Origin of the sequence: Streptomyces sp. NPDC097595 (assembly GCF_044761525.1) — a bacterium.
Classification (GTDB): Bacteria; Actinomycetota; Actinomycetes; order Streptomycetales; family Streptomycetaceae; genus Streptomyces; species Streptomyces drozdowiczii_A.
Map to the genome: position 1 here is coordinate 52,584 of NZ_JBIWCN010000010.1, position 56,992 is coordinate 109,575.

Annotated in this window: 52 protein-coding genes (2 of these 52 only partly in view); 27 read left to right on the forward strand and 25 right to left on the reverse strand. The window is 72.7% G+C overall.

Annotated features, from left to right (window positions below; translation table 11 throughout):
* The 5 genes from ACIQZN_RS17330 to ACIQZN_RS17350 form a co-directional block, all read right to left on the reverse strand.
* On the reverse strand, positions 1-401 hold the 5' portion of the coding sequence (locus ACIQZN_RS17330; protein ID WP_403993921.1) for a VOC family protein. Its footprint begins 295 nt before the window's first position; only the first 401 of its 696 coding nucleotides appear in the window; it begins with the start codon at positions 399-401; the stop codon falls past the left edge of the window.
* A gap of 86 nt (positions 402-487) precedes the next feature.
* The gene (locus ACIQZN_RS17335) at positions 488-1,474 is read right to left on the reverse strand and encodes an endonuclease/exonuclease/phosphatase family protein (RefSeq protein ID WP_403993923.1); all 987 of its coding nucleotides are present in this window, start codon (positions 1,472-1,474) and stop codon (positions 488-490) included.
* Entirely contained in the window at positions 1,471-2,172 is a 702-nt protein-coding gene (locus ACIQZN_RS17340; protein ID WP_403993926.1) for a TetR/AcrR family transcriptional regulator, read from the reverse strand. Before ACIQZN_RS17340 ends, ACIQZN_RS17335 begins: the two co-directional genes overlap by 4 nt.
* Positions 2,169-2,843, reverse strand: a complete 675-nt coding sequence (locus ACIQZN_RS17345) for a DUF4166 domain-containing protein (protein ID WP_403993929.1) — start codon at positions 2,841-2,843, stop codon at positions 2,169-2,171. The genes ACIQZN_RS17340 and ACIQZN_RS17345 overlap by 4 nt, the downstream gene beginning before the upstream one ends.
* Positions 2,840-3,550, reverse strand: a complete 711-nt coding sequence (locus tag ACIQZN_RS17350) for a hypothetical protein (RefSeq protein ID WP_403993932.1) — start codon at positions 3,548-3,550, stop codon at positions 2,840-2,842. The genes ACIQZN_RS17345 and ACIQZN_RS17350 overlap by 4 nt, the downstream gene beginning before the upstream one ends.
* Positions 3,551-3,741: 191 nt before the next feature.
* Between ACIQZN_RS17350 and ACIQZN_RS17355 the strand changes: the two genes are divergently transcribed.
* Both ACIQZN_RS17355 and ACIQZN_RS17360 read left to right on the forward strand, forming a co-directional pair.
* A complete protein-coding gene (locus tag ACIQZN_RS17355) occupies positions 3,742-5,160 on the forward strand; it encodes a collagen-binding domain-containing protein (RefSeq protein WP_403993935.1) in 1,419 nt (472 codons plus the stop codon).
* 109 nt (positions 5,161-5,269) lie between these two features.
* Positions 5,270-6,043 (forward strand): alpha/beta hydrolase fold domain-containing protein, encoded by a 774-nt coding sequence (locus ACIQZN_RS17360; protein WP_403993938.1) that lies wholly within the window; start codon positions 5,270-5,272, stop codon positions 6,041-6,043.
* A 12-nt stretch (positions 6,044-6,055) separates the two neighbouring features.
* On the opposite strand, the gene ACIQZN_RS17365 is transcribed toward ACIQZN_RS17360, so the two are convergent.
* Positions 6,056-6,547 carry a hypothetical protein gene (locus ACIQZN_RS17365; protein WP_403993941.1) on the reverse strand — a complete coding sequence of 164 codons (492 nt, stop codon included), beginning with the start codon at positions 6,545-6,547 and terminating at the stop codon, positions 6,056-6,058.
* A 179-nt stretch (positions 6,548-6,726) separates the two neighbouring features.
* On the opposite strand from ACIQZN_RS17365, the gene pip reads away from it, so the two are divergent.
* Both pip and ACIQZN_RS17375 read left to right on the forward strand, forming a co-directional pair.
* A complete protein-coding gene (gene pip, locus ACIQZN_RS17370) occupies positions 6,727-7,695 on the forward strand; it encodes a prolyl aminopeptidase (protein ID WP_403993944.1) in 969 nt (322 codons plus the stop codon).
* A 62-nt stretch (positions 7,696-7,757) separates the two neighbouring features.
* A complete protein-coding gene (locus ACIQZN_RS17375) occupies positions 7,758-8,753 on the forward strand; it encodes an aldo/keto reductase (RefSeq protein WP_403993947.1) in 996 nt (331 codons plus the stop codon).
* Between the two features lie 202 nt (positions 8,754-8,955).
* Here ACIQZN_RS17375 and ACIQZN_RS17380 read toward each other — a convergent pair whose 3' ends face one another.
* Together ACIQZN_RS17380 and ACIQZN_RS17385 are read right to left on the reverse strand one after the other, a co-directional pair.
* The gene (locus ACIQZN_RS17380) at positions 8,956-10,290 is read right to left on the reverse strand and encodes an MFS transporter (RefSeq protein ID WP_403993950.1); all 1,335 of its coding nucleotides are present in this window, start codon (positions 10,288-10,290) and stop codon (positions 8,956-8,958) included.
* A 77-nt stretch (positions 10,291-10,367) separates the two neighbouring features.
* A complete protein-coding gene (locus tag ACIQZN_RS17385) occupies positions 10,368-10,808 on the reverse strand; it encodes a MarR family winged helix-turn-helix transcriptional regulator (protein WP_018101514.1) in 441 nt (146 codons plus the stop codon).
* 167 nt (positions 10,809-10,975) lie between these two features.
* Between ACIQZN_RS17385 and ACIQZN_RS17390 the strand changes: the two genes are divergently transcribed.
* Positions 10,976-11,200 (forward strand): hypothetical protein, encoded by a 225-nt coding sequence (locus ACIQZN_RS17390; protein ID WP_403993954.1) that lies wholly within the window; start codon positions 10,976-10,978, stop codon positions 11,198-11,200.
* A 27-nt stretch (positions 11,201-11,227) separates the two neighbouring features.
* On the opposite strand, the gene ACIQZN_RS17395 is transcribed toward ACIQZN_RS17390, so the two are convergent.
* Positions 11,228-12,682, reverse strand: coding sequence for an NCS2 family permease (locus ACIQZN_RS17395; RefSeq protein ID WP_403993957.1), 1,455 nt, complete (start codon positions 12,680-12,682; stop codon positions 11,228-11,230).
* A gap of 189 nt (positions 12,683-12,871) precedes the next feature.
* Here ACIQZN_RS17395 and ACIQZN_RS17400 point away from each other — a divergent pair, with 189 nt between their 5' ends.
* Both ACIQZN_RS17400 and ACIQZN_RS17405 read left to right on the forward strand, forming a co-directional pair.
* Complete coding sequence (locus tag ACIQZN_RS17400) at positions 12,872-13,141, forward strand: DUF2530 domain-containing protein (RefSeq protein WP_403993960.1); 270 nt, start codon at positions 12,872-12,874, stop codon at positions 13,139-13,141.
* Between the two features lie 24 nt (positions 13,142-13,165).
* Positions 13,166-15,577 carry an HAD-IC family P-type ATPase gene (locus ACIQZN_RS17405; RefSeq protein ID WP_403993963.1) on the forward strand — a complete coding sequence of 804 codons (2,412 nt, stop codon included), beginning with the start codon at positions 13,166-13,168 and terminating at the stop codon, positions 15,575-15,577.
* Between the two features lie 17 nt (positions 15,578-15,594).
* On the opposite strand, the gene ACIQZN_RS17410 is transcribed toward ACIQZN_RS17405, so the two are convergent.
* Positions 15,595-18,810 (reverse strand): sacsin N-terminal ATP-binding-like domain-containing protein, encoded by a 3,216-nt coding sequence (locus tag ACIQZN_RS17410; RefSeq protein WP_403993966.1) that lies wholly within the window; start codon positions 18,808-18,810, stop codon positions 15,595-15,597.
* Between the two features lie 366 nt (positions 18,811-19,176).
* Positions 19,177-20,088 (reverse strand): DUF3027 domain-containing protein, encoded by a 912-nt coding sequence (locus tag ACIQZN_RS17415; RefSeq protein ID WP_403993969.1) that lies wholly within the window; start codon positions 20,086-20,088, stop codon positions 19,177-19,179.
* Positions 20,089-20,488: 400 nt separating this feature from the next.
* Between ACIQZN_RS17415 and ACIQZN_RS17420 the strand changes: the two genes are divergently transcribed.
* The 5 genes from ACIQZN_RS17420 (at position 20,489) to ACIQZN_RS17440 (ending at position 24,338) form a co-directional block, all read left to right on the forward strand.
* Positions 20,489-21,910, forward strand: coding sequence for an MFS transporter (locus tag ACIQZN_RS17420; RefSeq protein WP_403993971.1), 1,422 nt, complete (start codon positions 20,489-20,491; stop codon positions 21,908-21,910).
* Positions 21,911-21,937: 27 nt separating this feature from the next.
* A complete protein-coding gene (locus tag ACIQZN_RS17425; RefSeq protein ID WP_403993974.1) occupies positions 21,938-22,426 on the forward strand; it encodes a DUF2771 domain-containing protein in 489 nt (162 codons plus the stop codon).
* A 1-nt stretch (position 22,427) separates the two neighbouring features.
* Entirely contained in the window at positions 22,428-23,132 is a 705-nt protein-coding gene (locus tag ACIQZN_RS17430) for a futalosine hydrolase (RefSeq protein WP_403993976.1), read from the forward strand.
* Positions 23,107-23,970, forward strand: coding sequence for a 1,4-dihydroxy-6-naphthoate synthase (locus ACIQZN_RS17435; protein WP_403993979.1), 864 nt, complete (start codon positions 23,107-23,109; stop codon positions 23,968-23,970). The genes ACIQZN_RS17430 and ACIQZN_RS17435 overlap by 26 nt, the downstream gene beginning before the upstream one ends.
* Positions 23,971-24,074: 104 nt before the next feature.
* Entirely contained in the window at positions 24,075-24,338 is a 264-nt protein-coding gene (locus tag ACIQZN_RS17440) for a hypothetical protein (RefSeq protein WP_403993982.1), read from the forward strand.
* A gap of 40 nt (positions 24,339-24,378) precedes the next feature.
* Here the strand turns inward: ACIQZN_RS17440 and ACIQZN_RS17445 are convergent, their stop codons facing one another.
* Entirely contained in the window at positions 24,379-24,762 is a 384-nt protein-coding gene (locus ACIQZN_RS17445; RefSeq protein WP_311310985.1) for a cold-shock protein, read from the reverse strand.
* Positions 24,763-24,986: 224 nt separating this feature from the next.
* Here ACIQZN_RS17445 and ACIQZN_RS17450 point away from each other — a divergent pair, with 224 nt between their 5' ends.
* The 5 genes from ACIQZN_RS17450 (at position 24,987) to ACIQZN_RS17470 (ending at position 30,343) form a co-directional block, all read left to right on the forward strand.
* Entirely contained in the window at positions 24,987-25,214 is a 228-nt protein-coding gene (locus ACIQZN_RS17450; RefSeq protein ID WP_361023249.1) for a hypothetical protein, read from the forward strand.
* A 139-nt stretch (positions 25,215-25,353) separates the two neighbouring features.
* Complete coding sequence (locus ACIQZN_RS17455; RefSeq protein WP_403993985.1) at positions 25,354-25,752, forward strand: DUF6507 family protein; 399 nt, start codon at positions 25,354-25,356, stop codon at positions 25,750-25,752.
* Positions 25,753-25,757: 5 nt separating this feature from the next.
* The gene (locus ACIQZN_RS17460) at positions 25,758-27,950 is read left to right on the forward strand and encodes a hypothetical protein (RefSeq protein WP_403993988.1); all 2,193 of its coding nucleotides are present in this window, start codon (positions 25,758-25,760) and stop codon (positions 27,948-27,950) included.
* Positions 27,947-28,960, forward strand: coding sequence for a hypothetical protein (locus tag ACIQZN_RS17465; protein WP_403993991.1), 1,014 nt, complete (start codon positions 27,947-27,949; stop codon positions 28,958-28,960). The genes ACIQZN_RS17460 and ACIQZN_RS17465 overlap by 4 nt, the downstream gene beginning before the upstream one ends.
* Before the next feature lie 36 nt (positions 28,961-28,996).
* Positions 28,997-30,343, forward strand: a complete 1,347-nt coding sequence (locus ACIQZN_RS17470; RefSeq protein ID WP_403993994.1) for a DUF6177 family protein — start codon at positions 28,997-28,999, stop codon at positions 30,341-30,343.
* On the opposite strand, the gene ACIQZN_RS17475 is transcribed toward ACIQZN_RS17470, so the two are convergent.
* Both ACIQZN_RS17475 and ACIQZN_RS17480 read right to left on the reverse strand, forming a co-directional pair.
* A complete protein-coding gene (locus ACIQZN_RS17475; protein WP_403993997.1) occupies positions 30,340-30,966 on the reverse strand; it encodes an HAD family hydrolase in 627 nt (208 codons plus the stop codon). The genes ACIQZN_RS17470 and ACIQZN_RS17475 overlap by 4 nt on opposite strands.
* 129 nt (positions 30,967-31,095) lie before the next feature.
* Positions 31,096-32,163, reverse strand: coding sequence for a hypothetical protein (locus ACIQZN_RS17480; RefSeq protein WP_403994000.1), 1,068 nt, complete (start codon positions 32,161-32,163; stop codon positions 31,096-31,098).
* Positions 32,164-32,248: 85 nt separating this feature from the next.
* Here ACIQZN_RS17480 and ACIQZN_RS17485 point away from each other — a divergent pair, with 85 nt between their 5' ends.
* Positions 32,249-34,693 (forward strand): helicase C-terminal domain-containing protein, encoded by a 2,445-nt coding sequence (locus ACIQZN_RS17485; RefSeq protein WP_403994003.1) that lies wholly within the window; start codon positions 32,249-32,251, stop codon positions 34,691-34,693.
* 78 nt (positions 34,694-34,771) lie between these two features.
* Here ACIQZN_RS17485 and ACIQZN_RS17490 read toward each other — a convergent pair whose 3' ends face one another.
* Positions 34,772-35,650 (reverse strand): hypothetical protein, encoded by an 879-nt coding sequence (locus tag ACIQZN_RS17490; protein ID WP_403994006.1) that lies wholly within the window; start codon positions 35,648-35,650, stop codon positions 34,772-34,774.
* A 4-nt stretch (positions 35,651-35,654) separates the two neighbouring features.
* The gene (locus ACIQZN_RS17495) at positions 35,655-36,074 is read right to left on the reverse strand and encodes a hypothetical protein (protein WP_403994009.1); all 420 of its coding nucleotides are present in this window, start codon (positions 36,072-36,074) and stop codon (positions 35,655-35,657) included.
* 349 nt (positions 36,075-36,423) lie between these two features.
* Between ACIQZN_RS17495 and ACIQZN_RS17500 the strand changes: the two genes are divergently transcribed.
* On the forward strand, positions 36,424-38,067 hold the full coding sequence (locus ACIQZN_RS17500; RefSeq protein ID WP_403994012.1) for a DNA repair helicase XPB: 1,644 nt from the start codon (positions 36,424-36,426) through the stop codon (positions 38,065-38,067).
* 37 nt (positions 38,068-38,104) lie between these two features.
* Here the strand turns inward: ACIQZN_RS17500 and ACIQZN_RS17505 are convergent, their stop codons facing one another.
* Positions 38,105-38,275, reverse strand: coding sequence for a hypothetical protein (locus tag ACIQZN_RS17505; protein WP_403994015.1), 171 nt, complete (start codon positions 38,273-38,275; stop codon positions 38,105-38,107).
* A 350-nt stretch (positions 38,276-38,625) separates the two neighbouring features.
* Here ACIQZN_RS17505 and ACIQZN_RS17510 point away from each other — a divergent pair, with 350 nt between their 5' ends.
* Positions 38,626-40,689, forward strand: a complete 2,064-nt coding sequence (locus ACIQZN_RS17510; RefSeq protein WP_403994018.1) for a HelD family protein — start codon at positions 38,626-38,628, stop codon at positions 40,687-40,689.
* Between the two features lie 51 nt (positions 40,690-40,740).
* Here the strand turns inward: ACIQZN_RS17510 and ACIQZN_RS17515 are convergent, their stop codons facing one another.
* The 3 genes from ACIQZN_RS17515 to ACIQZN_RS17525 all read right to left on the reverse strand — a co-directional run bounded on the left by ACIQZN_RS17515 (position 40,741) and on the right by ACIQZN_RS17525 (position 45,527).
* Complete coding sequence (locus ACIQZN_RS17515; protein ID WP_403994021.1) at positions 40,741-43,377, reverse strand: glycoside hydrolase family 9 protein; 2,637 nt, start codon at positions 43,375-43,377, stop codon at positions 40,741-40,743.
* Between the two features lie 342 nt (positions 43,378-43,719).
* Positions 43,720-44,385, reverse strand: a complete 666-nt coding sequence (locus ACIQZN_RS17520; protein ID WP_403994025.1) for a response regulator — start codon at positions 44,383-44,385, stop codon at positions 43,720-43,722.
* A complete protein-coding gene (locus ACIQZN_RS17525; protein ID WP_403994027.1) occupies positions 44,382-45,527 on the reverse strand; it encodes a sensor histidine kinase in 1,146 nt (381 codons plus the stop codon). The genes ACIQZN_RS17520 and ACIQZN_RS17525 overlap by 4 nt, the downstream gene beginning before the upstream one ends.
* Positions 45,528-45,708: 181 nt before the next feature.
* On the opposite strand from ACIQZN_RS17525, the gene ACIQZN_RS17530 reads away from it, so the two are divergent.
* Positions 45,709-47,919 (forward strand): MMPL family transporter, encoded by a 2,211-nt coding sequence (locus tag ACIQZN_RS17530; protein ID WP_403994030.1) that lies wholly within the window; start codon positions 45,709-45,711, stop codon positions 47,917-47,919.
* 120 nt (positions 47,920-48,039) lie between these two features.
* On the opposite strand, the gene ACIQZN_RS17535 is transcribed toward ACIQZN_RS17530, so the two are convergent.
* On the reverse strand, positions 48,040-48,729 hold the full coding sequence (locus tag ACIQZN_RS17535; protein WP_403994033.1) for a copper homeostasis protein CutC: 690 nt from the start codon (positions 48,727-48,729) through the stop codon (positions 48,040-48,042).
* 267 nt (positions 48,730-48,996) lie between these two features.
* On the opposite strand from ACIQZN_RS17535, the gene ACIQZN_RS17540 reads away from it, so the two are divergent.
* Complete coding sequence (locus ACIQZN_RS17540) at positions 48,997-51,255, forward strand: heavy metal translocating P-type ATPase (RefSeq protein WP_403994036.1); 2,259 nt, start codon at positions 48,997-48,999, stop codon at positions 51,253-51,255.
* 115 nt (positions 51,256-51,370) lie between these two features.
* On the opposite strand, the gene ACIQZN_RS17545 is transcribed toward ACIQZN_RS17540, so the two are convergent.
* A complete protein-coding gene (locus ACIQZN_RS17545) occupies positions 51,371-51,907 on the reverse strand; it encodes a GNAT family N-acetyltransferase (RefSeq protein ID WP_403994040.1) in 537 nt (178 codons plus the stop codon).
* Between the two features lie 41 nt (positions 51,908-51,948).
* Here ACIQZN_RS17545 and ACIQZN_RS17550 point away from each other — a divergent pair, with 41 nt between their 5' ends.
* Positions 51,949-52,500, forward strand: coding sequence for a hypothetical protein (locus ACIQZN_RS17550; protein ID WP_403994043.1), 552 nt, complete (start codon positions 51,949-51,951; stop codon positions 52,498-52,500).
* Positions 52,497-53,045 carry a hypothetical protein gene (locus ACIQZN_RS17555; protein ID WP_403994045.1) on the forward strand — a complete coding sequence of 183 codons (549 nt, stop codon included), beginning with the start codon at positions 52,497-52,499 and terminating at the stop codon, positions 53,043-53,045. Before ACIQZN_RS17550 ends, ACIQZN_RS17555 begins: the two co-directional genes overlap by 4 nt.
* 29 nt (positions 53,046-53,074) lie before the next feature.
* On the opposite strand, the gene ACIQZN_RS17560 is transcribed toward ACIQZN_RS17555, so the two are convergent.
* On the reverse strand, positions 53,075-53,731 hold the full coding sequence (locus ACIQZN_RS17560; RefSeq protein ID WP_403994048.1) for a maleylpyruvate isomerase family mycothiol-dependent enzyme: 657 nt from the start codon (positions 53,729-53,731) through the stop codon (positions 53,075-53,077).
* Between the two features lie 278 nt (positions 53,732-54,009).
* On the opposite strand from ACIQZN_RS17560, the gene ACIQZN_RS17565 reads away from it, so the two are divergent.
* From ACIQZN_RS17565 to ACIQZN_RS17575, 3 genes are read left to right on the forward strand one after another with little or no spacing between them, the layout of a single operon-like run.
* The gene (locus tag ACIQZN_RS17565) at positions 54,010-54,366 is read left to right on the forward strand and encodes a hypothetical protein (protein ID WP_403994051.1); all 357 of its coding nucleotides are present in this window, start codon (positions 54,010-54,012) and stop codon (positions 54,364-54,366) included.
* Entirely contained in the window at positions 54,363-55,154 is a 792-nt protein-coding gene (locus tag ACIQZN_RS17570) for a hypothetical protein (protein WP_403994054.1), read from the forward strand. Before ACIQZN_RS17565 ends, ACIQZN_RS17570 begins: the two co-directional genes overlap by 4 nt.
* A gap of 32 nt (positions 55,155-55,186) precedes the next feature.
* A complete protein-coding gene (locus ACIQZN_RS17575; protein WP_403994056.1) occupies positions 55,187-56,095 on the forward strand; it encodes a transporter substrate-binding domain-containing protein in 909 nt (302 codons plus the stop codon).
* Between the two features lie 16 nt (positions 56,096-56,111).
* Here ACIQZN_RS17575 and ACIQZN_RS17580 read toward each other — a convergent pair whose 3' ends face one another.
* On the reverse strand, positions 56,112-56,978 hold the full coding sequence (locus ACIQZN_RS17580) for a biotin-dependent carboxyltransferase family protein (RefSeq protein ID WP_403994059.1): 867 nt from the start codon (positions 56,976-56,978) through the stop codon (positions 56,112-56,114).
* A protein-coding gene (locus tag ACIQZN_RS17585; RefSeq protein ID WP_403994487.1) for an allophanate hydrolase subunit 1 crosses the window boundary here: on the reverse strand, positions 56,975-56,992 show its end. 651 nt of this gene lie beyond the right edge of the window; the window shows 18 of its 669 coding nt (coding positions 652-669); the start codon falls outside the window, past its right edge; it ends in the stop codon at positions 56,975-56,977. Before ACIQZN_RS17585 ends, ACIQZN_RS17580 begins: the two co-directional genes overlap by 4 nt.

The following is a 56,992-nucleotide window of genomic DNA, read 5'->3' on the forward strand; positions in this document are numbered from 1 at the left end:
GTGCCGTCGCAGGCGACCGCGCCGATCACCCCGGTGTCCGCGAGGAACGTGTTGCCGGCCTCGATCACGCAGAACTCGTTGCCGTCCGGGTCGGCGAGGACGATGTGGCCCTCCTCCGGGGTCTGGCCGATGTCGATGTGCCGGGCGCCGAGTTCCAGCGCGCGGGCGACCGTGTCCCGCTGGGCCTCCGGGGTCGCGCTCGTCAGGTCGAAGTGCGCCTGGTTCTGCCGGGTCTTGGGCACCTGGCTCTCGGTGAAGCGGAGCGCGTAACCCTTGCCGTCCGGGGGAACGACGACCGTGCCGTCGCCGGAAGGCTCCCAGTTCAGGAGCCCGGCCCAGAAGCGGGCCAGGTTCGGCGGGTCGGTGGCGTGGAAGCCGATCGCTGAGAGGTGGGGCGTCATGTGCCGTACGTCTCCGTTCCGTTGGCGTGCGCCCGCGCATACTAAGGACGGCGTACGGGAAGGGCATCCCGATTTCCGCGCCCCCCTCAGTCCAGCGTCACCCGCGCCGTCACCGGCAGGTGGTCGCTGCCCGTCGCCGGAAGCGTGCGCACCCGGCCGACCGTCGCCTCCCTCGCCATCACCTGGTCGATCCTCGCCAGCGGGAAGGACGCCGGGAAGCTGAACGCGAACCCGCGCTCGGAGACGTTCAGCCGGGACGTCAGGGGGGCGATCCCCCGGTCGTCCACCGTGGCGTTGAAGTCGCCCAGCACGATCACCGGGCCCGTGGTCTCCGCGTCGAGCACCCGGCCCAGCAGCCGGGCGCTCTCGTCGCGGCGGGCGGTGCCCAGGCCGCCCGCGCCGAGCCGGAAGGACGGCAGGTGCGCCACGTACACCGCGACCTCGCCGTGCGGGGTGCCGGCGACCGTACGCAGACCCCGGCTCCACGGCCCCGCGATGTCCGCCGGCTTGATGTCCACCGCCCGGGTGCCGGTGAGGGGGTGCCGCGACCAGATCCCGACCGTGCCCCGGACCTCGTGGAACGGATAGCGGGCCGCGAGCTCGTTCTCGTACGCGGGCAACGCCTCCGGGACCAGCTCCTCCAGCGCGATGAGGTCGGCTCCCTGGGCCGCCAGCGTGCGGGCCGTGCCCGCCGGGTCCTCGTTCACGTCGCTGACGTTGTGCTGCACCACGACCAGGTCGCGCGGGCCCGGGTCCGCCGCCGGAAGCAGCAGCCCGCCGCACGCGTACGCCCACGCCGCCACCGGCAGAACGACGGCCACCGCCGCGAGGGCCGACCGCCGCAGCACGGCGAGGGTCAGCAGGGGCACGACGGCGAGCCCGAGCCACGGCAGGAACGATTCCAGCAGACTGCCGAGGCGGCCGGGGGTGTTGGGGACGAGGCCGGGGGCGAGGAGGAGGAGTGTCGTCAGGGCGGCGAGGGCGGCGAGGGCCCTGCCGTGCCGCCAGGGGCCGGGGCGAGGGGCCCCCTCTTGTATGCGCCGCCCCGCAGCACGCCTCCCCAGCACGCTCACGCCCGCCCCCGGCTCCCCGACCTGCGCAGCCGGGACCGTACCGCGCGCTGCGCCACCGGGCCCAGGCCCTCCAGCGCGGCGGCCAGGGCGGCGAGTTGGTCCAGGGATGCCAGGGCGCGTTCCGCGCCGGACGGGTCGACGCCCTCGTACAGTTCCAGGCCGACGAACGCCGCCGAGGCCGCCTTCGCCAGGCCCGTCACATCCACGAACTCGGCGAGCGGGGTGCCCGCGAGGACGCGCGCGAGGACCCTCTCGATCTCGTCGGTCCAGAGGGTGAGGCCGGCCGCCGTGGCCGCCGCGAGGCGCGGTTGCGTCTGGCCTCCGGCGAGCAGCTGGCCCAGGACGGCGACCTGGCCGCCCGCGCGCTCGGAGGCGTTCAGCTCGCGGGCCACGGCGAGGAGTTCGCCCAGCGAGCGGACGCCGTCCAGACGCTCCCGGTAGGTGGCGAGGCGCTGTTCCGCGCCGTAGCGGCAGGCGGCGGCGAGCAGGTCGTCGACGGTGCCGAAGTGGTAGAAGACGAGGGCCTGGTTGACCCCGGCGGTCGCGGCGATGCTCCGCGCGGAGGTCTTCGCGATGCCCTGCTCGGTGAGCGTGGCGAGGGCGCCGGCGAGGAGCTTGGTACGGGTGTCCCTCGCGGTGTCCTTCGTGGTGCCCCTGGCCCCGGAACCGCTGCTCCTCGCCGCAGACGCCTCGCTCATGCCCGTACCTCCTCGCGTACCGGACGCAGATCCTGCCGTATCCCGCGCGCCGGTGCGTACTCCGCCGTGAACGAGCCCTCGTAGCCGAAGAGGGGGCCGAAGCGGCGGTTGGTGACGCGGACCTGGATGCGGAAGCGGTCCGCCGCCTCGTCGTACGACTCGCGGACGACCGCGTCGCCCCCGATCAGCTGCGGCACCCGGACGTCCACCGGGCCCTCGCGGAAGCGGTGTTCGCCGGAGCGGATGACGAGGGCGCCCTCGTCGTCCACCGCGAGGTGCAGATCGGTCGCGAGGTGCTGGTGCGTACCCAGGTAGTCCACCACGCAACCGCGTTCCGGGCTGTGGACCATCGTGGCGTCGAAGCGCCGGGGCCCGTCCGGGAAGGCGAACGTCCTGACGAAGGTGACCGTTTCGCGGCCGAAGGAGTCCGTGAAGGGCACGTTCTCGATGGTGAAGGGGATGTCGCGGCCGGTGCGCGGGAGCAGGATGTTGCGCGTGCCGCCCAGCGCGAGGAACGGCCGCACCCACGGCCCGCCGTGCCAGACGCGGTCCATGACCCCGCGCCCCGTACAGGACTCGCCGCTGTCCAGGCCGACGGAGAAGCGGCGCCGGATGCGGGGGTGGAGGCGGTCGAAGTCGGCCCCCAGGGCCTGCTGGAAGATCGAGGTCACGGGCGCTCCAAGCGGTCGAGCAGGGCGGGCGGGGCGGCGACGGAGGCGGTGGCGGGGCCGCGCCCAGGCGGGCGGCGCAGGCAGCGGCGGGCCGCCGGGGTGCCGGGCAGCGGCGGCAGCAGGACGGCGGCGACGAGCACCGGCACGGTGGCGGGCGGCGCGACCCAGGCGGCCACGGCCACGACGAGCAGCCGGGCCGCCACCTCCCCCAGGGCCCGCCACAGCGCCCGCTCCGGGGTGATCCCGCGCTCGCACCACAGCCGCAGCCGGTCGAACGACCAGGCGGTCGCCCAGCCCATCAGCGGCCGGAAGAGGAGGCGGTCCGCGAGCCCGCCCCAGCGGGGTGCGTAGTCGTACCCGGTGAGGAAGCGGAGGCCGCCGTCCGCGCAGGGCACGTAACGCCAGTAGCCCCGGCCCTCGGTGAGGAACGACAGCGGATGCGCGCAGGCGAACCGGAGCGCCGACGTCCGTGTCCCGTCCGGGCGGTGGCGCTCGCCGGCCGAGATCCCGGTGCCGGAGACGAAGAACCCGGGCAGCACCCGTACGCCGTACGTGAAGCGCTGCGGCTCCCCCTCCGCGCCCGGCAGATACGCGATCCGCGTGAACCGCAGGTCCCAGCGCTGGTGCTGGGCCGGGTCCTGGGTGCGTTCCCAGACAAGGTCCAGGTCAACCCCGATCCGCGCCTCGATGTACAGGCCGTCGCCCACGATCCCCTACCCCCTAGGGCCGAATTGAGCAGTCGCTCAAATCGCAACGGTGCAGACAGTAGAGCAATTTGAGCGACTGCTCAAGTGGCGGTACGGGTGGCCGCCAGTGGAGGGACGTGGGCGCGTGCGTGCGGGTGGCCCACGGCCCCGCCGCCCGGGGCCGCCGGGAGCACGGACTTACGTTCCCGGGCATGAAACGCACCGCTGCCTTCGCCACGACGGCCTGCCTCCTGTGCCTGGCCGCGACCGCCGTCCCCACCGCCCCCGCCGCGGCCGACTACTCCGGCAACCCGCTGGCCGGGGACAACGGCTTCGGGGTGCTCGTCCAGGACGACGCCGTCCTGGGCAGTACGGAGACCGAGGGGCCGGTCGCCATCGGCGGCAACCTCACCTACGGGCCGGGGTACAACGTCGCGCTGAACACCCCCGGTACGTTCACCGCCCCCGGCGACGACCGCCCGACCGCCCTGCTCGTCGGCGGCAGAATCGATCATGCGGCCAGCTCGCCGCAGGGCGTGCTCCAAGTCCTCAGCGACGGCTACGTGAAGGTCGGCGACCCGACCGGCTCGTCGATCCTGGACGAGGACTCCAACGGCGCCGAGGTGAATACCCACATCGTGGCGGAGGGTGCCGGGTACGACTCGACGCCCCGCGTGCAGGAAACGGTTCACCAGCCGGTCGAGTCCGTCACCGACACGACGGGCCTGCCGGATCTCGACGCCCTCTTCGCGACCTTCCGCGACCGCTCGGACGCCATCGACACCTGCGCCACCAACGTCGTCCTGCGCGACGCCTCCGGCACCCCGCTGCCCGACCAGACGGGCTTCCCCGCCGGAACGAGCGCACACATCACCCTCACCGAGGGCGAGACGAACGTACTCCGGCTGACCGGCGAGCAGCTGAACAACCTGTCCGAGATCACCTTCGACAACCAGCCGGACGCGTCGACCCCGTTCGTGGTGGACACCGACACGACCGGCACGGACAGCACGTACGTCTGGCACATCCCGAACCTCGCCGGCGTCTCCGGCGACCAGGCCCCCTACATGCTGTGGAACTTCCCCGACGCCACCGACATCACCATCGCGGACGGCGACTCGCTGGAGGGCACGATCTACGCGCCCCGCGCCCACCTCACGGACCTCGACCCGTCCAACATCGAGGGCACGATCGTCGTACGGGAGCTCACGGCCGGTCCGCTCGGCGACGGCGGCACCGCCGTGGACGCGGGCGAGATCCACCAGTTCCCGTTCGCCGCCGACATCGACTGCGACGGCACGGGGCCGACCCCGACGCCGACGCCCACCCCGACGCCCACACCCACCCCGACGCCGACGCCGAGCCCCACGGACCCCACCCCGACGCCGACGCCCACCCCGTCCCCCACGGGCTCGGCCCCCACACCGACGCCCACGGACACCGCTCCCGGCCCGTACCCGACCCACAGTCACCCCACGGCGCACCCGGACCACGGCGGCCACCACCGCCCACCGCACGGCGGCCTGGCCGACACCGGCACGACCACCACCCTCTACGCGGCGGCCGGCGCCTTCGCACTGGCGACGGCAGGGATCTTCCTCCTGGGCCGCAGGCGCAGGCCGAAGCACTGACGCCGAAATCTGCGCCTCCTTGCGCGTTTTTTGCTCGCAGATGGCGAATGTTTGCGCGCGAGGGGGCGGGGAGGCTAGGTTCGGCCGCAGTCGAGCAGCGGAGGACGTCATGAATCGGGTCGAGTACCGGGACGTCGTCTTCGCCGAGATCGACGGCTACCGCCCCCTGCTCCTCGACCTGACCGTGCCGGCCGACGCCCCCGCGCCCGTGCCGCTGCTGATCTGGATCCACGGCGGCGCCTGGCGGGTCGGGTCGCCCCGGGTGGGCGATTCCTGGCTGGGCGTCGCGGACCCGGTCGGGGCCGCGCTGGCCGCCGGATACGCCCTGGCCACCGTCCAGTACCGGTTCAGCGGCGAGGCGCACTACCCCGCCCAGCGCGACGACGTCCGCGCGGCCGTCGCCGCCCTGCGCCGCCTCGCGCCGGAGGCCGGGCTGGACCCCGCGAGGTTCGGGGCCTGGGGCGAGTCGGCGGGCGGCCACCTCGCCGCCGTACTCGGTCTCGACCGGCGGGAGGCGGAGCCCGATTCGGAGGTTCAGGCCGTCGTGGCGTGGTACGCGCCCAGCGACCTCACCACCCTGGGGCGCGCCCCCGGCTCACCGGAGAGCCTGCTCCTCGGACCGGCCGCCGCGCACGAGGAGGCCCGCAGGCTGGCCGGGCCGCTGGCCCATGTGTCCCCGGCGGCCCCACCCACGCTGCTCATGCACGGCGACGCGGACAAGCTCATCCCCTGCGACCAGAGCCGCAGCTTCGCGGACGCGCTCACGGCGGCGGGCGCCACCGCCGAGTTCGTCGTCGTCCCGGGGGCGGGTCACTGTTTCGAGGGGGCGGATCTGCGGGAACCCGTACGCCTCAGCCTGGACTTCTTCAACCGCCACCTGTGAGGCGGGGCGACCTCACCGCCCCGGAAACCGCTCCCCGCACGCGCTGCAGAAGACCGGTGCCGACTCCGGGGACATCCGCCCGCACTCCGGGCACACCCGGTCCAGCGCGCAGGGGGCCTCGCCGCCCTCCGGGGCGTACACCGTCGGCTTGAGCGTCAGGCCGGGACGGCGGCGGTGCACCGTCAGATACGCGAGGCCGTCCGGGCCCGCCGTCAGGGCGCGGCGCGAGGTGCGGGGCAGCCAGGTGACCGTGCTCGGGGCCAGCGTCAGCGGCGCGGAACCGTCACCGGGCACGAGCCGGCCGCCGCCCGCGAGGACGACCAGCAGCACGTCGAGCACGTCCTCCTGGTGCTCCCCGACCTCCGCGCCCGGCGGCAGCCTCACGAGGTTCGCGTCCAGCTCCCTCCCCTGAGGGTCGAGCTGCCACAGGGCGCCCCGGTCGTCGGGGGACGCGGCGGCGAGCAGGTCGTCCAGTACGGCGAGTACCTCGGGAGTCGCGTTCACGCCGCCCAGGCTACGACCGCGTACCCCTAGGGCCTGTCGTCAAACTGCCGTCTGCCGGGCGACGCCATGCACGCACTCTCGCCGCACCTGACGCCGCCCGGCCCGCCCTCCGGGCGGACGACGCCAGTTTGACGACAGGCCCTAAGCTGTACCGCTGCCGAGCGAGGAGACACCGCGTCATGCGCGACGAGAAATACCCCCCGATCGAGCCCCACGACCACGGCATGCTCGACGTCGGCGACGGCAACCGCGTGTACTGGGAGGTCTGCGGCAACCCCGCCGGGAAGCCCGCCCTCGTCGTCCACGGCGGCCCCGGCTCCGGCTGCACCGAGGGGCCCCGGCAGTACTTCGACCCGGAGCGCTACCGCGTCGTCCTCTTCGACCAGCGCAACTGCGGCCGCTCCACCCCGCACGCGAGCGACCCGGCCGTCGACCTGCGGCACAACACCACGGACCACCTGGTCGCCGACATGGAACGCCTCCGCGCCCGCCTCGGGATCGACCGCTGGCTGCTGTACGGGGGTTCCTGGGGCTCCACGCTGATCCTGGCGTACGCCGAGCGGCACCCGGAGCGGGTGAGCGAGATCGTGATCCCGGCGGTGACCACGACCCGGCGCTCCGAGATCGACTGGCTGTACCGGGGCGCCGGACTCTTCCACCCGGAGGCGTGGGACCGCTTCCGGGCCCACGTCCCGGAGGCCGCGAGCGACGCGACCCCGGACGTGCTCGCCGCGTACGCCCGGCGCACCGCGGACCCCGATCCGGCGGTACGGGCGCGGGCGACGGCGGAGTGGTGCGCCTGGGAGGACGCGGTGCTGTCCGGCGAGGCGTACGCGGGGCCTCCCCCGTACAGCGGGCGGCCCGGCCGGGCCCAGGCGGCGCTGGTGCGGATCTGCGCGCACTACTTCTCGCACGGCGCCTGGCTGGAGGAGGGCCGGCTGATCCGGGACGCGGGGCGGCTGGCCGGGATTCCCGGGGTGCTGGTGCACGGGCGGCGGGACATGGGCGGGCCTCTGGGCACGGCGTGGGAGCTGGCCAAGGCGTGGCCGGACGCGGAGCTGACGGTGATCGAGGACGCGGGGCACCTGGGCGGGGCGGCGACGAGCCGGGCGATCCTCGCGGCACTGGACCGGTTCGCGAAGGCGTAACCCCGCATACGCAAGGACACACGCTTGCTTCGAGCGCGCTCGAAGGAGTTGGCTTGGGGTCCATGAAGTACACGCAGCTCGGACGCACCGGACTCAAGGTAAGCCGCCTCGTCCTGGGGACGATGAACTTCGGCCCCCAGACCAACGAGAGCGACAGTCACGCCCTCATGGACGCCGCGCTGGACGCCGGCGTCAACTTCTTCGACACCGCGAACGTCTACGGCTGGGGCGAGAACAAGGGCCGCACCGAGGAGATCCTCGGCACCTGGTTCGCCAAGGGCGGCGACCGCCGCGACAAGGTCGTGCTCGCCACCAAGGTCTACGGCAACATGGGCGCCGACGGCGAGGCGTGGCCGAACCACGACAAGCTGTCCGCCGTCAACATCCGCCGGGCCGTCGACGCCAGCCTGAAGCGGCTCCAGACGGACCACATCGACCTGTACCAGTTCCACCACGTCGACCGGGACACCCCGATCGAGGAGATCTGGCAGGCCATCGACGTACTGATCCAGCAGGGCAAGATCCTTTACGCCGGTTCCTCGAACTTCTCCGGCTACAAGATCGCCCAGGCCAACGAGCGCGCCCGGCAGCGCGGCAGCTACGGCCTGGTCAGCGAGCAGTGCATCTACAACCTGATGGAGCGCGGCGCCGAGATGGAGGTCATCCCGGCCTCCCAGGAGTACGGCCTCGGCGTCATCCCGTGGTCGCCGCTGCACGGCGGCCTGCTCGGCGGGGCGATCCGCAAGGAGCGCGAGGGTGGCGGCGCCCGCTCCACCTCCGGCCGCTCCGGCGACGCGCTGGCCGACCCGAAGGTCCGGGCGCAGATCCAGGCGTACGAGGACCTGCTCGGCAAGCACGGCCTGGAGCCCGGTGAGGTGGGCCTCGCCTGGCTGCTGACGCGGCCCGGGATCACCGGCCCGATCTCCGGCCCGCGCACACGGGAGCAGCTCGACTCGGCGCTGCGCGCGGTGGAGCTGGAGCTGTCGGCGGAGGTGCTGGACGCGCTGGAGGAGATCTTCCCCGGCCCGGGCCCGTCGCCGGAGAACTTCGCCTGGTAGGTCCGTTACGGAGGGCCTAACCGACGGCGGCCGCCACGGCGACGACGGCGAACATCAGTACGAGCACGGCCGCCATGATGCGGTTTCTGGTCTTCGGGTCCACCCGACGAGCGTAACCGGACCCGTACACGTGAACGCGACGCGGCCCCGCCCCGGAGAACCGGGAGCGGGGCCGCGTAGTCGCGTACGGAGGGGAAAACCCCTACGCCGCGGTTGCCAGCTGCTCGCGCTGCACGAACCGTACGTGCGGGCGGCCCGGGCGCAGGTCCACCTTGAGGCGCAGGCCGCCGAGGCGGGCCAGGATCACACCGATGACGACCGCCGCCGCGAGGGACAGCGCACCGCCGACCACCATGCCGGTGCGGGCGCCGTACGCGTCGCTGATCCAGCCGACGATCGGGGCGCCCACCGGCGTACCCCCGGCGAAGACCATCATGTAGAGGCTCATCACGCGGCCGCGCATGGCCGGGTCGGACGCCATCTGGACGCTGGTGTTGGCGCTGATGTTGGTCGTCAGGCCGATCATGCCGATCGGCACGAGCAGGACCGCGAAGATCCAGACGTTCGGCGCGAGCGCCGCGATGATCTCCAGCAGGCCGAAGGCCGTACCGGCGGCGACCAGCATCCGCAGCCGCGAGGAGCGGCGGCGGGCGGCGAGCAGGGCACCGGCCAGCGATCCGGCGGCCATGAGGATGTTGAAGAACGAGTACATCCCGGCGCCGCCGTGGAAGATCTCGTCCGCGAAGGCCGTCAGCCAGATCGGGAAGTTGAAGCCGAAGGTGCCGACGAAGCCGACCAGGACGATCGGCCAGATCAGCTCGGGGCGCCCGGAGACGTACCGCAGCCCCTCACGGAGCTGCCCCTTGCCGCGCGGCACGATGACGGCCTTGTGGAGCTCGCTCGTCCGCATCATCATCAGGCCGACGAGCGGGGCGAGGAACGACAGGCCGTTGAACATGAAGGCCCAGCCGCTGCCGACCGTGGTGATCAGCACACCCGCGACGGCGGGACCGATGAGCCGGGCCGACTGGAAGTTCGCCGAGTTCAGGCTGACCGCGTTGCGCAGCTGCGCGGGGCCGACCATCTCGGAGACGAACGCCTGACGGGCCGGGTTGTCGACGACGGTGACCATGCCGAGCAGGAACGCGATCAGATAGACGTGCCAGACCTGGACCACGCCGGAGAGCGTGAGCACGGCGAGCACGACACCGCAGGCGCCCAGGGCGGCCTGGCTGACGAGCAGGAGCTTGCGCTTCGGCAGCCGGTCGGCGATGACGCCGCCGTACAGGCCGAACAGCAGCATGGGGAGGAACTGGAGCGCCGTGGTGATGCCTACGGCGGCGGCGGACCCGGTGAGGCTCAGAACGAGCCAGTCCTGCGTGATGCGGGACATCCAGGTACCGGTGTTGGAGATCACGGCGCCCGTGGCGAACAGGCGGTAGTTGCGGATCTTCAGCGACGAGAAGGTCCCGCCGGTCTTGCTCTCGTGGGTGGAAGTCGGTGCGGGGGCGGAGTCTGCTCCGGATCCCGTACTCAAAAGGGTTCGCCTCCTCGGCGTGGACATCGTGCTGGTCGACGGGGACGGAGTCGCGTCTCTCCACGGAGACGCGGCTCTCACAGGTGGGCGAGCTTCTCCAGCACGGGCGCCGCGTTGCGCAGCGTCTCCCACTCGTCCTCGTCCAGGCCCTCGGCGAGCGTGGTCAGCCAGGCGTTCCGCTTCTTGCGGCTCTCGGCGAGCATGGCCTCGGCCTGCTCGGTCTGACTGACCATCTTCTGACGACGGTCATCGGGGTGCGGTTCCAGCCTGACCAGACCCTTCGATTCCAGCAACGCGACGATGCGGGTCATCGACGGCGGCTGGACGTGCTCCTTACGAGCGAGCTCACCCGGAGTGGCGGAACCACAACGGGCCAGCGTCCCGAGCACCGACATCTCGGTCGGGCTCAGCGACTCGTCGACGCGCTGGTGCTTCAGGCGCCGGCCGAGCAGCATGACGGCGGAACGGAGGGAGCTCACGGCGGCGGCACTGTCGCTGTCGTGGATCAGGTCAGGCATGTTTGTTAGCGTAACTCATTACCTACCCTAAAGACCACTTGTGTTACACGCGCGTAAGCGGGATCACTCCGGCCGCTGTGGCCGGATCACCAATCGATCACCCAAACGAGTGAGCCACTGGCGGAAAATCTCGCGCGGCGGGCCCGTGGGGCGTAACCCTGCTTGGCATGGGATCGACAGTGCTCAGCCTGCGCATAGACGGTGAGCTGCTCGACCGGCTCAAGCAGCATGCCGCAAAACGCGGAATGAGCGTCCAGGACTATGTGGTCCGGACGCTCATTCGCGACGACTTCGACGAACGTTTCCAGTCAGCCGTCGAGGAGACGGAGAAGTTCTACGGGCCGGAGAAGCTCTGCCCGGCGGACGGCGTGCCGGCCGAGGAGGTCACCTGACCCCCGGGGCCGGCCCGCGCACCGCCCCTACGTGAGGCCGAGCGCCGGCATCATGTAGTAGAAGACGAAGACCGCCGACACCGCGTACATCGCGGCGGGCACCTCGCGGCCCCGGCCGGAGGCCAGGCGCAGCACGGTGAAGGCGATGAAGCCGATGCCGATGCCGTTGGTGATCGAGTACGTGAACGGCATCATGACCATCGCGAGGAACGCCGGGATCGCCAGCGTGAAGTCGCTCCAGTCGATGTCCCGCACCGAGCCCGCGATGATCAGGAAGCCCACCGCCAGCAGGGCGGGGGTCGCCGCCTGCGAGGGGACCATGGTCGCCAGCGGCGTGAGGAACAGCGCCACCGTGAACAGCAGACCCGTGACGATGCTGGCCAGACCCGTGCGGGCACCCTCGCCGACGCCCGCCGTGGACTCCACGAAGCAGGTCGAGGCGGAGGAGGAGGTGGCGCCGCCCGCGGCGACCGCGACACCGTCCACGAGGAGCACCCGGTTGATGCCCGGGAAGTTGCCGTTGGCGTCCGTCAGCTTCGCCTCGTCGCCGACGCCGAGGATGGTGCCCATCGCGTCGAAGAAGCAGGACAGCAGCACGGTGAAGACGAACAGGATGCCGGTCAGCACGCCGACCTTGTGGAAGCCGCCGAACAGGCTGAAGTGACCCAGCAGCCCGAAGTCCGGGGTCGCCACGGGATTGCCCGGCCACTCCGGCACGGTCAGCCCCCACGCCTCGCCCGGCAGGTCGGCGGCCGCGTCGATGATCAGCGCGACCACGGTCATCGCCACGATGGAGATCAGGATCGCGCCCGGGACCTTGCGGACGATCAGGATCAGGGTCAGCAGCGCGCCCAGCACGAAGACCAGGACCGGCCAGCCGTTGAGGTGGCCGTCGGAGCCGAGCTGGAGCGGCACGGTGGTGTGCGCGACGTCCGGGATACGGGAGACGAAGCCCGAGTCGACCAGGCCGATGAGCAGGATGAACAGGCCGATACCGATCGCGATGCCCTTGCGCAGCGAGCCCGGTACGGCGTTCATCACGCGTTCCCGCAGCCCGGTCGCGACCAGCAGCATGACCACGATGCCCGCGAGGACCACCATGCCCATGGCGTCGGGCCAGCTCATCCGGGGGGCGAGCTGGAGGGCGACGACGGTGTTGACGCCGAGGCCCGCGGCCAGCGCGATCGGCACGTTGCCGATGACGCCCATGAGCAGCGTGGAGAACGCGGCGGTGAGCACGGTCGCGGTGACCAGCTGGCCGCCGTCGAGCTGGTGGCCGTACATGTCCTTCGCGCTGCCCAGGATGATCGGGTTCAGCACGATGATGTAGGCCATCGCGAAGAAGGTCGCGAATCCGCCACGGATCTCGCGGGCTACCGACGACCCCCGCTCGGAGATCTTGAAGAAGCCGTCCAGGCCGCCGGAGGACGGGGAGGGCGGAGGCGGCGTGGCGTCGACCTTAGCGGTGGCCGAGGGGGACATGTATGACCTCAGTCAGGGTGCGTAGAGGGGTTCAAAAGTGGTCAGCTTTGGACTTTCACACGAATAATTCGAGCCAGTCATAAGCAGATTCAGTATGAATACATAAGGCGAAGATCGCTATCTCCGCGCGTAGACCCTTGGGCCGACTGGCCCGACAACGCTTATATACGCGCCGCATACACTGGCCGCATGGCGAAGTGGACACCCAAGCACGAGGCACCGGAGCCCCTGGAGGGCCCGGTCGTCGCGACCATCACCGGCGGCACGATCCTCTGGTTCGTCCTCTTCCTCGTCCAGATCCCGTTCTACAACTGGTTCGACGACCACGGCCACCTGTGGTGGGTGTGGACCTGCCTGGCCGGCGCGGGCCTCGGCCTGATCGGCATCTGGTACGTACGGGGGCGGGACGCGGCCCTCAAGCGCGCGGCGGCAGCGGCGGCGGATCCGCAGGCCGACTGAGGCGGAGCCCCGTACCGTCGAACCATGACGCAGCGGGCATCCGAACTTTCCGGGGAGCAGCGCGCTTCCGGACGCGGGCTCACGGCCGCCGAGGTCGCCGAGCGGATCTCGCGGGGCGAGGTCAACGACGTACCGGTGCGGTCCTCGCGGTCGCTGACCGAGATCGTCCGGGCCAACGTCTTCACCCGGTTCAACCTGATCATCGGCGTGCTCTGGGTGATCATGCTGGCCGTCGCGCCGATCCAGGACAGCCTGTTCGGCTTCGTGATCATCGCCAACACCGGTATCGGCATCGTGCAGGAGTGGCGGGCCAAGAAGACCCTGGACAGCCTCGCGGTCATCGGTGAGTCGAAACCCGTCGTCCGGCGCGACGGGAAGGCCGCCGGGATCCACACCTCCGAGATCGTCCTCGGCGACCTGGTCGAGCTGGGCCCCGGGGACAAGGTCGTCGTGGACGGCACGGTCGCCGAGGCGGACGGCCTGGAGGTGGACGAGTCCCTGCTCACCGGCGAGGCCGACCCGGTCCTCAAGAAGACCGGCGACACGGTGATGTCCGGCAGCTTCGTCGTCGCCGGGGGCGGCGCCTTCACCGCGACGAAGGTCGGCCGCGAGGCGTACGCGGCGCAGCTCGCCGAGGAGGCCTCCCGCTTCACGCTCGTCCGGTCCGAGCTGCGCAGCGGCATCTCGACCATCCTGAAGTACATCACCTGGATGATGGTGCCGACCGCGACCGCCCTGGTGATCAGCCAGCTGGTGGTCAAGGACAACAACTTCAAGGACTCCATCGCCCGCACGGTCGGCGGGATCGTCCCGATGATCCCGGAGGGCCTGGTCCTGCTGACCTCGGTGGCCTTCGCGATCGGGGTCGTACGCCTGGGCCGCAAGCAGTGCCTGGTGCAGGAGCTGCCCGCCATCGAGGGCCTGGCCCGGGTCGACGTGGTCTGCCTGGACAAGACCGGCACGCTCACCGAGGGCGGCATGGACGTCACGGAGCTGCGTCCGCTGGGCGATGCCGAGGAACCGTATCTGCGCCGCGTCCTCGCGGCCTTCGGCGCGTCCGAGCCCCGGCCCAACGCCAGCCTCCAGGCCATCATCGACGCCTACCCGGCCCCGGCGAAGGCCCCGGAGAGCGCCCCGGAGGACGGCGCCTGGACGACCACCGGCACCCTGCCCTTCTCCTCCGCCCGCAAGTACAGCGGTGCCGCGTTCACCGAAGACGGCGGCGCCTCCTCCGCCTGGCTGCTCGGCGCGCCCGACGTGCTGCTGTCCGAGGACGACCCCGCGCTCGCGGAGATCGGGCAGCTCAACGAACAGGGCCTCCGCGTGCTGCTCCTGGCCCGGGCGCGGGGCGAGCTGGACGCGCCGGACGCGGCCCAGGGGGCGGAGCCGGCCGCCCTCGTCGTACTGGAACAGCGGCTGCGGCCCGACGCGGGGCGCACCCTCGCGTACTTCGGCGAGCAGCGGGTCGCCACGAAGGTGATCTCCGGCGACAACGCGGTCTCGGTCGGCGCGGTCGCCGCGAAGCTCGGGATGGAGGGCGCGGAGCACCCGTTGGACGCACGCCGGATGCCGAAGGACACGGACGAGATGGCGTCCGCGATGGAGCGGAACGCGGTGTTCGGCCGGGTCACCCCGCAGCAGAAGCGGGAGATGGTCGCCGCGCTCCAGTCGCGCGGGCACACGGTCGCGATGACCGGCGACGGCGTCAACGACGTCCTCGCGCTGAAGGACGCCGACATCGGCGTCTCCATGGGCTCGGGCTCCGAGGCGACGCGCGCGGTGGCCCAGATCGTGCTGCTGAACAACAGCTTCGCGACCCTGCCGTCCGTGGTGGCCGAGGGCCGCCGCGTGATCGGCAACATCACCCGGGTCGCGACCCTGTTCCTGACGAAGACCGTGTACTCGGTGCTGCTGGCCGTCCTGGTGGTCTGCTTCCAGGTCGAGTACCCGTTCCTGCCGCGCCATCTGACCCTGCTGTCCACGCTGACGATCGGCGTCCCGGCGTTCTTCCTGGCGCTCGCCCCGAACAAGGAGCGCGCGCATCCGCACTTCGTACGCCGCGTCATGCGGTACGCGATCCCCTCGGGCGTCATCTGCGCCGCCGCGACCTTCGTGATGTACCTGATCGCCCGCCACCACTACGCGGGTACGGGGGCGCTGGACGCGGAGACGAGCGCGGCGACGCTCACGCTGTTCCTGGTCTCGATGTGGGTCCTGGCGATCATCGCCCGCCCGTACACCTGGTGGCGGATCTGCCTGGTGGCCGCGATGGGCCTGGCGTTCCTGGTCGTCCTCGCGGTGCCGTGGCTCCAGGACTTCTTCGCGCTGAAGCTGGTGGGCACGCGGATGCCGTGGACGGCGGTGGCCATCGCGGTGGTGGCGTCGGCGGCGCTGGAGTACGCGTGGCGGCTGGTGGGCCGCCGCTTCGGGGGGTGAAACGGCGGCCCCCGGACTCAGTCGAACCAGCGGTCCCGGGCCAGTTCCCGCGTGCGGGACGGGTCCTCCAGCAGCGCCGCGACCTCGAAGCGGCGGGGCCACTGGCCGGACGCCCAGGCCAGGCCCGCCGCGACGCCCTCCAGCGTGGCGGCGTGGACCACCCCGTCCGGGGTGCGCCGCCAGTCCAGTTCCACGCCGCCCGCGCGGAGTTCGCCGTGTTCGATGTACGTGTCCGGGGTGGCCGGACCCAGCAGCACGTGCACGGACTCGGGCACCTCGTGCTCCTCGCCGTCGCTCGTGACCTCGGCCGCCACGGTCTCGCCGAGCCGCCGCACCTGGAACAGCTCGGCCAGCTCCGCCGCGTGCGCCGGGGCGACGGGCAGCAGCGGCAGCCCTCCGGCGAGCGGCAGCAGGTCCGGCGCGTCCGCGATCACCGCGTCCGCCGCGTCCACCACACGCACCTCGCCGTCCACGACCGCCCGCAGCTCGTCCGGCAGCGTGACCTGGTCCGGGTCGAGCGCGGACAACGCGGTGTACAGCGCGTGCAGTTGTACGCCGGTGACCGGGCGGTCCTCGTCGGCGAGCCGGCCGAGCAGCTCGGCGGCCCCGCCCGGCTCGTCCAGGAGCGCGGCGACCGACGTCCGTACGCCCAGGGCGCGCAGCACCTCGGCGTCCTCGAAGCCGGTCGCGTCGGCGGAGTCGTAGAGCCCCGCGAGCAGGGAGTCACCGCCGTGGGTGCGCAGACCCGCCGGGCGGCGGCCGTCCAGCACCGGGTGGCCGCGCAGCCACCACGCGGTGTAGGGGCGGACGGACTCCGTGGTGCCGTCCGGGAGCAGCACCCGGACCGGCTGCGTGAGCGCGTCCCGCAGCGGCGGCCGGGCCAGCATGGCGAGCGCCTGCGGCCAAGCGTCGTCGTCCACCAGGTCCAGATCGCGTACGGCGACGAGCTCGGTCGCGACCGGCGGCACCGGGCTGTCCGGGAGCTGGTCGAGGATGTCCTCGCACCACACGTCCACCGCGTCGAGCAGCCCGGCGTCGTCCGGCTCCGCGAAGTCGCTGTCGCGCGGCTCCAGTTCGTCCGGGTCCAGGACGACGTCCGTGGCCCGTACGAGGGCGAAGGTGGCGAGCACCCCGCAGGCGGTCAGCGGCTGTTCGCCCCAGCGCTCGGCCAGCTCCGCTTCGCACAGCGCGAGTTCGCCCTCGCGCATGACCTGGGCGAACGGGCTGTCCGGCAGCACGAGCTCGCCGGCGGGGGCGAGTTCGCCGTCCTCGTCGGGCAGTGCGAGCGCGCCGAGCCAGGGCTCCTCGCCCGGTTCCAGGGCGGCGTCGCGGACCAGGGTGAGCACGGTCTCCACCAGCTCGTCGCCGTCGAGCGCGTCCTCGTCCCAGATCTCACCCGCGTCCAGCGACCCCGCGACGGCCGCCCGCACCTGCGGGGTCGTCAGCACGGCGCGCGGGGTGGCGGGCAGGGCCCCCAGCTTCTCCAGGAGCGGATGCGCGGCGTCCGGGTGCGCGACCTTGAGCCCGAGGCGGCCGAGCCGGTCCAGGACGGGGCCGGACAGCGCGTCGGGGAGCGGGAGGAGGACCTGGCGGGGGCCGATGGTGGTGCGGGGAAGCGCGGGCGCTTCGGGGTCGGCGGAGGGGGCGTCCGGGCCGCCCCTGGCCATTCCCGTACCCGCGCCCGCCAGCGGGACCGGGAGGCCCGAGAGGCGGTCCGGGTCGACCCCGGCCAGGCTGTCGTAGAGCCGCCGCCACCAGGCCGGTTCGCGTTCCAGACCGGCCAGACGGTCGATCGCCTCGGTCAGCGGGACGCGGGCGACGCCGAGCGTGCGCAGCTCGACGCGCCGTTCCAGACCCGCCGGCAACAGGCACGGCAGCACCTCGGCCAGCACGGCGACCGTCTGCGCGCCGGCGCCCTCCACCACCTCGGCCTCGACCGGGCGCAGCCCGACGGTGTCCTTGCGGACTCCCTCGTCCCAGTCCTCCCAGCGCTCCGGTTCGCGCGGGGCGGCGGGCTCCAGGAACGCGACGCGCGGCAGCCGCTCCAGGATCGCCCCGCGCAGCGCGCCGTCGAGCACGCCCTGCCCCAGGGGGCCCGGCACCAGGGCGATCGTCGCGACGGACATCGGCTCCCAGTCGCCGAGCAGCTCCGCGTACGCGTCGGCGGCGCGCTGCGTCAGGAAGTCGGTGAGCGGTCCGGGGGCGGGGTGCCTGCGGGTGGTGTCGAGCGGCAGCGACGCGATGAGCAGCGCGGGCAGGCCGAGCGGTTCGTCGGTGGGCGTCGGCGCGTGGACGACGGGTGCGGTGCGGGGGTGGACCGGGGCGCCGTCCGCGTCCACCGGGACGGCCCAGGTCACCGACCAGTGCGGGCGGAGGCGTTCCTCCAGCGGGCGGTCGGCGAGCAGGGCGGGCTCGATCGGGCCGTGGTGGACGGCGGTGCGCCAGCGGTTCGTACCGTGCGCGGAGTCCTCGATGTGCGTGTACGGGCCGTGCTGGGAGCGGCGGAGGGTGCGTACGCCCTCCGGGGTCTCGACGACGACCTCTTCGAGCCCGGCCAGCGTGAGGAGCAGGGCGTCGTCCACGGCGGCCAGCAGCCGTCCGACCAGGTCCTCGGCGACGCCGTCGCGCAGCGGCAGCACGACGACGGTGTCGTAGCCGTCGGGCGCGGTGCCCTCGGCGGGCAGCGGGAGGCGCAGCAGCGGTACGTGGCCGTCGCGGCGGCGCAGCTCGTCGCCGAGTCCGGGGCTGCCGACGGCGGCCTCCCGGGCGAGCTCGCGGGCCTCGGCGAGGGACCAGCGGACGCCGCCGTGCCGGCCCGTGACCGCCGGCTCGTCGCTCACCGCGAGCACGGCGGCGAACCCGACGCCGAACCGGCCCACGGCGCCCTCGTGGCCCTCGCGCTTGGCGGACGCGCGCAGCGTGGACAGCGATTCGACGCCGGTGGCGTCCAGGGGTGCGCCGGTGTTCGCGGCGGCGAGGACGGCGGGGTCGCCGTTCGTTGCCGGGTGCAGCGTGAGCCTCAGCCGGCCCGGGGTCCCGGCGCGGGCGGCGGCGTCGGCGGCGTTCTGGGCCAGCTCGACCACGAGGCGGTCGCGGTAGCCGCCGAGCGCGAGGTCCTCCTCGGCGTTGGCGTCCTCCCGGAACCGGGCGGGTCCGGCGCCCCAGGCGGCGAGCACGCCGCGCCGCAACCGCGCGGTGCCGAACGGATCGCCCTCCGTCGCGTTGATGCCCATGCGCGTGCTCCCTCTGCCGGTGCGGTGTCGCGTACCCCGCGAAGCTACCGGTTACGGCCCGGGCCCTCCGACTCCCCGCCCCCCGGGGTGCGCGACCCCCACCTCAAGGCTTCCGTCCTCAAACGCCGGACGGGCTGGATTTGGCCGGTGCGCGCTGGAAGCGGCTAGCAGCCGAAACCCCACGCCGCCCAAACCAACCCGGACCACTCAAGCCCGTCCGCACCCCCCAAGCCCGTCCGGCGATTGAGGACGGAACCGGCGCCGAGGACCCCCGAACCAACCCGGATCACCCAAGCCTGTCCGCACCCCCAAGCCCGTCCGGCGTTTGAGGACGGAACCGGTTCGCCGGGGCAACCCGCGCCCCGCCTACGCGTGGCCCAGGTCCTCCGGCGAAGCCGAATCGTGCAACGGATACTCATCCACCCGCACCGTGTCCAACCGATGCGGCACCGCCGCAGGCGGCTTCGGCATGACCGCCGCCTCCGAGTGCCCCCCACACCCGTACGACAGCGACACCACATGCCCGTCCGCCGGACCGAACTCGTTCGCGCACACCCCGAACGCCTGCCGCAGCGAGCCCGCCAGCGGCATCAGGAAGGCGCAGGAGACACACGACGCCGGCGCGGCCTGCGCCATCGGGGTCTTCGGGCCGAACTCCTCGTCCCAGCGGTCCGCCGCCGAGTGCAGCCCGTAACGCGAAAGCACCCGCGCCCGCCGCACGCCCAGCTCGTCCGCCACCGCCGCGATCGATCCGCGCCGCGGCGGCTCCGGGCGCGTCGTCAGCTCCGCGTCCTCCACGTCGACGATGTCGGCCAGCTCACCGGTGACCGCGGCGACCGCCGAGTTCGGCGGGACCTCGTCCGCACCGGTGTACCCGGGCTCAAGGCGGAGGTCGTCCGCCTCGGTCGGCAGCAGGTCCCCGGGCCCCATGTCCCCCGGCCGCAGCCGCTCGCTCCACGGCACCCACTCCGGCGCGAGCAGCGCGTCGGAGCCCGGCAGCAGCACCGTCTCGTCCAGCGTCACGTTCTTCGCGCGGGAGGCCCGGGCGACCGTCACGGCCCAGCGCCAGCCCCGGTAGCCGGGGTCCTTGCACTCGAAGTAATGCGTGACGACCCGGTCCCCCTCGGAGACCACCGCCACATGCTCACCCACGATCCCCGGCGCGGCCGCCTCCTCCGCCGCCGCGCGGGCGAGGTCTACCGCCTCGGCGCACAGTCGGTCGGGAGCGGGGGTACGGGCGGTACGGGCCGTACGGCCTCGCGTCGTCGCAGCACTCACAGGTCTCGCTTCTCTCCTACGCCAGTCTCACGAGCGCGCCAGCACATCGACCATCGATTTCGGCCATACGGTCGCGGACGGAGCGGACCTTGGGGCCGCGTCGACGTCCACACCCGTTGAGCCAACCTCGGGCACGCCTTCCGCAATCCATTCTGCGGGATCGCCGAGAGGCGCGCGGCCGAGAACAACCGCCGGTGGCGCGCTACGCACGCTACCCTCTCCGCCGCTCCCCGCCCACCTGCCGTCCGAAACGCCGCCGTTTCCGCCACCCCGGGCCCGACCGTTTCGCGCCTCCGGCGCGCCCCGCGCCCCGCCCCGGCACTGACCCGACGGGGCGGTCCCGACCGCGCCCCGCCAGGAAGCCGGTTCGCATCACACACTCCTGGGGCACTATGACCAAGTGGCTTCAGCCAGGTCGCATGACGGTCCCGGCCCGCTCCGCAGTGCGGGCCGGTCGATCGGTCATGCCCTGCGCGTCCCCTTCACCGGCACCGCCCGCGGCATCCGCAAGGCGACCCACGCGCACGGCGCCGGCGAGAGCGGCCTCGGCAAGCTGATCGAGCTGCACGCGGTGAACGGCGCGGGCGATGTGATGATCACCGTCGCGCTCGCGTCCACCGTCTTCTTCTCCGTACCGACCGACCAGGCGCGCGGCCGGGTCGCGCTGTACCTCGCGGTGACGATGGCGCCGTTCATCCTGCTCGCCCCGGTCATCGGCCCGCTCCTGGACCGCCTGCCGCACGGCCGCCGGGCCGCGATGGCCGGTTCCATGCTGGCGCGGGCGGTGCTGGCGCTGACCATGTCCGGCGCGGTCGCCACCGGCGACCTGGAGCTGTACCCGGCGGCGCTCGGCGTACTGGTCTGCTCGAAGGCGTACGGAGTGGTGCGCAGCGCCGTCGTACCGCGTCTGCTGCCACCGAAGTTCTCACTGGTGAAGGCCAACTCACGGGTGACCCTCGCCGGGCTGCTGGCCACCGGGGCCGCCGCGCCGGTGGGGGCGGGGCTCCAGACGATCGGCCCGCAGTGGCCGCTGTACGGCGCGTGCGCGATCTTCGTCGGTGGCGGGATCCTGGCGTTCACGCTGCCGCCGAAGGTGGACTCGGCGAAGGGCGAGAGCCGGGCGCAGCTCGTACCGCCGCACGGCGGGAGCGAGCCGCGGCCGTCCTCCACGAAGCCCGGAAACAAGACCGGGACCAAGGCCGGCGCCAAGGGCCGCGAGCGGCGCCCCGGCCTGCGGTCGGTCGGCCCGTCCGTACTGCACGGCCTCCAGGCCAACGCGGCGCACCGCGCGCTCTCCGGGTTCCTGATCTTCTTCCTGGCGTTCCTGCTGCGCGAGCACCCGCTCGCCGGCCAGAGCGCCGCGATCTCGCTGGGCATCGTCGGCGTGGCGGCGGGCGTCGGCAACGCGCTGGGCACGGCGGTGGGCTCCTGGCTGCGGGCGCGCGGCCCGGAGATCATCGTCGCCTCGGTGCTGGGCCTGGCCCTGGGCGTGGCGATCCTGGCGGCCGTCTTCTTCTCCACGGTCATGGTCGCCGCGCTCGCCGCGACGGCGGGCCTGACGCAGGCGCTGTCGAAGCTGTCGCTGGACGCGATGATCCAGCGCGATGTGCCGGAGGAGGTGCGGACGTCCGCGTTCGCCCGCTCCGAGACGGCGCTCCAGATGGCCTGGGTGGTGGGCGGCGCGATCGGCATCGCCCTCCCCCTCAACGGCGTACTGGGCATGTCCGTCGCCGCCGGGCTGCTGGCGCTCGGCGCGGCCGCCTCCGTACGGGGGCTGCTGGGTGCCGCGCGGCGCGGCTCGCCGCACCCCCGCGTGGCGTGAGCGGGAGCGACCGATAGCCTTCGGCCCATGACCGTTGCGTTCTTCTCCGGTAAGGGCCGTCGAATCGGCGTCGCTCTTGGTGCCGTGTCCGCGGGACTCCTCGTCCTCTCCGCCTGCGACAAGCCGACGCCGCTCGCCACCGTGACGGTCGGCGACAACTCGGTGAGCTCCGAGGCCGTCTGCTACGACGACGGCAAGGGTCTCTCGAACTCCGAGGCCCAGAAGTGCCTCAACAAGGAGGCGGAGAAGACCGTCAAGGTCTCCATGACCGACACGGTCCACTTCGGTGTCGACCCGGAGATCGCGGACAACGGCTGGACCCTCTTCCTGGAGGGGCAGCGCGGCGAGCCGGAGCCGTCCAAGAAGACCTACCGGTCCATCTCGGGCAGCGCCTTCTTCTCCAGCCAGAGCCAGACCGGGGAGCCCGCCCCGAAGGAGACGCAGATCAGCATCGTGGAGAACAAGGGCGCGAAGGTGATCGGCATCTGGAGCTTCAAGCTGGAGAAGACCGACTGACGTGCGTGTACTCGTCGTGACCGCGGTCCCGGTGGAACGGGACGCGGTCACGCGTGCGTACGGGGACGAGCCGGCGGTCCACGTGATCCGCGGTGCGGAGATCCACCGCACCGGCCCGCTGGACGTGCTCGCGGGCGGCGCGGGCCCGGCGGCCGCGGCGGCGTCGACGGCGTTCGCGCTGGCGGCGGACCGCTACGACCTGGTGATCTCGGCGGGCATCGGCGGCGGCTTCGCGCCGGTCGCCCCGGTCGGTTCGCTGGCCGTGTCCCGCCGCATCGGCGCGGCGGACCTGGGCGCCGACACGCCGGACGGCTTCGTCCCGGTGACCGGGCTCGGCTTCGGCCGGACCTGGCACCTCCCGCCCCGCTCCCTCGTCCGCGCCGCCGCCGGGGCGACCGGGGCGACGGCCGGCGACATCCTCACCGTCTCCACCGTCACCGGCACGGCGGAGCGCACCGCCGCCCTGCTGGCCGCCCACCCGAACGCCGTCGCCGAGGCCATGGAGGGCTTCGGGGTCGCGGAGGCGGCGGACCTCGCCGGCGCACCGGTCCTGGAGATCAGGGCCGTGTCGAACACCGTCGGCCCGCGCGACCGCGACGCCTGGCGCATCGGCGACGCGCTGACCGCGCTGACCGGGGCGTTCGGGAAGCTCATACCCGTACTGGAAGGCTGGACCCGCCATGACCGAGACGACCCCGCAGACTGACGCGCTGCGCATCGCCTTCTCGCCCTGCCCGAACGACACGTTCGTCTTCGACGCCTGGGCGCACGGCAGGGTCCCCGGCGCACCCGAGCTGGACGTCACGTTCGCGGACATCGACCTCACCAACGGCATGGCGGAGCGCGGCGAGCTGGACGTGCTCAAGGTGTCGTACGCGGTGCTGCCCTGGGTCCTGGAGGAGTACGCGCTGCTGCCGTGCGGCGGGGCGCTGGGCCGGGGCTGCGGCCCGCTCGTCCTCACCCGCGAGGCGGGCACCGACCTGACCGGGAAGACGGTCGCTGTACCGAGCGAGCGCTCGACGGCGTACCTGCTGTTCCGCCTGTGGGCGGCCGAGGTGGTCCCGGGCGGGGTGGGCGAGATCGTCGTCATGCCGTTCGACGAGATCATGCCGGCGGTCCGGGACGGCAAGGTGGACGCCGGTCTGGTCATCCACGAGGCGCGCTTCACGTACCAGAACTACGGCCTGCACAACCTGGCCGACATGGGCCGGCACTGGGAGGACACCACCGGCCTGCCGATCCCGCTCGGCGCGATCATCGCCAAGCGCTCGCTGGGCGCGGACACGCTGAAGCTCCTCGCCGAGTCCGCCCGCACCTCGGTCCGCATGGCCTGGGACGACCCGGAGACCTCCCGCCCGTACGTCCTCGCGCACGCCCAGGAGATGGACCCGTCCGTCGCGGACCAGCACATCGGCCTGTACGTGAACGAGTTCACCGCGGACCTGGGCGAGGACGGCTACGCGGCGGTCCGCGGCCTGCTGACCCGCGCGGCGGCGGAGGGCCTGGTCCCGGCCCTGGCCCCGGACGCGCTGTCGTTCGGCTGAGCGCACACTTCCCCCGCATTCCGCGCGCCACAGACGGGGTGCGCGGTGACATGGTGGACCGGCCGGCGCATCCGAGCCCGGCACATCAACCCTGGGGGGTTTCCATGCGCGTCCGCACCACCGCGGCCTCCGCGGCCGTCGTCCTGCTCACTCTGCTGGGCTCGACCGCCTGCTCGACCGCGTCGGACAGCACGCCGTCGTCCGAGAACGCCGAGCAGGCGGCCCGGAGCCGGCCCGCGATCGACCCGTCGAAGTGCGCGGTCCCCGTCGACAAGATGCCGGAGGGGTGCGAGGTCGAGGCGTCCTTCGCGGTGGTCGAGGAGGGGGTCCCGGTCGAGGGAATGCCGACCATGGCGCCCGGGAACTAGTGCGTCGTGGGCGCCCCGGCCGGGGGCGCCCCCATCGCGGCTACACGTCCAGCTGGTCCGCGACCGCTCTCAGCAGGCCGGCGATCTTGGCCCCCGCCGCCTTGTCGGGGTAGCGGCCGCGCTCCAGCATCGGGGTGATGTTCTCCAGGACGGTCGTCAGGTCCTGGACGATCGACGCCAGCTCGTCCGGCTTGCGGCGCTGGGCGGCCGCGACGGACGGGGTCGGGTCGAGGATCGCCACGGAGAGCGCCTGGTCACCACGCTGTCCGGCGACCACGCCGAACTCGACGCGCTGACCGGGCTTGAGAGCGTCGACCCCGGCCGGGAGCACGGACGAGTGCACGAAGACGTCGCTGCCGTCGTCGCGGGAGAGGAAGCCGAAGCCCTTCTCGCTGTTGAACCACTTGACCTTGCCAGTCGGCAAAGCACGCACCCCATCTCAACCCGTATGCCGGAACGAATGCCCTCAGCAGGTCAGGCCGTCCTGTGGTCGTGCTCCCCTGCTGGCTGAAGCCTCCACAGGTGAAGTACCCCTCGTCAAGCCTGGTCATCCGGACTGTGTCCGGAAACGGCACCTGCTTCACCCGGACACGGTTCCGCCCTCCACCCGGACACGGTTCCGCGGCGTCCGGGAACTACCCTGACGGTGTGAGTACCTCATCTTCCGGCGCGGGCGACCGGCTGGTCCGGATCGGCGCGATCGTCTTCTTCATCGGCGCCCTCTCCACCCTCGCCACCATGGCCCCGCTCTTCCTCGGCACCCATCCGCTGCCGTCCATCGCCTGGTCCCTCTGCATGCTGATGGGCATCGGCTTCCTGATCGCCGCGGCAGGCGTCATCCGCTCGGCGCGGGCGGGGTCGCGGACAGAGCGGTAGCACCGGGACCCGTAGGCCGGTCTTTGGCCAGAAATGCGTTGCACTTGCAACGTTCCCCTTGGTAGAGATGAAGCTCCATACAGAGCCGTGCCGGGGGGCGCCATGACGGGATGGGACATCGATCCGGGCGGGGGGCGCCATGACGGGATGGGACATCGATCCGGGCGGGGTGGAGTCGATCCTGTCCCTGGTCGGGCTCGCCGCCAAGGACTTGAGCAAAGACGTCCGGGGCTACGGCAGGAGCGTCGAGGACGCGGCGGTGTCCGCGGGGACGATCAGCGGGCCCTACTGCGGTGAGGCGCCGTCGGGTCCGGTGGGGGCCGCCGTCGTCAACTTCGTGACCGACACACAGCACAAGATCACGTTCATGGCGGCCCGGGCCAAGAAGTCGATGGACGGCACGGTCAAGGCGACCACCGAGTACATCGAGGGCGACCTCGCCATGGCGGCCCGGGCCCAGCGCGAGGCGGCCAAGGCCCCCACGCCCGCGGAGCTCAGAGCGGCCGGGAAGCCGTCCGGCGAGCGGGAAGGGAAGTAGCCGCCGTGATCCAGCCCGGTGGCATCCCGCAATACACCGGCGACTTCGCCCAGTTGGAGAAGGCCGCGTCCAGTCTCCGTACGCACGCCGTCGGCATCCGTACCAGCGGCAAGGACGTCCACTCCCGCTTCCAGGCGACGGCCGGTTACTACAAGGCGCCCGAGGCAGACCGGCTGTTCTCCTCCACCCAGCCGGTGATGGACACGGCGGAGGAGTTCGCCACGGACATCGAGTCGCTGGCCGACGCCCTGGACACCTTCATCCACGAGGCCAAGCCGCACGCGGACCGGCTCAAGCAGCTGAAGCTGGACGCGATCGACTTCGTCCACGGCGTCGAGGGCGACGACGACTGGACCGAGGACCAGAAGAAGCTCGACGAGCACCAGGCCCTGATGGACGACGTGGCCACGGCTCAGGACGGCTTCCACGAGGCGGAACGCAAAGCCGCGAACGTGATCGAGGCGATCAGCCCGGCCATGTCCAGGCCCCGTTGGACCGCCGACGACGGCTCCCACGGGCCCCGTGCGTATGGCCCGTCCGAGGACCTGCTCGCGGGGATGAAGAACCTGCCGTGGGGCAGCCCCGAGGACCGTACGTACGAGCGCTGGAGCCTCGGCTGGTGGGGCCACGGGGCCAAGAGCTGGGCCTGGGACGGCCTCGTCAAGGACAGCATCTGGGGCGGCATCGACGGCCTGGGCACGCTGGCGGGCTTCCACGGGGAGAAGGACCGCGACGCGGCGTGGGACGGCTTACGCCGGACAGCCGTCGGCGGGTACGCGTACGGCATGGACGCCCTGGGCCAGGGCGAGCACCTGTCGGACTGGCAGCGGGAGAGCGAGGCGTACGCGAAGGAGTTCGCCAAGCAGCTCGTCGCGTACGACGTCACGCCGGAGGACCCGGCCCGGGGCCACGCCATCGTCTCGTTCAACCTGCTCACTCTCTTCGCGGGCCCGTTGGGAGTCGCCGCCAAGCTCGGCAAGGGCGGATCGTTCGCGAAGGCAGCGGGCACCGTGGCTCGGATCGGCGACGCCCTGGACCCGCTCAGCGGCGCGTTCAAGGCGGCCAAGGCCCTGTCGGACCTGCCCAAGGTCTCCCAGGTCCTCGCCAACGTCAGCGACCACCTCCGTATCCCGGCCTCACGTTTCCCCGACGGCGTCCTGGACCTCGACCACCGCTACCGCATCGACAAGGACGGCACCTTCATCCCCCTCGACCGCGAGGGCAACCCCCACCTGGAACCGGCGAGGCACGAGCCGTCGGCGGAGCGGAGGGGCGAAGCGGAACGGCAGCCGGTCGGCGCCGGCGCACAAGCGGAGGCCCCCGCGGCACACGTGCACGAGAACGCGGCCCCGCACCCCGGTGGCGAGGGACATCATGGCGTGCACCGCGATGACGCGGTGCACGGACGGGGGGACGCACCCGAAGGCGAGGGGACGAGCGGAGACGGCGACACCGGCCGTGGCCCCGACGGTGGTTCGGGAGGTTCCGGCGGAAGCGTCTCCGGCGCACCCCACAGCCCCCTACCCGAGAGCGGTCCCCTCATCCGCGGCAGCGAAACGGAACAACGCATCCGCGACGCCGTGCAGAGCGTTCCGGGAAAGAAGCGCCCCAAGCCGAATGTGCTGGAACGGGTTCTGGAGCGGCTCGCTTCTGAACCGGATGGGCAGCGCGTCGCCGACATCATCGCTTCGGGCCGGTTCAATCAGGCCGATGAGTACGGCCAGGTCGTCTCCGCTCTGGGAGCGAACAAGGCACACATGTTCCAGCCGTCCGCCGACCAGTTGATCTTCGCGGACAAGCTGGTGGAGAGCGGTGTCCCGGCGCACGCCATCGACTTCGAACAGAAGGTGCCCGTCGGCGCCGATGTGGACATCCGTATCAGGGACGAATCCGGTGATGTGTACGCGTACCAGATGAAGCACCTCAACGATCCGCAGGACCCGGTCAGCGAGATCACGCGGGGCAAGTACTTGTTGCAGTTGGCCATCGCCGACGCAGACCACTCCGTGATGCTCGTGGACGGAGGGCGGGGAACCGTGCGGGACTGGATGACCAACGGCTCCTACGATGAGCTCCTGGCCATCCACAACGGCGCGCGGGGACGCAAGGGCACAGGCATCACGTTTGTCATCCGGCTGGAGGACGGCAGTCTCGTCATTCCGCCGGGCAGTCGCACCGACCCCAAGGACATGTTGTGATCACCTCGACCCCTGTCGGCGAGTGGGTGTGGGAACTCTCCACGAACAGTGACGAATTCCGCCCCAGCGATGCCGCACGGACTGCGGCGGGACTGTGGGGCCGGCTGGCGGACCAGGGCCTCGCCGTATCGGGCGGGACGGCTGCTCTGCGGGTCTCCGGCCGGAGCAACCCGCGGGACATCCGGATGGAGCTGAGCGGGCTGGGCCTCGGAGCGCCGCCATGGGCACCGGCTTCGCCCTTCGCTCGGGCGGTGCGGGAGGCGGACGCGCTGGAAGGGGACCTCGTCGTCGTCATTCGTGTCGAGTGCCCCGGCACGTGGCTGGAGCCCGGGGGCTCCCACCGTGCCGAAAGGCTGTTCGCCGTTCAGGTGGAGGTGTGGGGCGGCACCCTGCTGGTCACGACGCTGGAGACGTACTCCGATGCCTGGCTGACGATGGACACCCGCGGCCGGGAACAGCCCGAGGTGTACGCGTTGAACGCACCCCGGCTCGCCGCCGCGCTCGACGGCATCTCGGCGCTGCTGGGCGGCCCGCCCGAACCGGGTGAGGAGAATCGGTACGCGGCACCGAGCACGAGCGGATTCAGGGACGTACGGGCCGAAGGTCCCGCCTACGACGATGCCTGGGGGACCTTCGAGACGCTCGACCGCACACGGCTGCTCGACTCCCGCCTGCCCCGGTCCGAGGACGACTACGAGCAGATCGCCGACGGTCCCGTCCGGTACCTCGCGGTTCGGCGGGACGACCGGACCGTGGGATTCGTCTGGGCGGCCGTCGACGATTCCGCCGCCGGGTACGTGCCCCGTACCGCCGTCGGCGACGCGGCATTCGACGCCGGGGCGGCCTGGCTGACGGCCCTCAGGGAAGCCCGTCGGAGCGGGCTCACCCCGCTCGCGGCACTGCGTGGGATCCGGCGCCCGGAACGGCCGGAGGCCGGTGTCATCGCCCAGGATGCTCCCGAGGAAGCGCCGACCCTGGACGCCCTGGAGGAGTTGTCCGGCCGGTACTGACCCGCATCGCGCACCATCCTCACCTGACGGAGCAGCATGACCCAGGACGTCATCGCCCTCACCCCCCGAATGCCCGACACCAGGACGCTGCTGGCCGGGCTGCACGCCGGCGGGCCCGATCTGCGGGTGGACGAGGCGGGGGACGGCGCCGTCGCACGGTTGTGCACGGACTCCGGGCAGACGCTGGTCTCGCTCGAAGCGCCCCGGTACCTCCAAGTGCCCGGCGAAGTCGAGAGATTGCTCGGCAACGGCGTCTGGGACGCGTCGCCCGTGTGGTGGACCGAGGCGCGGGCGACCAGCGCGAACGAGGAGGCCGCACGGCTCGCGGGGTCCATCGCGGGGCGGCTGGCAGCGGTGCTCGGGGGCGCCGTCTGGCCACCCGCGGCCGGGCACACTGATGTGGTGCCCGACCTCGCGGATGTTCGCGGCGATACGGCTCCGCCCGGCGTCGACGTGCTCACCGACAGGGCGGCCGTCGTCATCCAGGGACGCCCCGTCGTGGCCGCGACCACATGGCTGACCGATGTCGCCCGTAACGCCGTACGCACCGGACGCGAGCTGCAACTCGTCACTCCGCCCGGCACCCGGCTCACGTTCCCCGTTCACACCCTGCTCGACGGGCTGCCGTCGCGCTGGGTCGTCCGGGACCTGGCGTGCGGCTACTACGACGGCCTCTCCGGGGCTGTACTCGACTGGCACGACGGGCGCTTCGCCGCCGCCACCGCCGACGACGGCGCGCCACGGATCGCAAACGCGTTCCGGCAGCCTGCCGGGACCGAGGGGGAGCGGCAGCTGACCCTCTCCCTCCGCACGATTCATCCGCCCGACGACCGTCTCACCCTCGGCGGCGCCCTGGAACGGGCCTGGCGCACGCTCACAGGTGCGCCGCCCGCCGGGTGGTCCACCGCCGAGCCTGTCAACGTGCCGTGGTCGCCTCGGCAACTGACCGAACTGGCCCGCGGGCGCGCCCGGCAGTCCTTGCCGACCTGGGTGGTCGCGGTCGGCGGCTCCGACCACCCCTCGATCGCTACCGTACGGGTGTCGCACACCGCTGCCGGCGTCGAGGAGCGCACGACGATCGTCCTCGGCTACGGGCCCGGCCACGACATGCCGCTGGATCTCGTGCCGGACCTCGCGGCGTCCCTGGCCACGAAGCACGGCCTCGCGACCATGGTGACTCAACTGCGTTCCGCCCGGGCCGACCTGAGCACCGCGGCCCGGTACGAACCGCCTCCGGTGCCCTTCTCCTTCACCCTGGGACCCGACGCCGTCGCCGATCTCGGTATCAACAGCGCCCGGAAAGCGGTCGCCGGTGTTCCGCCCCAGCGTCTGGGGCCGGCCGTCCGGCCCGGCCTGCACTTCGTGCTCGGGGACGGTGGTTAGGACCCCGTGCGCTTCGCGTACGCGTCGAGCCAGGCGGGGAGTTCGGTGAGCGAGGCGAGGACGGTGTGTGCGCCTGCGGCCCGCAGTTCGTCGGCGTCGCACGGGCCCGTCGCGACAGCCACCGAGACGGCGTCAGCGGCCCGGGCTCCACGCACGTCGCCGACGTGGTCGCCCACGTAGACCGTGGCGCCGTGCTCCCGAAGCGCCACCGCCTTCTGCTCGGCCCAGAGGTCGCCCACAACGACGTCCGGTTCGATGCCGAGGTGCGCCAGGTGCAGCTTGGCGTTGGGTTCGTACTTGGCGGTGACCACGATCGTCCGGCCGCCGAGCTTGCGGATCGCCTCGACCGACTCCCGCGCGCCCGGCATGGCGAGGGCCGGGGTGATCGCGTACGAGGGGTATATCTCGCGGTACCGGGCTGCCGTCGCGGACACCTCGTCGGCCGGGAACCAGTGCGCGATCTCCTGCTCCAGCGGCGGGCCCAGGCGGCTAACCACCAGGTCGGTGTCGATCGTGACGCCGGTCTCGGCAGCGAGCACCAGGAAGGCGGCCTTGATGCCGGGGCGGGAGTCGATGAGCGTCATGTCCAGGTCGAAGCCGACCGTGAGGGGTGAGGGGGTCATGGATCCATTGTGCCGGGCCGGCCTTCGGCCGGGGGGTGGGGTTTCAGGCGCGCCACTTGCGACGGGGGCCGGGCGCGGGGTTCCGTCCTCAAACGCCGGACGGGCTTGAGGGGGCGTGGGCCCTCTCTTCTACCTTCGCCTTGCCCTCCACAGCAGGAACAGCGCCGACGCCACCGCTGCCGTGCGTACCGTGATCGGCCATACGTCGCCCAGCGCGTCCTTCATGCCGTGTTCCGGGATCGGCGTGCCCCAGCGGCCGTCCATGCGGCCCCAGAGCCAGACCAGGGCGGCCGCCGCGACCGCGCCGGGGAGGCCCATCGCTGCCCACTTCGCTTCCGCGCGGGACAGTTTGCGGGAGCTGTACGCGAGCAGCCAGCCGCCGGCCAGGGCCAGCAGGGAGCCCATCACCGCGCCCACCACGAGGAGCGCCGCCGCCAGCAGCAGCACGGGGTGGCCGAAGCCACGGCGGGGGGTCGCCTCGGGGGGTGCCGGGGCCGGGCGGGCGCGGCGGAACCGGCGGCGGGCCTTCTCCGGAGGCGCCTCCGGCTCCTCCTCTTCCGGGGCCTCGTCCTCCGCTTCCGCTTCCGCTTCCTCGTCCGGCTCCTCCTCCGCCTCCGGCGGCCGCAGCAGCGCCGGAATCTCGACGCCGCCCCGGAACCCCGGCACCTCCGTCCCCGGCCCGAACGCACCGGGCCCGGTCTCACCGAACGGCCCGGGTTCGTCCCGCCACCAGTCGCCGTCGCCGGCGTCCGGGCCGAGCTCGTCCATGCCCGACCGGTGCGGCGCGTAGGCGTCCGGGTCCGCCTGGGGCGGGACGGAGGCGTCGGGGGCCTCGGCGTCCCGGTCCGCCCGGCGCCGGGAGAAGGCCCCCTTGCCCGCGCGGCGCGGGGCCCCGGGCCGCTCACCGTCAGGAAGACTCGCGCGGCGCGGTTCAGGGATTTCCGGGGGGTTCGGGGGGACCGACGCCCCCGTCCTCGCCGCTGCCGCCACCAGTTCGTCGGGCGTGCCGAGCGTGCCGATGATGCGGCGGACCTGGCCGGGGGTGTGGGCGCGCTGCGCCTCGCGGCGGCGGTCGATTTCCGTGCGGAGCTCCGCGACGAGGCGCATTCGGGCGCCCGACGGCAACTGTTGCTGCTGGGCCAGGTCGCCGACCCGGCTCAGGTAGTCGTAGACGAGCTGGTCGCTCTCGATCCCCACGCGTCGCTTCCCCTCGGTTCCCCGCCACCGGCCTGCACCGACGGTAGCGCCCTCAGGGCTGTCCGGAGCGGCTACCGTGGGACGGATGGGGACGACCACACCACCGCGGACGCTCGCCGAGGCGCTGCGCGCCCGGGACGACGAGTCACTGGCCGGGCTGCTGCGGGCGCGGCCCGATCTCCTCTCCCCCGTGCCGGGCGACATCACGCAGCTCGCCACGCGCGCGGGCACCCGCGCCTCCGTCGTACGCGCCCTGGAACGCCTGGACCGGTTCGCCCTCCAGGCCGCCGAGGCACTCGCGGTCGCGCCCGACCCGGCACCGTACGGGACGCTGCTCGGGCTGCTGACCGGCGACGGGCAGGACGACGGCGAGCAGCGCGACGACGTGGGCGCCGCGATCGTGGCGGCGCTGCCCGGCGCGCTCGGGGTCCTGCGGGAGCAGGCGCTCGTGTGGGGCGACGACGACCGGCTCCGGCTCGTACGCACGGCGCGGGAGCTGCTGTCGCCGTCGCCGCAGCACCCCTCCCCGACTGGTCTCGGGCCGACCGTCGCCGAGGCCACCGCCGGGATGTCGCCCGGTCGGCTCCAGGAGATCCTGGCCGCCGCCGGGCTGCCCGCCACGCACGACCCGGTGTCCGCGGTGGCGGCCCTGACCGGGCTGTTCACCGACCGGGCCCGGATGGGCGAGCTGCTGGACACCGCGCCCATGGAGGCCCTGGCCGTCCTGGACCGGCTGGTGTGGGGGCCGCCGTACGGGGAGGTCACGCCGAACCCCACGCCGCCCGTGAAGTGGCTGCGCGACCGGGGGCTGCTGCTGCCCGTCTCGACCCGGACCGTCGTGCTGCCGCGCGAGGCGGCGCTGCATCTGCGGGCCGGGCGCGCCCACCGGACGCCGGAGCCCCGCCCTCCGGTCGTGACCGCCGTCGCCGAACGCGATCCACAGGCTGTGGACAGCGCGGCGGCCGGCCAGGCGTACCTGGCGGTGACGACCGTCGAGGAGCTGCTGAAGCACTGGAACGGCGGCGGCCCGGTCGTGCTGCGCGCCGGCGGGCTGAGCGTCCGGGAGCTGCGGAAGACGGCCGCCGCGCTGGACGTCCAGGAGCCGGTAGCCGCGTTCTGGGTGGAGCTCGCTTACGCGGCCGGGCTGCTGGCCTCCGACGGCGAGGCGGACGAGCGGTACGCGCCGACGCCGGCGTCCGACGAGTGGCTGGAGGCGCCCGCGCAGGAGCGGTGGGTCTCCCTCGCGACGGCCTGGCTGACCGCGACCCGGACCTCCGGGCTGGTCGGCGGCCAGGACGCGAAGGGGCGGGCGCTGTCCGCGCTCGGCCCCGACCTGGACCGTTCCGCCGCGCCCGAGGTACGCCACCGGGTCCTCGCCCTGCTCGACGCGCTGCCGGCCGGCACCGCGCCCGACCCCGAGTCCGTGCTCGCCCGGCTCCGCTGGGAGCGGCCGCTGCGCGGGGCCGCCGCCACCGAGGGGACCACGGATCTGCGGTCCCGGATCGCCCTGTGGACGCTGAACGAGTCGGAGCTCCTGGGCATCACGGGGCGCGGCGCGCTCGCCGGCCAGACCCGCGCCCTGCTCACCGAGGGGCCCGCGAAGGCCGCCGGGCTGCTCGCCCCGCTGCTGCCGGAGCCGCTGGACCACGTCCTGCTCCAGGCCGACCTGACGGCCGTCGCGCCCGGTCCGCTGGAACGCCCGCTGGCCGACATGCTCGGCACGCTCGCGGACGTCGAGTCCAAGGGCGGGGCGACGGTGTACCGCTTCACGCCGGGGTCCGTGCGCCGGGCCCTGGACGCCGGGCAGACCGCCGCCGACCTGCACTCCTTCCTCGCCACGCACAGCCGTACGCCGGTGCCGCAGCCGCTGAGCTATCTCATCGACGACGTGGCCCGCCGCCACGGGCACCTCCGGATCGGCGCGGCGTCCTCGTACGTACGTTGCGACGACGAGGCGGTCCTCGGCGAGATCCTGGCCGACAAGCGGTCCGCCGCGCTGCGGCTGCGCCGGATCGCCCCGACGGTGCTGGCGGCGCGGGCCGATCCGGCGTCCCTGCTCGACGGGCTGCGCGAGATGGGGTACGCCCCCGCCGCGGAGTCCGCCGACGGCGACGTCCTGATCACCCGGGCGGGCGCCCACCGCACCCCGCCCCGGTCCGCGCCGGCCCCCGTCCCCGAGGGCCCGCCCGTGCCGGACACCACGCTGCTCGGCGCGGCGGTCCGGGCGATCCGGGCCGGGGACGACGCCGCGACGGTCGTCCACGCCCAGAAGGACACCGCCGCCGCGACCCCGCCGGGCGGGCTGCCCCGCACCACCGCCGCGGAGACCCTGGTCACGGTCCAGGCCGCCGCGATGACCGGCTCCACGGTGTGGATCGGCTACGTCAACGCGGAGGGCGCCGCGAGCCAGCGCGTGATCGCCCCGGTCCGCGTGGAGGGCGGTTACGTCACGGCGTACGACCACACGGCGGACGAGATCCGCACGTACCCGCTGCACCGCATCACGGGCGTGGCGGAACTGGCGGAGTAGGCCGGGCCGCTCGCCCCCGACCCCGTGAGCCCGCGCCCTGCGGGCCGCCCGGGCCGGCGGCCCCACGCGTGGGCGCGGTCACCCCTGTACCAGCACCGCGCACAACGTGCGCGACCCGCTGAAGACCGTCCAGTTGAGCGTCTTGCGGCCCGTGCGCTGGGGGCACTGGCCGTCGCTCACGAGCGCGGTGATGACCATGAGCGCGTTCTGGCCGGTCGGAACCTTCGTCTGGTCGCAGCCCCAGACGGTGAACAGATGGCCTGTGCCCTTGATGCTCCCGTCCGCCTGCTTGGTCAGCGAGGCGGGGAAGCACTGGCCCGCCGCGAACCGCCGGTCCAGGCAGAGGGCGATGGAGGATCCGTCGGCGTTGACGTGTCCCCAGCCGTGCCGGCCGCCGCCCTCGGGGCAGTTGCCGGCGGACGTGGTCACCATGGTCACCTGCGTGAAGGCGAAGCTCGCCGCGCAGTCGACGGCCTCCGGCCGGTCGTGGTTCAGCTTGCCCCAGCCGGCGTCGAACACGTTGAGGCAGGTGCCGACCCGGACGGACGCGAACGCGAGGTCGACGGGGCTCGGCGGGTCGGGCGTGGGGGTCGGTGTGGGGGTGGGGGTCGGGCTGGGCGTGGGCGTCGGCGTGGGGGTCGTCTCGTCCGGATCCGGCTTCTCCCCGTCGTTCCGGCTGTCCGGCGGCGGGTCCCGGTGCGCCCGGGACGAGGGCTCCGACACCACGGAGGCGGGCTTGTCGTCGCCGCCCACGCCATGCTTCTGCCACGGCTGCCACAGGCCCAGCAGGAGGGCGATGCCCACGAGCCCGACCAGGACCGCGGACGAGGCGCTGACGAAGTAGGTGCTGCTGATGTCCCGGCCGGCCATCGTGATCCGGGACCGCCCGGACGCCCGGGCGTCCATCCGGATGCCGCCGTCGTCGGCGTCGTCCGAGTCCCCTCCTGCGTAACTCAAACGATCACCCCTTCGTGATGTTGACGTCCCGGCCGGCCATCGTGACGCGGGAGCGGCCGGACGCCTTCGCCTTCATGGTGACCGTGCGCGGAGCCGCGTCCTCGGCCCCGGCCGGCCGCAGTTCGTCCAGTACGCGCCGGAGCTCGGGCACGAGCTCCGGGTGGGCGGCCAGAAGCCGTTCCAGCCGCGCCGCCCACTCGGTGACGAGGCCCTGCTCCAGTGCCTCGTCACCGGTGCGCCGTGCGGTGAGCGCGTCCGCGCGGGCGTCCGTGAGATCGGCCGCCACCCGGTCCGCGCGGTCGGGCTGCGCCCGGCTCCAGAGATCGGCCAGCGCCTGCCGGGCGCGCTCCCACCCCGCCGTCGCCAGGCCGTCCACCACGGTCGACGCGGCCTGGCCCGCGAGGGCCGCCAGTTCGAGTTCCATAGCTCGCTCCCTGCGCTCGCTCAGCCATCGGGAAGACGTGTATATCGCCCGTGGCACGGGGGCGCCGGGGATTTGAGGTGTTCCTGAGCATGTACACGCATGCGGCCCCGCGCACACCCCAGCCCGTCCGGCGCTTGAGGACGGAACCGGTGCCCCCGGACCGGGGCGAAGGCTTCCGTCCTCAAACGCCGGACGGGCTGGGTTTCCCGCGCCCCACGGGCCACCCGCGCAAAATCAAGCCCGTCCGGCGCTTGAGGACGGAACCGGTGCCCCCGGACCGGGCCCACGACACACCGCCCCCCGATACGGCACACTGGAGGTTTCCCCCGAGCCGGAAGGGCCAACGCGCGTGAGCGGACCCCTCATCGTCCAGAGCGACAAGACGCTCCTCCTCGAAGTCGACCACGAGCAGGCCGACGCCTGCCGGCGGGCCATCGCGCCGTTCGCGGAGCTGGAGCGGGCGCCCGAGCACATCCACACGTACCGGCTGACCCCGCTCGGGCTGTGGAACGCCCGCGCGGCCGGGCACGACGCCGAGCAGGTCGTGGACGCGCTCGTGACGTACTCCCGGTACCCCGTACCGCACGCGCTGCTCGTCGACATCGCCGAGACGATGGACCGCTACGGCCGCCTCACCCTGTCCAAGCACCCCGTGCACGGGCTCGTCCTGACGACGACGGACCGGCCCGTGCTTGAGGAGATCCTCCGGTCGAAGAAGGTCCAGCCCCTGGTCGGGGCCAGGATCGACCCGGACACCGTCGCCGTGCACCCCTCCGAGCGCGGCCAGGTCAAGCAGACGCTGCTCAAGCTCGGCTGGCCCGCCGAGGACCTCGCCGGTTACGTGGACGGCGAGGCGCACGCGATCGAGCTGGACGAGAGCGGCTGGGCGCTGCGCCCGTACCAGCAGCAGGCCGTCGACGGCTTCTGGCACGGCGGCTCCGGCGTCGTCGTGCTGCCCTGCGGCGCCGGCAAGACCCTCGTCGGGGCGGGCGCGATGGCGCAGGCCAAGGCGACGACCCTGATCCTCGTGACGAACACCGTCTCCGCCCGGCAGTGGAAGCACGAGCTGGTGAAGCGGACCTCGCTGACCGAGGACGAGATCGGCGAGTACAGCGGGACGCGGAAGGAGATCCGGCCGGTCACGATCGCCACCTACCAGGTGCTCACGACCCGCCGGAAGGGCGTCTACCCGCACCTGGAGCTCTTCGACTCCCGCGACTGGGGCCTCGTGATCTACGACGAGGTGCACCTGCTCCCCGCCCCCGTCTTCAAGTTCACCGCCGACCTCCAGGCCCGCCGCCGCCTCGGCCTGACCGCGACCCTGGTCCGCGAGGACGGCCGCGAGTCGGACGTGTTCTCGCTCATCGGCCCCAAGCGGTTCGACGCCCCGTGGAAGGAGATCGAGGCGCAGGGCTACATCGCCCCGGCGGACTGCGTCGAGGTCCGGGTCAACCTCACGGACTCGGAGCGACTGGCGTACGCCACCGCCGAGGCCGAGGAGAAGTACCGGTTCTGCGCGACCACCGCGACGAAGCGGAAGGTCACCGAGGCGCTGGTGCGCAAGCACAAGGGCGAGCAGACCCTCGTCATCGGGCAGTACATCGACCAGCTGGACGAGCTGGGCGAGCATCTGGACGCCCCGGTGATCAAGGGCGAGACGAGCAACGCGCAGCGCGAGAAGCTGTTCGAGGCGTTCCGCCAGGGCGAGCTGAACGTGCTCGTGGTGTCGAAGGTGGCGAACTTCTCCATCGACCTGCCGGAGGCGACGGTCGCCATCCAGGTGTCGGGGACCTTCGGTTCGCGCCAGGAGGAGGCCCAGCGCCTGGGCCGGGTGCTGCGGCCGAAGGCCGACGGGCACGAGGCGCGGTTCTACTCGGTCGTCGCGCGCGACACGATCGACCAGGACTTCGCGGCGCACCGCCAGCGGTTCCTGGCCGAGCAGGGCTACGCGTACCGCATCGTCGACGCGGACGAGCTGCTGTCGGAGAGCTGAGCGTCGGAGAGCTGAGCGAGGGGCACGGGTGCGGCGGTCAGCGCCGCCGCACCCCCGCCTCCTCCGCGTACTCACCGAGCACGACGACGCCGAAGGCCGCCTGCGCGAACACCTTCACGGCACGCAGGGCGCCGGAGGCGCGGTTGTGGGGGTGACCGGGGGCCTCGGTGGCGCCGGTCCTTCTCGGGTCAAGGGTGACGGTACTCATGTATCCATGGTGCTCCGGACGGGTCCGCCGTGGCGTCGCCCCGCAGACGGAAGCGCGACGCCCCGCCCGTACACCTCCGGTCGCACGGCACCCCCTACGGGAGGGATGACCCACCCCCGTAAAAGCATTCGCGCCCACCCCCCGCCCCCCGGTACACTCCCCGGTCTGCCCGCCTCCCGCACCGTGGTACCGGCGGCCCCCGAGGGGCCCTGCCGGCAGCCGGGGGAGCGCCGCCGACCGGACGGAAACCGGCCGACAACCGTACGCACGATCGATCCCCGAGCGGACCGCACACCCCCCAAGGGTGAGACGCGGTCCGTCGTCCTGCGTTGAATGCCGGAGGCAACACCGTGCCCGCGCACGAATTCGAGAGCGACACCACCACCGACCCCCTCGCCCATGAGCGCGCCCATCTCGCGGCGTCCCGCGCCGCGTTGCGCGCCATGCGGGAGGACGCCCAGGCCCTGGACATCCGCGACGTCACCGCGAACTGGGTGAACGCGGCCGTGCTCCAGGCCCAGATCGACGAGCGCATCAAGTCGCTCGCGGACCTGGCCCACACCCCGCTGTTCTTCGGGCGCCTGGACTATCTGCACGTTGTCGGGGCGGAGGAGGCGGAAGGCGCGGAGGGCGAGCAGTTCTACATCGGGCGCCGCCATGTGCACGACGCCGTGGGCGACCCGATGGTCATCGACTGGCGCGCCCCGGTCTCCCAGCCGTTCTACCGCGCCTCCCGCAAGGACCCGCTGGACGTCGGCCGCAGGCGCCGCTTCGGTTACACGGGCGGCGACCTCACCGCGTACGAGGACGAGCACCTGACCGACCCCGCCGAGGCCGAGCAGACGAGCAAGCTGCTCCAGGCGGAGATCGAGCGCCCCCGCGTCGGCCCCATGCGGGACATCGTCGCGACGATCCAGCCGGAGCAGGACGAGATCGTCCGCAGCGAGCTGGGCGGCACGGTCTGCGTGCAGGGCGGCCCCGGCACCGGGAAGACCGCCGTCGGCCTGCACCGGGTCGCGTATCTGCTGTACGCGCACCGCGAGCGCCTGGCCCGCACCGGCACTCTGGTCGTCGGCCCGAACCGCTCCTTCCTGCACTACATCGAGCAGGTGCTCCCGGCCCTCGGCGAGCTGGAGGTCAAGCAGGCGACCGTCGAGGACCTGGTCACCGCGCAGATCGAGGTCCGGGGCGCGGACGAGGCCCCGGCCGCCGTCGTGAAGGGCGACGCCCGCATGGCGGAGGTGCTGCGGCGCGCGCTGCGCTCGCACGTCACGCTGCCGACCGAGCCGGTGATGGTGGTGCGCGGCTCGCGGCGCTGGCGCGTACCGGCGTACGAGATCGAGGAGATGGTCCAGGAGCTGCTGGCCCGGGACATGCGCTACGGCGCCGCGCACGAGGCGCTGCCCCAGCGCATCGCGCACGCGGTCCTGGTGCGGATGGAGCAGTCCGGCGAGGCGCCCGACGACCGGGTGCAGAATTCGGTGGCCCGCAACCCCGCCGTGAAGGCGGCCGTCAAGGCGATCTGGCCCGCCGTGGACCCGGCGAAGCTGGTCCTGCGGCTGCTGTCCGACGCGGAGTTCCTGGCGGAGCACGCGGACGGGCTGCTCTCCGAGGACGAGCAGAAGGCCATCCTGTGGATCAAGCCCGCGCGCAGCGTGAAGACCGCCAAGTGGTCGGCGGCGGACGCGGTGCTGATCGACGAGGCGGGCGACCTGGTGTCGCGTACGCACTCGCTCGGCCATGTCGTGATCGATGAGGCGCAGGACCTCTCCCCCATGCAGTACCGCGCGGTCGGCCGCCGCTGCTCGACCGGTTCGGCGACCGTCCTCGGCGACCTGGCTCAGGGCACCACGCCCTGGTCGACGCAGAGTTGGGAGCAGGCGCTGCACCACCTGGGCAAGGCGGACGCGCTGGTGGAGGAGCTGACGGCCGGCTTCCGCGTGCCGCGCGACGTGATCGCGTACGCGTCCCGGCTGCTCCCGGTGATCTCGCCGGGGCTGACGCCGGTGGAGTCGGTGCGTGAGTCGCCCGGTTCGCTGTCCGTACGCGAAGTCACGGAGCTGGACGCGGCGGTCGTCGCGGCCTGCGAGGAGTCGCTGGCGCACGAGGGCTCGATCGGCCTGATCGCCGCCGACGCGCGCATCCCGGCCCTGGCCGACGCGCTCACGGCGGCCGGCCACACGTACCTCTCCCCCGGCCAGGAGACGACCGCCGAGTCCCGGCTGACCCTGGTCCCGGCGTCACTGGCGAAGGGCCTGGAGTACGACTACGTGGTGCTGGACGAACCGGCCGCCGTGGTCGACGGCGAACCGGACGAACGCACGGGCCTGCGCCGCCTGTACGTGGCGCTGACCCGTGCGGTCTCCGGCCTGACGGTGCTTCACGCGGCGCCGCTGCCGGCGGAGTTGGCGTAACGAAGTGAACGGGGGCGGGGGGACCCTCGTCCACCCCCGCCCCCGCCCGGTCTATCCGGCGGTGCAGGCCCGCCCGTTCAGCTTCACCGTGCCCGGGTCCGCCGCCGGGCCCGTGCGGCTGCTGTTGAACCCGAAGTCGATCGAGGCTCCGGGTGCCAGCGTCCGGTTCCAGGACAGCGGCGCGGCCGTCACCGTCCGCCCGTACTGGCCGAGTTCGGCGCTCCAGGTGTGGCTGAGCTTCTGGTCACCGGGCAGCAGCCAGGTCAGCGACCACGGGGTGACGGCCTTGCTGCCCGTGTTCTTCACCGTGACCGTGGTGGTCGAGCCGGTGTTCCACGGGTGCGAGGAGTACGTCACCGTGCAGGCCCGCTCCGGACCCGTGGCGTCGCCCGCGTCGTCCAGGTAGGAGGCGATGTAGGCCAGCGGGGCGTTCCAGTTGATCGCGACCTCGTTGGTGGCGTACGAGCCGTTGTCGTCCAGGTAGCACATCGCGGCCGCGCACCCCTTGAGCTTCGCGGCGGCCTCCGGGTCGCCCGAGGTCGGCGCGGTCAGGTTGGGCCCGCCCGCGAGGGACCCGGCCGGCGGGTGCGGCAGCGACGGGTCGGACTCGTGCGCCCAGAACCGGTGGTGCTGGTTCTGCGAGTACCGCTCGCCGTAGCCGGTGACGTACGACTGGTTGAGCGGGTTGCGCCCGAAGAGGTAGTCCGCGCCGCGCAGGACCGCGTCCCGGTAACCGGTCCTACCGGTGAGGTCGGCGGCGGTCGCCAGCACGATCATGTTGTTCAGGACCTGGCTGTTCGAACCCCAGGCGTAGTTCTGGTCCTTGGGCGCGTACGGCACGCCGTACAGCTGGTCCTCGGTCTGCGCCTCGTACTGGTCGGCGGCGGTCGTCACGACGTTCCGTACGTCCGCGAGCTGGGCGGCCGTCAGGTCGTTCGGGACCGTGGCCAGGGTCAGCACGCCGAGCCCGGCGGTGCCGGCCCACCACATGCCGCCGTCGGCGGGGAAGGCCGCGTCCACGTCACCGTGCACGGGTGAGTCGAGCACCGCCTGCCGGTACACGTCCTTGCCGGTCGTGGTGAACAGCTCGGCGGCGGCCCAGTAGAACTCGTCGCTGACGTCGTTGTCCTCGTACGTCCCGCCCCCGACACCGTCGGCCGGGCTGGCGTACACCGCCGGGTGCGCCTTCGCGGCGGCCCACGCCGTCTCGGCGGCGGTACGGCACTGGGCGGCGAACTCCGCGTCGAACGGGGCGTAGAGGCGGGCGCACTGGGCGGCCGTCGCGGCCAGGTTCAGGGTCGCGGCGGTCGTCGGCGGGTGCAGTTCGCGCTGTTCCGGGTCGAGTTCGGGCCGCATCGGGATACCGGTCCAGTTGGCGTCGTGCACCTTGTGGTGGACCATGCCCGCCAGCGGCTGCCCGGCCGGGACCTGCATGCGCATCAGGAACTCCAGCTCCCAGCGCGCCTCGTCGAGGATGTCCGGCACGTCGTTGCCGTGCTCGGGCACCCGCAGCGCGCCGTCGCCCAGCTCGGCCGCCTCGGCGCCGTCGGCGGTGAGGGTGCGCTCGTAGGTGTCCATCAGCTCGGCGACCGCGATGCCGCCGTTCACGACGTACTTGCCGTGGTCCCCGGCGTCGTACCAGCCGCCGCGCACGTCGAGCCGGTAGTCGCAGACGCCCGGCTGGCAGGGCACGTCCGTGTCGCCCTTGTTCGGCGCCACTCCGAGGTGCCCGGCCGGGCGCGCGTACTCCTCGCCGACGAGGTCCGCGTCGATCGCGATGCCGCTGCGGTTCTGGTAGAAGTACGCCAGCGAGTCGGACCGGAGGCTGTCGTAGAGGTCCGCCCGGATCGAGAAGGGCTCGCTGACCTGCCCGTCCGCCTCGACCGTGAAGCCGTCGCCGGTGGCGGTGGCGTCGCTGAAGTCGAAGGTCTGCACGTTCTGCCGGGAGGTCGGGTCCTCACCGCCGGGGTTGGTCGTCCCGCTCGCGACGGTCGTCCCGTCGGCCGCCTTCAGCGCCCACGGGACCGGGTCGGTCGCGTCGGTGACCAGGGTGCCGGTCTTCGGGCCCTTGGGGAGATAGCCGACCTGGTTGACGCGCACGGGCGACCCGGTGTCCGGCACGTAGACGGGCGGCTCGGCGCCCCCGCGCAGCGACACGTCGTCCACGCAGAAGGTGGCCGCCTTCGCGCCGCCGCCGACCTGGAAGGCGACCTGCGCGGTGTCCTGGTCGGCGGACGCGGTGAAGACGTGCGTGTGGGCGGTCGCCTCGGCCCCGATCTGATCGGTCGCGGACAGGTCGGCGGTGTACGGATCGGTCGCCATCTGCACGTTGGTGTGAATGGACAGCGGTACGGTCGAACTCGCCGTGTACGTCAGGGTGTACGCCTCCCCCGCGACGAGCGGGATGTCGTTCTGCCCGACGATCGCGTCCCACGGATTGGCGGTCCCCGCCGGCACGTCGGCACACAACCGCCCGTCCACGACGGCGATCGGCGCGTTGGCCGTGGACCACCAGGGCGCGGTCCCGGCGGAGAAGTCACCGTTGGTGATCTGCTCCGGAGCGGGGTCGCCGTCGGCGGCGACGGCACCGGGCGCGCTGAGAATGCCGCCACAGAGCGCGGCAGCGGCCAGCACACCGAGCACACGGCGTCTGCGCCGCAGGGCGGAGGGGGGTGGGGAGGCGTTCACCAGGGACCTTTCGTCGTGGGACGGAAGAGAGCGATGGGAGCGCTCCCACAACAGATGGGCATGCCGGGGAGGCGCGCCATGGGAGCGTTCCCATCACCGCGTGGCCATTGTGGGACGGGAGGCGCGGGTTGCGCCAGGGTCATGACAGGACGACGTTCCGGACCGCCGCCTGATCGCCCCGGTCCGGGCCGAGGGTTCCGTCCTCAAACGCCGGACGGGCTGGGTTGTCCGGGCACACCGGCCATTTCAGCCCCTCCGGCGCTTGAGGAGCGGGGGCACGGGGGCAGCGCCCCCGCAGGAGCGGCGCGCAACGGGCGCCCCGGATCTCCGTGTCGGGGCGGCCTAGGGTCGGCCCGGAGTGACGAGGCGGTATTCGTAGGCCATGACCACGACCTGAGCGCGGTCCCGCGCGCCGAGCTTGGCCATGATCCGGCTCACGTGGGTCTTCGCGGTCAGCGGGGAGACCACCAGCTCCGCGGCGATCTCGCTGTTGGTGCGGCCGGCGGCGATCAGCCGCATGACCTCACGCTCACGGCCGGTCAGGGCGTCGAGGCGCCGGTCCGGAGCACCCCCGTGCTCCGGGCGCGCGGCGAATTCGGCGATGAGCCGGCGGGTGACCGACGGGCTGATGAGGGCGTCACCGCGCGCGGCGACGCGGACCGCGTGCAGGAGTTCGGCCGGTTCGGTGTCCTTGAGCAGGAAGCCCGCGGCGCCGGAGCGCAGCGCCCCGTACACGTACTCGTCGAGGTCGAAGGTCGTCAGCATCAGCACCTTCACATCCGCCAGCCGCTCGTCGGCCGCGATGCGTCGTGCGGCCGCGAGGCCGTCCACCCCGGGCATCCGGATGTCCATCAGCACCACGTCGGGCCGCAGTTCGCGGCAGGCGTCGAGGGCGACGGCTCCGTCGGCCGCTTCGGCGACCACGCGCAGGTCGTCCTCGTCGTCCAGGATGCCGCGGATTCCCGCGCGCACGAGGCGCTGGTCGTCCGCCAGCAGGATCCTGATCATGTGCCCCTCCCGATCGCCCCGTGACCGTCCGGAAACGGTAGCCGGGCCAGGACCGTGAAGCCTCCGGCGGGGCCGGGTCCGGCGGTGAGTGTTCCGCCCAGGGCGCGCGCCCGTTCCGTCATGCCCGTGATGCCGTCGCCGGGTCCGGCACGGGCCGGACCACGGCCGTCGTCCTCGACGCGGATCACCATGGTCCGCTCGCCGTGGTGCAGGCCGACGACGACGTGCCGGGCGCCGCTGTGCCGGACGGCGTTGGTCAGCGACTCCTGCACGATGCGGTACGCGGCGAGGTCCACCGCCGCCGGCAGCGGTGCGCGTTCCCCGGCCCGATCGACGCGTACGTCCAGGCCCGCCCGGGTCGCCGAGTGCACCAGCTCATCGATCCGGGACAGCCCCGGCGGGGGCGTGGTCGGGGCCTCCTCGTCGGCCTGTCGCAGCACCCCCAGCGTGGCGCGCAGGTCCCGCAGACCGTCCTTGCTGCTCTCCTTGATGGCGGTCAGCGCCTCCTCCGCCAGAGCCGGGTTCCGCCGCATGCGGTGCAGGGCGGAGGCCGCCTGGACGTGGATCACCGACATGGTGTGGCCGATGACGTCGTGCAGTTCACGGGCGATGCGCAGGCGCTCCTCGGTGGCGCGCAGCCTGGCCTGCTCCTCGGCGTAGGTGAGCCGGCCGTGACGCATCGCGCCCAGGGCCACCACCGCGACCAGCCAGCCGGCCAGCATGAAGACCGCCGTGCCGGTGACGTCGCCGGTGCCGGCCAGCGCGCCCGCGCCGACGCCGACGACCATCACCGCCGCCATGGCGGCCGACACCCGGAGCCGGCCCCGTGCGGCCAGCGCGTACAACGCGGCGACGGGGATCACCACCAGCGGCCCGTCGACCGTGCTCAGCAGGTAGTAGGCCCCCGTACCGAGCACCGTGAACCAGCCCACCGGCAGCGGTTGCGCACGGCGCAGCGGCAGCGCCGCGCACACCGCGACGGCCAGCGCCCAGGAGCCGGTCGCCGAGGCGGTCGCGGCCCCCTCCGTGCCGAGACGCTGGCCCTCGGCCACCGCCGTCAGCGCCAGCACGAGCCCGGCGAGCGCCAGGTCCGCACGCGGGCCCGTGGGCGGACGAAGGCGGCGGATGTCGAAAGGAGGCACCGCGTCATCCTGCCCGGAGCGCGGCCCTGCGCGGGGCGGCTGTCCGTGTTCGCGGCGAAGGTGCCTGCCATGGGAGTACGCGGACGGCCGCGACGTACACCCGCTGGTGTACGCCCTCCACCGTCGGCTGTCAGCCGTGGGCCGACGCGCCCACGCCCTGTACGCCCGCACGATCGAGGACATGCCTTTCCCTCGCGGCTCCGCCGCCCCCCAGGCCCCGTCCCCGCCACGGGCCAGCGCCTCGCCGCCCGTCGGCCGGTTCGGTGCCCTGGCCGACTGGGCGCAGCGTCACCGCTGGGCCGCTCTCGCACTGTGGGTGGCCGTCCTGGCCGCCATCACCCTGGGCTCCACGGCTGCCGGCTCCGCCTATCGGAACGACTTCTCACTGCCGGGCACCGAGTCCCAGACGGCCACCGACCTCTTCAAGCAGCACGGCAGCGCCCAGGCCGGCGACACCATCGAGATCGTCTTCAAGGACACCGCGGGCGTCAGGAACGACAAGGACCGCGTGGAGCCGATGCTGGCCGAGGTGAGGGGGATGACGGGGATCGCCGACGTGCGCAGCCCCTTCACCGACGCCTCGGCGATCTCCCGGGACGGCACCATCGCCTACGCGTCCGTCACCCTGGCCGGCAAGACCGAGGAAGTCCCCAAGGAGGACGTCGCCGAGGTCCTCGACGTCGCGCGGAGCATCGGCACCGGGCATCTCCAGGTCGAGGTGGGCGGCGAGGCGGCGCGCAACGCCGAGGACCAGGCGCCGCCGACTGCCGAACTCGCCGGCATCGTGGCCGCGCTGGTCATCCTGGTGCTGTTGTTCGGCTCACTGCTCGCGGCCTCGCTGCCGCTGCTCACCGCGCTGTTCGCGGTCGGCGGCGCCGTCGGCCTGATCGCCTTGGCCTCGCACGTCTTCACCGTCGCCGATTTCACCCCGCCGATCCTCATGCTCGTCGGCCTGGGGGTCGGCGTCGACTACGCCCTGCTGATCTTCTACCGCTACCGCCATGAGCTCCTCGCCGGCGTCCAGCCCGCGCAGGCGGGCCGCACGGCCCTGGACTCCGCCGGGCGCACGGTCTTCTTCGCCGGCTGCACGGTCATCGTCGCGCTCCTCGGTCTGGTGGCCCTGGGTCTCGGCTCCCTTCAGGGCATCGCCCTCGCGGTGGCCGTCACCGTCCTCGTCACCATGGCCGCCTCTCTGGTGCTGCTGCCCGCGCTCCTGGCCCTGTTCGGCGAACGCATTCGGCGCCATGTACTCACGCAGCAGGCCCGGAACACGAAGAGGGGCCGGGCGGAGGGCAACCGCTGGCGCGCCATGGCACGCGCCGTACAGCGTCGACCGGTCCCGACCCTGGTGGCCGGCGCGCTCGCTCTGTCGGCGCTGTCGGCACCGGCTCTCGGCATGCGGCTCGGCTTTGCCGACTCGGGGAACGATCCCGCGAAGACCACGTCCCGGCACGCGTACGACCTGCTCGCCGAAGGGTTCGGCCCCGGCTTCAACGGTCCCCTCGTCGTCTTGGTCAAGGGCGGCCCGGAGGCCGGCAAGGCCGTCCGGGCCGAACTCGCCGCCACCGAAGGAGTCGCCGAGGCCGCTCCCGTGATGCCCTCGGCGGACGGGGCCCTGTCCACCGTCCTCGTCTACCCGACGACCTCTCCCCAGGCCGAGGGGACCGTGGACCTCGTCCACCGCCTGCGCGACGACGTGGCACCGCCACTGGAACGCGCCACCGGGGCCGAGGTGCTGGTCGGTGGCGCCACCGCCGCCTCCCAGGACGTCTCCGAGACCCTCGCCGACCGGCTGCCTCTGTTCGTCGCCGTCGTGGTCGGCGTCTCCTCGCTCCTGCTCCTGCTGGTCTTCCGGTCCCTCTGGATCCCCGTCAAGGCGGCGGTCCTGAACCTGCTGTCGATCTCCGCCGCACTCGGTGTGATCACCCTGGTGTTCCAGCACGGCTGGTTCGGCGCGCAGCCCGGCCCCGTCGAAGCCTTCATCCCCGCCCTGGTCTTCGCGATCGTCTTCGGGCTGTCGATGGATTACGAGGTCTTCCTCGTGTCCCGCATCCACGAGGAGTGGACGCGCACCAAGGACCCCTCGCGGGCCGTGAGCGAAGGACTCGCTGCGACCGGCAAGGTCATCACCGCGGCAGCGGCCATCATGATGTTCGTCTTCGGGGCGTTCGTCCTCAGCTCCGACCGCATGCTCCAGCAGTTCGGACTCGGCCTGGCCGTCGCCATCCTGATCGACGCCGTGGTCATCCGCTGTCTGATCGTCCCCGCCGTCATGCAGCTGCTCGGGAAGTGGGCTTGGTGGCTGCCCGCGCCGCTGGACCGGAGACTTCCCCGGGTGTCCCTGGAACGGCCTGCGGCGGCAGGCCGGGAGGGCGGCGCCGACCGGACATGACAGCGGCAGGCCGGCCGGTACCTCTCCGGATCTCCGGAGAGGTACCGGCCGGCCGAGCGGGCGGAATCCCGTCAAGGGCTCCCGGGAAGGACCAGGATCCGGGAGCCGTACGGGTACGTGTCAGCGGTCGAGCACCGCCCGCCACTCCCGTACCGCGTCCGCGTCCACCGGCCCCGCCCAGCCGCCCGGCCGCGCCGCGCCGCCGATGTGGACGGCGTCGATCCCCGCGTCCAGGAGCGCCGGCAGGTGCTCAAGGCGCAACCCGCCCCCCACAAGGATCCGCGGCTCGTACCCGGGCTCGCCCCGCCGCCCCGCCTCAGCCACCAGCGTCGGTATCCCGGCGTCCACGCCCGCCGCCGCCCCGGCCGTCAGATACGTGTCAAGGCCCGGCAGATCCGCGAGGGCCTTGCGCAGCGCGTCCCGGTCGGCCGCGCGGTCGATCGCCCGGTGGAACGTCCACCGGCAGCCGTCCAGCACCGCGACCAGCCGCTCGACCGCGACCAGGTCGGGATTCCCGTCCGAGTCCAGGAAGCCGAGGACGAACTCGTCCGCCCCCTCCGCCCGCAGCTCACGCGCCTTGCGTACGAGTATCTCGACGTCACCGGCCGCGAAGCCGTCCGCCACCCTGAGCATCACCCGAAGCGGAATGTCCACCGCGGCGCGGATCGCCGCGAAGGTCGCGCAGGACGGGGTGAGGCCGTCCGCCGCCATGTCGGTGACCAGCTCAAGCCGGTCCGCACCACCCGCCTGGGCAGCGACCGCGTCCTCCGCGTCGAGAGCGATCACCTCCAGGACTGCACGGTTGCTCATGGGATCCCAATCCTCCAGGAAGCAGCTACAGGTCTAGTCCAATGGCCCAGCCTACGGGGCGGTAGGCCGACGGCGCAGCCCTGACCGTGAACGTGAAGATACGCGAGCCCGAACGGCCGACGAGCGAGCGACCGGCGCGGCCCGCGCACCCGCAGCGGATCACCCTTGCTTCGGGATAGGGGGTGGGGGTATACATGAGACCTAGAGGAAGATACCCCTAGGGGGTACCCAGGACGGGGTACCCGGGGACCACCACGAGGAGGGCCCGTGTCAGCGCCCACAGCGCATCCCGCAACGGCCGAGGTCGAGCTGATCATCGGCGGCATGACCTGCGCCTCCTGCGCGGCCCGTATCGAGAAGAAGCTCAACCGGATGGACGGCGTCACGGCCACCGTGAACTACGCCACGGAGAAGGCCCACGTCACCTACGACGGCGCCGCCGCCTCCGTACAGGACCTCGTCGCCACGGTCGAGAAGACCGGCTACACCGCGCACGAACCCGCACCCCCGGCGCGTACGACGGAAGACGCGGCCGTACCCGCCCCGCAGGAGGCCGACACCCTGCGGCAGCGACTGATCACCGCCGTGCTCCTCGCCGTGCCGGTGGTCGCGATGTCGATGATCCCGGCGCTCCAGTTCGACAACTGGCAGTGGCTCGCGCTCACCCTCACCGCGCCCGTCGTCACGTACGCGGGCTGGCCGTTCCACCGCGCCGCGTGGACGAACGCGCGGCACGGCGCGGCGACGATGGACACGCTCATCTCGCTCGGTACGTCGGCCGCGTTCCTGTGGTCGCTGTGGGCGCTGTTCTTCGGCACCGCCGGCATGACCGGCATGACGCACCCCTTCGAGCTGACCATCGGCCGCACCGACGGCGCGGGGAACATCTATCTGGAGGCGGCGGCCGGCGTCACCGCGTTCATCCTCGCCGGGCGCTACTTCGAGGCCCGGTCGAAGCGGAAGGCGGGCGCCGCGCTGAAGGCGCTCCTCGAACTCGGCGCCAAGGAGGTCACCGTCCTGCGCGACGGCCGCGAGGTGACCGTGGACACGGCGGACCTCCACGTCGGCGACCGCTTCCTCGTGCGCCCCGGCGAGAAGATCGCCACGGACGGCACGGTGGTCGAGGGCTCCTCGGCGGTGGACGCGTCCATGCTCACCGGCGAGTCCGTCCCCGTGGAGGTCTCCACGGGCGACACGGTCACCGGCGCGACGCTCAACGCCGGCGGCCGCCTCGTGGTCGAGGCGACCCGCGTCGGCGCGGACACGCAGCTCGCCCGGATGGCGAAGCTGGTCGAGGACGCGCAGAACGGCAAGGCGGCGGCACAGCGCCTCGCGGACCGGATCTCGGCGGTGTTCGTCCCCGTGGTCATCGCGCTCGCCCTGGGCACGCTCGGCTTCTGGCTGGCGGACGGCGCGGGGATCACGGCCGCGTTCACGGCGGCGGTGGCGGTCCTGATCATCGCCTGCCCCTGCGCGCTGGGCCTCGCCACGCCGACCGCGCTGATGGTCGGTACGGGGCGCGGCGCCCAGCTCGGCATCCTCATCAAGGGCCCCGAGGTCCTGGAGTCCACCCGCCGGGTCGACACGATCGTCCTCGACAAGACGGGCACGGTGACGACGGGCCGGATGACCCTCCAGGCCGTCCACACGGCCGCCGGAACCACGGAGCCCGACGCCCTCCGCCTCGCCGGCGCCCTGGAACACGCCTCCGAACACCCCATCGCCCAGGCCGTGGCGACCGGAGCCGCCGAACGCACCGGCGCCGCTCTTCCCACTCCGGAGGACTTCGCGAACGTCCCCGGCCTGGGCGTGCAGGGCGTGGTCGACGGCCATGCGGTCCTCGTCGGCCGCGAACAGCTCCTCGCGGAGTGGGAGATACGCCTCCCGGCCGACCTGGCCGCCCGCAAGGCCGAGGCGGAGGCCGCCGGCCGCACGGCGATCACGGTCGCCTGGGACGGCGAGGCGCGCGCGGTGTTCGAGGTGGCCGACGCGGTGAAGGACACCAGCGCGGAGGCGATCACCCGCCTGCGCCGCCTGGGCCTGACCCCGATCCTGCTGACCGGCGACAACCGGGCGGTGGCGGAGTCGGTCGCGGCCGAGGTCGGGATCGACGAGGTGTACGCGGAGGTCATGCCGCAGGACAAGGTGGACGTCGTCAAGCGCCTCCAGGCGGAGGGCCGCTCGGTGGCGATGGTCGGCGACGGCGTGAACGACGCCGCCGCGCTGGCCCAGGCCGACCTGGGCCTGGCGATGGGCACGGGCACGGACGCGGCGATCGAGGCGGGCGACCTGACCCTGGTCCGCGGCGACCTCCGCGCGGCCCCGGACGCGATCCGGCTCGCGCGCCGGACCCTGAGCACGATCCGGACGAACCTGTTCTGGGCCTTCGCGTACAACGTGGCGGCGCTCCCGCTGGCCGCGGCGGGCCTGCTGAACCCGATGATCGCGGGCGCGGCGATGGCGTTCTCCTCGGTCTTCGTGGTCGGCAACTCGCTGCGCCTGCGCCGCTTCCGCGGCGAGTCCTAGATCCCTGCCCGTCCGGCACACCCAGCCCGTCCGGCACATCCAGCCCGTCCGGCGTTTGAGGACGGAACCGTTCACGGGGCGTCCCCGAACCCACGGGGCGCCCCGGGCATCGTGCCTACGCGGCCGTCACCCCCATCCGCGCCTCCAGGCGCCCCCGCACAGCCGCCCACTCCTCCCCCGTGATCGAAAAGATCGCCGAATCCCGCAACCGCCCCTCCTCACCAGGCACCCACGAAGGCGACCAGTTCCGCAGGACACCCTCGAACGTGGCGCCCACCGACTCGATCGCGGCGCGCGACCGCTGGTTGCGCGCATCGGTCTTGAGGTCGACGCGCGAGACGCCCCACTCCTCGAACGCGTGTCGGAAGAGCAGGTACTTGGACTCGGTGTTCACCCCGGTCCCCTGCGCGGACGCGGCGAGCCAGGTGAAGCCGACCTCGATGGCGGTGAGCCTGTCGTCACCCATCCAGTAGCGCGGCTCCCAGAAGGCCGTGGCCCCGACGACCCGCCCGGACCCCCGGTCCACCTGCGCATAGGGCGCCAGCTTCCCCGCCGCTGCACGCCCCAACTGGGCGTCGATGTACCCCTCGACCTCCCCTGGCCCGGGCACCCAGGTGTACCCGTACGAGCTCCGCTCCTCCTTTAAGCCCACCGCACGACCCTGTTGTCAGACCCCCCGCCTACGCTCACCGCATGACTTTGATCGACAGTACGTGCGAGTTCCCGGGCCACGAGGTCAACCTCGTGTTCGCCCGGGGGCTGTCCCGGTCCGTGCTCGTGGCAGGGCTGCGGGAGCAGAATCGCGAGGCGCTTGCTCAGGGGGAGGCAGGGGGTTGGGCATGGGCGGTGCATGACATGGCCAACTGGGAGATCGAGGACTACGACGGCATCGACTACACGCGCGTCTGCGCGTCCGGCGGCGAGATCGTGGTCATCGTGACCGAGCCGTGCAGCGCCAAGGCGCACGGGCCGAACTTCACGTATCTGCGCGACGGGAAGCCCATCGTCCACTTCAGCTTCGAGGACGTGGAGGATCGCGTCGGCGACAACCCGGACTACATGTCCGCCGAACTGCTCGCCGCGAACCTCATAGGTCCCGACGCGGAATGCCTCGCCTGGGAGACCGATCCGAGCCACGATTGCGACGAGCACGACTCCGACAAGGAGGAGCGGATCCTGCGCGCGATAGCCGCCTGTTTCGGCCTGCCCTCGCCGCCGCTCGCCCAGGAGGTGGCGGCGGCATGACCACTCCCTTCATCGCCCCGGACACGTTCGTCACGTACGCCAAGGGCCTCGACCTTCCCACCCTGAGCGGGATCTACACGGATCTGGGCCTCCCCGCCCGTACGCAGGGCGCATCCGACGGCTGGGCCTGGCTGACACACGACGCGGCCACGTACAAGGGGGACGACGTCGCGACCCAGGCGGGTTACCTCACCGGATTCCGTTACGAGGAACGCTTCGGCCGCCCCAACCCAGTGGAGACCGTGTTCCTCGCCTCCACCCCGGCCTGCGAGTGCCCCCATGGGCAGAACTACTCGGTCCCGCACTGCGAGGCGCACCCGTTCCACTTCATCCACAGCAGGCGCGGCTTCTCGACCACGTACTTCAACATGGGCGCCCGCCGCGAGTCCCGCCGCTCCGGCGACCTGCTCGTCCGCGAGCTGCTGGCCGCCGGGATCGTCGGCCGGGAGACCCCGCGTTACGAGGCCGAGCCCGGGTTCAACGCGGACGGTGCCGTGACCCGGCGGATCATCGCCGGCCGCTTCGGCCTGCCCGCCACCGCCTGAGCGGCGGGCCCGCCGCCCCGCACCCCGCCTCAGCCGAAAAGGTTCAGCTCGCCCTCCCGCGCCCCGGCCAGCTCGTACCGCGTCCCGGTCAGCGGCCGGCCCGCGTACAGCCGGATCAGCGTCGCCCCGTCCCCGGCGTACCGGCCCCGCTCACGCCCGCCGTCCTCGGGGCCGAGCCTCAGCTCCCCGTCCGCGCCGGTCAGCCGGGCGGTGAGCGGGACCGGGCTCCGCTTCCGGCTCATCGCCGCGAGGAGGTCCAGGGCGGGGGCGAGCCCGCCCCCCGCATAGGCCCCCTCGACGCCGAACGCCTCGCGCACGTCCCCCGCGTGCACCCACTCGCCGAGCGCGATCCCGTCCATCACCCCGCCCGCCGCCGCGATGACCGCGCCCGCCTCGGTCATCCCGCGTTCCAGCTCGTCCACGATGCGCGCGTTCGTCCAGTCGGCCCGCTCGGCGATGTCCCGGTCGTTGGCCTCGGGGCTGAACACCCCCCGCTCGAACCGGCCCTCCACCACCCGGGTCAGCACGGCCCCGCAGTGCGCGAGCACGTCCCGCACGGTCCAGCCGGGGCAGGCGGTGCGCAGCTCGAAGTCGCGGTCATCCGCCTCGCGCAGCAGCGGTACGAAGACGTCGCGCTCGGTGCGCAGCAGGAGACCGGGCAGTTCCGGATCACGTTCGTCAGTCATGGCCACAACATAACGCCCGCTTCCGGCATCGCCGGCCGGCAGAACCCGCGTCACGAGACCGAGCCCGGCTTCAACGCGGACGGCTCTCGCGAAGGACGGCCTATTTCTTACGGAGAAATGATGCTGTCTCAACTACCTTGTAAATCACGATAGTTGTCTCATGAAACGCCAAGCCCTCTGGAGCCATCGTGTCCGTACTGCTCGATCTCGCCGACATGTTGCCCCCTTACCTCACTCAGCTCGCCTCCCGCTTGACCGACGGAGTGCTGCAGAGGACCGTGGACCAGATCGCTGACCGGGGCCTCGAAGCGGGCGAAGGTGTGTTCCGCGGTCTGGTGGGGCGGGACGCTCCGGAGGACGACGAGTCGGCACTCACCCCGCAGACCGCCGGCGAGATGGACCGCAGGCTCGGGGAGCTGACCGACACCGAGCGCGCCCAGCTCGGCGCGGCGATCCTCGCGTGGCTGCGGACTCCGCAGAGCGAGCGCCGCGACCTCGTGGATCTGGTCGTCGCACAGCAGCGCGAGCCCGCTCCGGCCTCTTCGAGCACCACCGTGACCTCGTACGGCAACGACAACACGGTCATGGGCAACGTCGAGACCTTCAACCAGCACGTCAGAAGAGACCGGCCGTGAGCGAGCGCCAGGGCAACTCGGACCAAGCCTCGGCCCATTCGACCGGTGACAACAATCTGGTCGTTGGCCGGGTCAACACGCTCTCCCAGATCTTCTACGAGCGGGCCACGTTCGCCATGGGCTGGGTGTTCCTCGTCCTGGCCGCCGCCCTCGCGGGCTACGCCGTGGTGAACTGGCCCGGTGGTTCCCGCAAGCAGTACGTGGGCTTCTTCGCCTTCCTGCTCCTGGCCGCCGTTGCCGCCGTGTGCCATGTCGGGGTACGCAAGCCCGACAGCGGCCACAGTGGCGGCGTCGGACCGCACGCGCGACGCCAGGAGTTCCGAAACGGCGCCCGACCCCGGCTGCCCGACCTGCTGCTGATCGCCGCGCTCGTCTTCTCCCTGCTCAGTTGGTGGTCGTTCGAGAACGTCGTCCGCAACGGCGAGGTGACCGCGACATTCGACGTGCACGGCTCGCGGCCCCTGACCGGGGCGCCGGACAGCGTGCTCACCATGAAGCTTGTGAAGCCTGACCGCGCGGACCTGAGGGACCGGCTCCGCCTCACCCTCCGAATCGGGGAGGACGATCCGGACGCCCCGGCGTGCTCCCACAAGACACGGGTCGATCTCACGGCGGTCACCGCTGGGGTCACCCCGCACGAGGCCGACCTCCCCGCCCGCTCCACGACCGACTTCGCCCTCGGTGATCTCACCGGCCGGACCGGCGCGGTCTTCGAGATCCGGGTGCGCACCGACGAGGGCTGCGCCCTGCGCCTGGTGGGCTGGCAGGGGATCCTGCACAACGACTGACGGCGCACGACTCAAAGGGAGCGAGACTTGAGATGGCAGGAGCATTCCGGAACCGGCGAGCGCTGACCGTCACCGCCGCCATGGCAACGGCCCTCGTCTACGTGTCCGCGACCGGCTGCGATTCCGAACCCCCGTCGATCCTGAGCGACCGTACGGAGGTCGCGGCCAAGAGCGACCAGCCCGGTACGAGCTACTCGCCGCACGACGGCGAGTACAACGGCTTCGACATCGCCGTCGTCGGCAACCTCATGAACATGCTCGGCTACGACACCCCGCGCTTCAGCGGGGTGCTGTCCAAGAACCGCGCGAAGCTGCTGCACGACGGCGACGTGCAGCTCGTGGCAGCCACCTTCTCGATCACCCCGACCCGGATGGCGCCGAAGGACGAGGGCGGCGACGACCTCGACTTCGTCGGCCCGTACGCCTCCACCCTGCAGGGCTTCCTGATCCACAAGGACGACGACAGGAACATCCGCACGCTGGCCGACCTCGACGGCAAGACCGTCTGCGTATGGAGGGGCACCACGTCCGCGAACGAGCTCAACAAGCCGTCCCACAGCACCATCGTCACGCGTGTGGAGGAGGATGCGAAGTCCTGTGTCAACGCGCTCAAGGCCAAGGAAGTCGACGCGGTCTCCACGGATCAGCTGATCCTGTACGGATTCATGCAGGCCAACCCGACGCTCAGGGTGGTGCCCGGCATCAAGTTCGGCGAGCCCAACGACTACGGCATCGCCATGGCCAAAGGCCACCGCGAGGACTGCCTCCGGCTCCGCGACGTGCTCAAGCAGTACGTCCGCCAGGCGACGTCCTGGGAGCGCGACTTCCAGAACAGCCTGCCCAAGGTGCCCAAGGAGACCCGGGACGAGGCCAAACCCACCGAGGACGAGATCATGGCCCTGTCCTGCGTGGACCGCCCCGGCGACAGCACCGCCGACTGACCGGGCGCCCTCGCACTCACCCCCCGGCGGGCACGAACCGCAGCGTCGTCCCCCCACCGGCCTGGGCCGCCGCCGCGAGCGCGGGTGCGGGGACGACGCCCACCACCGGGTAACCGCCCGTCGTCGGGTGGTCGTTGAGGAACACCACCGGCCGGCCGTCCGGGGGGACCTGGACGGCTCCGAGCACCATGCCCTCGCTGGGCAGTTCGTCCGTACGGGCGCGCTCCAGGGCCGGGCCCTCGGTACGCAGGCCGATGCGGTTGCTCTGGGACGAGACCCGGTACGCGGCCGTGGTCAGCGTCCGCAGCGCCTCGTCGGTGAACCACGTGTGGCGGGGGCCGAGGTGCAGGGGCAGGACGAGCACGTCCGGCGCGGCCGGCCACGGGACCGCGTCCGCCACGGACCGCCGGGCCTGCCCCTGGTGCCCGAGAGGCAGGACGTCTCCGTCGCGCAGTGGCGCCGGGCCCAGGCCGGAGAGCAGATCGGCGGACCTGCTGCCGAGCACCGCTTCCGGCAGCAGGCCGCCCCCGAACGCGAGATAGCTGCGCAGTCCTCGCACAGCGGGACCGGCGTCGAGCACCGCGCCCGCCGGTACGCGGACGGGCGCGCCCCAGGCGACGGGCCGCCCGTCGACCGTGACCCGGCACGGTGCACCGCCGACGACGGCGACGACGGGCCGGTCCGGGCGCACCGCGCAGCCGGTGACGGTCGTCTCCAGGACCGCCGCCGTGGCCGGGTTTCCGGCCAGCCGGTTGGCCAGCCGGTGCGAGGGGGCGTCCAAGGCGCCGGACCGGGGCACCCCGAGGTGCGCCCAGCCTGCGCGCCCCGCGTCCTGGACCGTGGTCAGGGCTCCCGCCCGGACCACCTCGATGCGACCGGTCACGCCTCCACCTCCAC

Excerpts from the sequence above, each read along its gene's own strand:
- pip (WP_403993944.1), top strand. The coding sequence starts at position 6,727 with ATGCGCGACGAGAAATACCCCCCGATCGAGCCCCACGACCACGGCATG.
- ACIQZN_RS17440 (WP_403993982.1), top strand. The coding sequence starts at position 24,075 with ATGCGCGTCCGCACCACCGCGGCCTCCGCGGCCGTCGTCCTGCTCACT.
- ACIQZN_RS17405 (WP_403993963.1), top strand. The coding sequence starts at position 13,166 with ATGACGCAGCGGGCATCCGAACTTTCCGGGGAGCAGCGCGCTTCCGGA.
- ACIQZN_RS17390 (WP_403993954.1), top strand. The coding sequence starts at position 10,976 with ATGGGATCGACAGTGCTCAGCCTGCGCATAGACGGTGAGCTGCTCGAC.
- ACIQZN_RS17395 (WP_403993957.1), bottom strand. The coding sequence starts at position 12,682 with ATGTCCCCCTCGGCCACCGCTAAGGTCGACGCCACGCCGCCTCCGCCC.
- ACIQZN_RS17410 (WP_403993966.1), bottom strand. The coding sequence starts at position 18,810 with ATGGGCATCAACGCGACGGAGGGCGATCCGTTCGGCACCGCGCGGTTG.
- ACIQZN_RS17475 (WP_403993997.1), bottom strand. The coding sequence starts at position 30,966 with ATGACCCCCTCACCCCTCACGGTCGGCTTCGACCTGGACATGACGCTC.
- ACIQZN_RS17495 (WP_403994009.1), bottom strand. The coding sequence starts at position 36,074 with ATGGAACTCGAACTGGCGGCCCTCGCGGGCCAGGCCGCGTCGACCGTG.
- ACIQZN_RS17575 (WP_403994056.1), top strand. The coding sequence starts at position 55,187 with ATGGCAGGAGCATTCCGGAACCGGCGAGCGCTGACCGTCACCGCCGCC.
- ACIQZN_RS17375 (WP_403993947.1), top strand. The coding sequence starts at position 7,758 with ATGAAGTACACGCAGCTCGGACGCACCGGACTCAAGGTAAGCCGCCTC.
- ACIQZN_RS17400 (WP_403993960.1), top strand. The coding sequence starts at position 12,872 with ATGGCGAAGTGGACACCCAAGCACGAGGCACCGGAGCCCCTGGAGGGC.
- ACIQZN_RS17355 (WP_403993935.1), top strand. The coding sequence starts at position 3,742 with ATGAAACGCACCGCTGCCTTCGCCACGACGGCCTGCCTCCTGTGCCTG.
- ACIQZN_RS17555 (WP_403994045.1), top strand. The coding sequence starts at position 52,497 with ATGACCACTCCCTTCATCGCCCCGGACACGTTCGTCACGTACGCCAAG.
- ACIQZN_RS17360 (WP_403993938.1), top strand. The coding sequence starts at position 5,270 with ATGAATCGGGTCGAGTACCGGGACGTCGTCTTCGCCGAGATCGACGGC.
- ACIQZN_RS17425 (WP_403993974.1), top strand. The coding sequence starts at position 21,938 with ATGACCGTTGCGTTCTTCTCCGGTAAGGGCCGTCGAATCGGCGTCGCT.
- ACIQZN_RS17470 (WP_403993994.1), top strand. The coding sequence starts at position 28,997 with ATGACCCAGGACGTCATCGCCCTCACCCCCCGAATGCCCGACACCAGG.
- ACIQZN_RS17340 (WP_403993926.1), bottom strand. The coding sequence starts at position 2,172 with ATGAGCGAGGCGTCTGCGGCGAGGAGCAGCGGTTCCGGGGCCAGGGGC.
- ACIQZN_RS17385 (WP_018101514.1), bottom strand. The coding sequence starts at position 10,808 with ATGCCTGACCTGATCCACGACAGCGACAGTGCCGCCGCCGTGAGCTCC.
- ACIQZN_RS17505 (WP_403994015.1), bottom strand. The coding sequence starts at position 38,275 with ATGAGTACCGTCACCCTTGACCCGAGAAGGACCGGCGCCACCGAGGCC.
- ACIQZN_RS17550 (WP_403994043.1), top strand. The coding sequence starts at position 51,949 with ATGACTTTGATCGACAGTACGTGCGAGTTCCCGGGCCACGAGGTCAAC.
- ACIQZN_RS17530 (WP_403994030.1), top strand. The coding sequence starts at position 45,709 with ATGCCTTTCCCTCGCGGCTCCGCCGCCCCCCAGGCCCCGTCCCCGCCA.
- ACIQZN_RS17535 (WP_403994033.1), bottom strand. The coding sequence starts at position 48,729 with ATGAGCAACCGTGCAGTCCTGGAGGTGATCGCTCTCGACGCGGAGGAC.
- ACIQZN_RS17485 (WP_403994003.1), top strand. The coding sequence starts at position 32,249 with ATGGGGACGACCACACCACCGCGGACGCTCGCCGAGGCGCTGCGCGCC.
- ACIQZN_RS17435 (WP_403993979.1), top strand. The coding sequence starts at position 23,107 with ATGACCGAGACGACCCCGCAGACTGACGCGCTGCGCATCGCCTTCTCG.
- ACIQZN_RS17520 (WP_403994025.1), bottom strand. The coding sequence starts at position 44,385 with ATGATCAGGATCCTGCTGGCGGACGACCAGCGCCTCGTGCGCGCGGGA.
- ACIQZN_RS17455 (WP_403993985.1), top strand. The coding sequence starts at position 25,354 with ATGACGGGATGGGACATCGATCCGGGCGGGGTGGAGTCGATCCTGTCC.
- ACIQZN_RS17560 (WP_403994048.1), bottom strand. The coding sequence starts at position 53,731 with ATGACTGACGAACGTGATCCGGAACTGCCCGGTCTCCTGCTGCGCACC.